This window comes from Novosphingobium sp., assembly GCF_031417815.1.
Taxonomy (GTDB): domain Bacteria; phylum Pseudomonadota; class Alphaproteobacteria; order Sphingomonadales; family Sphingomonadaceae; genus Novosphingobium.
Map to the genome: position 1 here is coordinate 1 of NZ_JANOWI010000056.1, position 46,230 is coordinate 46,230.

The 46,230-nt window shown below is 64.9% G+C and carries 37 protein-coding genes and 1 pseudogene; 6 read left to right on the forward strand and 32 right to left on the reverse strand.

Annotation, left to right across the window (positions count from 1 at the left end; genetic code table 11):
• Positions 1–883 precede the first annotated feature (883 nt).
• Positions 884–2,761 carry an ABC-F family ATP-binding cassette domain-containing protein gene (locus tag RMN99_RS13910; protein ID WP_309623926.1) on the forward strand — a complete coding sequence of 626 codons (1,878 nt, stop codon included), beginning with the start codon at positions 884–886 and terminating at the stop codon, positions 2,759–2,761.
• A gap of 33 nt (positions 2,762–2,794) precedes the next feature.
• Here RMN99_RS13910 and RMN99_RS13915 read toward each other — a convergent pair whose 3' ends face one another.
• The 15 genes from RMN99_RS13915 to RMN99_RS13985 all read right to left on the reverse strand — a co-directional run bounded on the left by RMN99_RS13915 (position 2,795) and on the right by RMN99_RS13985 (position 15,432).
• The gene (locus RMN99_RS13915) at positions 2,795–3,514 is read right to left on the reverse strand and encodes a M23 family metallopeptidase (protein ID WP_309623927.1); all 720 of its coding nucleotides are present in this window, start codon (positions 3,512–3,514) and stop codon (positions 2,795–2,797) included.
• Positions 3,511–3,990, reverse strand: a complete 480-nt coding sequence (locus tag RMN99_RS13920) for a prepilin peptidase (RefSeq protein ID WP_309623928.1) — start codon at positions 3,988–3,990, stop codon at positions 3,511–3,513. Before RMN99_RS13920 ends, RMN99_RS13915 begins: the two co-directional genes overlap by 4 nt.
• Before the next feature lie 5 nt (positions 3,991–3,995).
• Positions 3,996–4,814: a hypothetical protein gene (locus tag RMN99_RS13925; RefSeq protein WP_309623929.1), complete on the reverse strand. Its 819-nt coding sequence runs from the start codon at positions 4,812–4,814 to the stop codon at positions 3,996–3,998.
• Position 4,815: 1 nt separating this feature from the next.
• Positions 4,816–5,793: a type II secretion system F family protein gene (locus tag RMN99_RS13930; protein ID WP_309623930.1), complete on the reverse strand. Its 978-nt coding sequence runs from the start codon at positions 5,791–5,793 to the stop codon at positions 4,816–4,818.
• 3 nt (positions 5,794–5,796) lie between these two features.
• The gene (locus RMN99_RS13935; RefSeq protein WP_309623931.1) at positions 5,797–6,798 is read right to left on the reverse strand and encodes a type II secretion system F family protein; all 1,002 of its coding nucleotides are present in this window, start codon (positions 6,796–6,798) and stop codon (positions 5,797–5,799) included.
• Positions 6,795–8,186: a CpaF family protein gene (locus RMN99_RS13940; RefSeq protein ID WP_409035257.1), complete on the reverse strand. Its 1,392-nt coding sequence runs from the start codon at positions 8,184–8,186 to the stop codon at positions 6,795–6,797. The genes RMN99_RS13935 and RMN99_RS13940 overlap by 4 nt, the downstream gene beginning before the upstream one ends.
• Positions 8,186–9,313, reverse strand: coding sequence for a pilus assembly protein CpaE (locus tag RMN99_RS13945; protein ID WP_309623932.1), 1,128 nt, complete (start codon positions 9,311–9,313; stop codon positions 8,186–8,188). Before RMN99_RS13945 ends, RMN99_RS13940 begins: the two co-directional genes overlap by 1 nt.
• Positions 9,314–9,388: 75 nt before the next feature.
• On the reverse strand, positions 9,389–9,991 hold the full coding sequence (locus tag RMN99_RS13950) for a pilus assembly protein (protein ID WP_309623933.1): 603 nt from the start codon (positions 9,989–9,991) through the stop codon (positions 9,389–9,391).
• Complete coding sequence (locus RMN99_RS13955; protein ID WP_309623934.1) at positions 9,988–10,476, reverse strand: TadE/TadG family type IV pilus assembly protein; 489 nt, start codon at positions 10,474–10,476, stop codon at positions 9,988–9,990. Before RMN99_RS13955 ends, RMN99_RS13950 begins: the two co-directional genes overlap by 4 nt.
• A gap of 2 nt (positions 10,477–10,478) precedes the next feature.
• The gene (locus tag RMN99_RS13960; RefSeq protein ID WP_309623935.1) at positions 10,479–12,086 is read right to left on the reverse strand and encodes a pilus assembly protein; all 1,608 of its coding nucleotides are present in this window, start codon (positions 12,084–12,086) and stop codon (positions 10,479–10,481) included.
• Between the two features lie 22 nt (positions 12,087–12,108).
• Entirely contained in the window at positions 12,109–12,417 is a 309-nt protein-coding gene (locus RMN99_RS13965) for a hypothetical protein (RefSeq protein ID WP_309623936.1), read from the reverse strand.
• A complete protein-coding gene (locus tag RMN99_RS13970; protein ID WP_309623937.1) occupies positions 12,407–13,903 on the reverse strand; it encodes a type II and III secretion system protein family protein in 1,497 nt (498 codons plus the stop codon). Before RMN99_RS13970 ends, RMN99_RS13965 begins: the two co-directional genes overlap by 11 nt.
• Positions 13,893–14,813 (reverse strand): Flp pilus assembly protein CpaB, encoded by a 921-nt coding sequence (gene cpaB, locus RMN99_RS13975; RefSeq protein ID WP_309623938.1) that lies wholly within the window; start codon positions 14,811–14,813, stop codon positions 13,893–13,895. Before cpaB ends, RMN99_RS13970 begins: the two co-directional genes overlap by 11 nt.
• Positions 14,814–14,886: 73 nt before the next feature.
• Complete coding sequence (locus tag RMN99_RS13980) at positions 14,887–15,063, reverse strand: Flp family type IVb pilin (protein WP_309623939.1); 177 nt, start codon at positions 15,061–15,063, stop codon at positions 14,887–14,889.
• 183 nt (positions 15,064–15,246) lie between these two features.
• Complete coding sequence (locus RMN99_RS13985; RefSeq protein ID WP_309623940.1) at positions 15,247–15,432, reverse strand: Flp family type IVb pilin; 186 nt, start codon at positions 15,430–15,432, stop codon at positions 15,247–15,249.
• A gap of 418 nt (positions 15,433–15,850) precedes the next feature.
• Between RMN99_RS13985 and RMN99_RS13990 the strand changes: the two genes are divergently transcribed.
• Positions 15,851–16,696, forward strand: coding sequence for a hypothetical protein (locus RMN99_RS13990; protein WP_309623941.1), 846 nt, complete (start codon positions 15,851–15,853; stop codon positions 16,694–16,696).
• Between the two features lies 1 nt (position 16,697).
• Here the strand turns inward: RMN99_RS13990 and RMN99_RS13995 are convergent, their stop codons facing one another.
• The 4 genes from RMN99_RS13995 to RMN99_RS14010 form a co-directional block, all read right to left on the reverse strand.
• Complete coding sequence (locus RMN99_RS13995; protein ID WP_309623942.1) at positions 16,698–17,288, reverse strand: hypothetical protein; 591 nt, start codon at positions 17,286–17,288, stop codon at positions 16,698–16,700.
• Positions 17,289–17,358: 70 nt separating this feature from the next.
• The gene (locus RMN99_RS14000; protein ID WP_309623943.1) at positions 17,359–18,870 is read right to left on the reverse strand and encodes a tryptophan 7-halogenase; all 1,512 of its coding nucleotides are present in this window, start codon (positions 18,868–18,870) and stop codon (positions 17,359–17,361) included.
• Positions 18,860–20,266, reverse strand: a complete 1,407-nt coding sequence (locus RMN99_RS14005) for a putative 2OG-Fe(II) oxygenase (RefSeq protein ID WP_309623944.1) — start codon at positions 20,264–20,266, stop codon at positions 18,860–18,862. The genes RMN99_RS14000 and RMN99_RS14005 overlap by 11 nt, the downstream gene beginning before the upstream one ends.
• A gap of 111 nt (positions 20,267–20,377) precedes the next feature.
• Positions 20,378–22,963: a TonB-dependent receptor plug domain-containing protein gene (locus RMN99_RS14010; protein ID WP_309623945.1), complete on the reverse strand. Its 2,586-nt coding sequence runs from the start codon at positions 22,961–22,963 to the stop codon at positions 20,378–20,380.
• 252 nt (positions 22,964–23,215) lie between these two features.
• On the opposite strand from RMN99_RS14010, the gene RMN99_RS14015 reads away from it, so the two are divergent.
• On the forward strand, positions 23,216–24,238 hold the full coding sequence (locus RMN99_RS14015; RefSeq protein ID WP_309623946.1) for a LacI family DNA-binding transcriptional regulator: 1,023 nt from the start codon (positions 23,216–23,218) through the stop codon (positions 24,236–24,238).
• A gap of 7 nt (positions 24,239–24,245) precedes the next feature.
• Here RMN99_RS14015 and RMN99_RS14020 read toward each other — a convergent pair whose 3' ends face one another.
• From RMN99_RS14020 to RMN99_RS14045, 6 genes are read right to left on the reverse strand one after another with little or no spacing between them, the layout of a single operon-like run.
• Entirely contained in the window at positions 24,246–25,502 is a 1,257-nt protein-coding gene (locus tag RMN99_RS14020; protein WP_309623947.1) for a glycoside hydrolase family 32 protein, read from the reverse strand.
• 30 nt (positions 25,503–25,532) lie between these two features.
• Complete coding sequence (locus tag RMN99_RS14025; RefSeq protein ID WP_309623948.1) at positions 25,533–26,645, reverse strand: glycoside hydrolase family 68 protein; 1,113 nt, start codon at positions 26,643–26,645, stop codon at positions 25,533–25,535.
• On the reverse strand, positions 26,642–27,772 hold the full coding sequence (galK, locus tag RMN99_RS14030) for a galactokinase (RefSeq protein WP_309623949.1): 1,131 nt from the start codon (positions 27,770–27,772) through the stop codon (positions 26,642–26,644). The genes RMN99_RS14025 and galK overlap by 4 nt, the downstream gene beginning before the upstream one ends.
• Positions 27,772–28,785, reverse strand: coding sequence for a UDP-glucose--hexose-1-phosphate uridylyltransferase (locus RMN99_RS14035; RefSeq protein WP_309623950.1), 1,014 nt, complete (start codon positions 28,783–28,785; stop codon positions 27,772–27,774). Before RMN99_RS14035 ends, galK begins: the two co-directional genes overlap by 1 nt.
• Positions 28,782–30,884 (reverse strand): alpha-galactosidase, encoded by a 2,103-nt coding sequence (locus RMN99_RS14040; RefSeq protein WP_309623951.1) that lies wholly within the window; start codon positions 30,882–30,884, stop codon positions 28,782–28,784. Before RMN99_RS14040 ends, RMN99_RS14035 begins: the two co-directional genes overlap by 4 nt.
• Positions 30,884–32,209 (reverse strand): MFS transporter, encoded by a 1,326-nt coding sequence (locus RMN99_RS14045; protein ID WP_309623952.1) that lies wholly within the window; start codon positions 32,207–32,209, stop codon positions 30,884–30,886. Before RMN99_RS14045 ends, RMN99_RS14040 begins: the two co-directional genes overlap by 1 nt.
• 160 nt (positions 32,210–32,369) lie before the next feature.
• Here RMN99_RS14045 and RMN99_RS14050 point away from each other — a divergent pair, with 160 nt between their 5' ends.
• A complete protein-coding gene (locus RMN99_RS14050; protein ID WP_309623953.1) occupies positions 32,370–33,269 on the forward strand; it encodes an ROK family protein in 900 nt (299 codons plus the stop codon).
• Here the strand turns inward: RMN99_RS14050 and RMN99_RS14055 are convergent.
• The 7 genes and pseudogenes from RMN99_RS14055 to RMN99_RS14085 form a co-directional block, all read right to left on the reverse strand.
• Positions 33,258–34,246 (reverse strand): annotated as a pseudogene (locus tag RMN99_RS14055) (DUF2891 domain-containing protein). The gene RMN99_RS14050 and the pseudogene RMN99_RS14055 sit on opposite strands and share 12 nt — an antisense overlap.
• The gene (locus RMN99_RS14060; RefSeq protein ID WP_309623954.1) at positions 34,243–35,181 is read right to left on the reverse strand and encodes a DUF979 domain-containing protein; all 939 of its coding nucleotides are present in this window, start codon (positions 35,179–35,181) and stop codon (positions 34,243–34,245) included. Before RMN99_RS14060 ends, RMN99_RS14055 begins: the two are co-directional and overlap by 4 nt.
• A complete protein-coding gene (locus RMN99_RS14065) occupies positions 35,178–35,825 on the reverse strand; it encodes a 5-oxoproline transporter, DUF969 family subunit (protein ID WP_309623955.1) in 648 nt (215 codons plus the stop codon). Before RMN99_RS14065 ends, RMN99_RS14060 begins: the two co-directional genes overlap by 4 nt.
• Positions 35,822–39,406 (reverse strand): hydantoinase B/oxoprolinase family protein, encoded by a 3,585-nt coding sequence (locus RMN99_RS14070; protein ID WP_309623956.1) that lies wholly within the window; start codon positions 39,404–39,406, stop codon positions 35,822–35,824. Before RMN99_RS14070 ends, RMN99_RS14065 begins: the two co-directional genes overlap by 4 nt.
• Before the next feature lie 3 nt (positions 39,407–39,409).
• Positions 39,410–39,895, reverse strand: coding sequence for an OmpA family protein (locus tag RMN99_RS14075; protein WP_309623957.1), 486 nt, complete (start codon positions 39,893–39,895; stop codon positions 39,410–39,412).
• Positions 39,896–39,937: 42 nt separating this feature from the next.
• Complete coding sequence (locus RMN99_RS14080; RefSeq protein WP_309623958.1) at positions 39,938–41,119, reverse strand: diguanylate cyclase domain-containing protein; 1,182 nt, start codon at positions 41,117–41,119, stop codon at positions 39,938–39,940.
• A gap of 4 nt (positions 41,120–41,123) precedes the next feature.
• Positions 41,124–41,657 (reverse strand): YfiR family protein, encoded by a 534-nt coding sequence (locus tag RMN99_RS14085; RefSeq protein WP_309623959.1) that lies wholly within the window; start codon positions 41,655–41,657, stop codon positions 41,124–41,126.
• A 129-nt stretch (positions 41,658–41,786) separates the two neighbouring features.
• Between RMN99_RS14085 and putA the strand changes: the two genes are divergently transcribed.
• Both putA and RMN99_RS14095 read left to right on the forward strand, forming a co-directional pair.
• Positions 41,787–44,894, forward strand: a complete 3,108-nt coding sequence (gene putA, locus RMN99_RS14090; RefSeq protein WP_309623960.1) for a bifunctional proline dehydrogenase/L-glutamate gamma-semialdehyde dehydrogenase PutA — start codon at positions 41,787–41,789, stop codon at positions 44,892–44,894.
• A 172-nt stretch (positions 44,895–45,066) separates the two neighbouring features.
• Positions 45,067–46,230 (forward strand): M20 family peptidase (locus RMN99_RS14095; RefSeq protein WP_309623961.1); only part of this gene is annotated, 1,164 nt, incomplete at its 3' end.

The following is a 46,230-nucleotide window of genomic DNA, read 5'->3' on the forward strand; positions in this document are numbered from 1 at the left end:
ATCACAAGGAGTTCAAGGACGACGGCATCACCGTCACCTTCCGCCGCCAGAACACCTACAACGCGGCCAGCCAGGTGCTCACCGAGGCGACCAGCGGGACCGCTGGCGCGTCCACCACCACTTACAACTACGGCATCAATGAAATTACGGTGACAGTGCACTTAATTCAAGTATGAGAGCACTTGCAGGCCGCTAAGTGAAAGCGAGCTCCTTGAGCACGTGACCAACTTCTTGGGTCACGACCCAAAACCGAAATTACGGTGACAGTGCACTTATTTCAGAATCACGGTGACAGGTCCGTAAACCCCCAATTAGCCTCCCGCCCTTTCCTACACCCGAAATTACGGTGACACGTCCACATTTACCCATAAATCTATTGCTACGGTCGCCCGGGTTTGCCTGGGGCAAGCTGCTTGCCGGTGTTCGTCTCCATGTCCTACAACCACTGCACCGATCCGTCTGGGAATTACGGTGACAGGGGCAACAACCCCTAAACTCCAAACTTTCCTAAATCCCTGCAACTTGCGACACTCAGGCCTCGCTCTTTCCCATCGTCGCATCCCGGCACAAGCCGGACAGAGATTCACACCGCACCGCACCAACGCGCCGCGCATGTACTTCATCAACTAACCCGGCCACTCAAACGCACCCGATCATCCTGAGCCTGCCGAAGGGCGCATGGTGATTCCACCCGCTTCAGCCCCCTCAACCTCCCCAGATCGCCTACACCGGCACCACCACCGAGCATTATGGCTATGACGTCGATGGCTATTTCGACAATGCCGCTGGCAGGCACGTACGGCGATGCAGGGCGTGATGCGGCCGGGCGGCTTATGTGGAATCGCCGCTTTTGCCCGGCCGATAGTCCTGCTAGGCGCGCGCGATGCTTAATCTGAACTCTATCACGGTTCGCCTGGGCGGGCGGACGATCATCGACGAAGCCACTGCCAAGCTGCCGCCGCGCGGGCGGATCGGGCTGATCGGCCGCAACGGGGCTGGCAAGTCCACGCTGGTGCGGGTGATCGCCGGGATGCTCGAACCCGATAGCGGCGATGTCGCCATGCCGCGCGGGGCCCGCATCGGCTATGTTGCGCAAGAAGCGCCGGGCGGCGATGCCTCGCCGTTTGAAACCGTGCTGGCGGCCGATACCGAGCGCGCCGCGCTGATGGCCGAGAGCGAGAACGGCACCGATCTCCACCGCCTGGCCGAGGTGCATGAGCGGCTGCTCGCGATCGAGGCCTATTCGGCGCCGTCGCGCGCGGCGCGCATCCTGATCGGGCTGGGCTTCGATGAAGCTGCGCAGCACCAGCCGTTGGAAAGCTTTTCGGGCGGCTGGCGAATGCGCGTTGCGCTGGCCGCGCTGCTGTTTTCGCAGCCCGACCTGCTGTTGCTCGATGAGCCCAGCAACCACCTTGATCTTGAAGCAGTGCTGTGGCTGGAGGATTTCCTGCGCAGTTATCCGGCCACGATCCTGCTGGTCAGCCACGAACGTGACTTCCTCAACAACGTGGTCGATCACATCCTGCACCTGTCGGGCGGCAAGCTGACGCTCTATCCGGGCGGCTATGACGAATTCGAGCGCCAGCGCGCCGAACGGCAGGCCCAGATCGCCTCGGCCCGGGCCAAACAGCAGGCCCAGCGCGAGCATCTTCAGGAATACATCGCCAAGAATTCGGCCCGCGCTTCGACCGCCAAGCAGGCCCAATCGCGCGCCAAGGCACTGGCCCGGATGCAGCCGATCTCGGAACTGATCGACGATCCGTCGCTGTGCTTCGATTTTCCCCAGCCGGACGAGCTGCGCCCGCCGCTGATTACGCTCGATCTGGCGGCAGCCGGCTATGGCGAAGTGCCGGTGCTGCAGCGCCTCAACCTGCGGATCGATCCCGATGACCGGATCGCGCTGCTGGGCCGCAACGGCAACGGCAAGACCACGCTGGCCCGGCTGCTCGCCGCGCAGCTGACCCCGATGGACGGCGCGATGACCGCCAGCAGCCGGATGCGGGTGGGCTATTTCACCCAGTACCAGGTCGAGGAGCTCGACCGCAGCGAAACCCCGCTGCAGCACATGACCGTGACCATGCCCGGGGCCAGCCCGGGGGCGGTGCGCGGGCAATTGGGCCGGTTCGGGTTTTCGGGGCAAAAGGCGACGACCCAGGTCGGCAAGCTATCGGGCGGGGAGCGGGCGCGGCTGGCGCTGGCGCTGATCACCCGCGATGCGCCGCATCTGCTGATCCTTGACGAGCCCACCAACCACCTCGATGTCGATGCGCGCGAGGCGCTGGTTCAGGCGCTCAATGACTATACTGGCGCGATGGTGATTGTCAGCCATGATCGCCACATGCTGGAGATGACGGCTGATCGGCTGGTGCTGGTCGATGGCGGCACGGCGCGCGACTTTGACGGTTCGATCGACGATTACATCGCCTTCGTTCTGGCCGGTGATCCTGCCACGGCCGGCAAGGGTGACGGTGCGCGCGGGGTCAACAAGAAGGACCAGCGCAAGGCCGCCGCCGAAGCCCGCGAAAAAGGCCAGGCGCTGAAGAAGCGCGCCCGCGCCGCCGAGGCCGAGCTTGGACGGCTAACCGCCGAACGCGGTGCCATCGATCTTGCCATGTTCGATCCGTCCGCCGCCACCGCCGCGCTGGCGAAGCTGGCAATGTCCGAACTGATGAAGCGCCGCGCGGAAATCGAAGCGCAGATCGAAGCGGCCGAGGCAGCCTGGCTGGAACTCAACGAAACGCTTGAAGCGATCGCGGCATAAGCGGCGAAAACACCGCTCGCCGATTGCAGGCGATCAAAGGTATGGCAGCGGGTTGAGCGGCTGGCCGCCCCGGCGGATCTCGTAGTGCAGGTGCGGGCCGGTGGAAACGCCGGTCGAGCCGACCAGCCCCAACTCCTGTCCGCGCGCAATGTTGGTGCCGGCGCTCACATCGATCCGCGAGAGATGTCCGTAAATCGTCACGACTCCGCCGCCGTGATCGATTGCCACGCACAGGCCATAGCCGCCGCACGAGCCCGCCGTGGCGACGATACCGGCCGCCGTGGCCACCACCGGACTGCCATAAGGCGCGATCATGTCGATCCCGGCATGGAACCGGGTGCCGCCGTAGACCGGATGCCAGCGCGAACCGAACCCGCTTGAGATGCTGTTAAAACGCACCGGTGAGCCCGACGGGGTGCCGATCACCGGTCCGCTGGCTGCCGGATTGCGCGCCAGGCCCGAACCGCGACGCGCGGCCGGCCGCGCACCAACCAGCCGGATCGGGGTCCCTTGAAGATCAAGTCCGCGCCCGAACGTCACGCTGTTGGTGGGGGCATCCGGCTCATCCAGATCCAACGCCGCACCGTCGGCCCCGCCCGCCTGCGCCGATTCGGCCGCATCGATATGGGCGACCGCAAGCGTCGTCTGGGCGGGCACCACATCGCGGGCGAGCGGGGCTGCGTCAGCCAGAAGCGCACTGGGCAGTACCGCAGCGACCATGGCTGCAAGAAGAATGCGGCGGCACGGTGTCATACGGCCACCCCGCTTTTGGCAAAGAGCGCGCCTGCCGCGATCGCCACACCGAACGGCAGCATTGCCCGATCAGGATCGTTGGCATCGGCCGGTTTTGGGTGCCAACGTTGCAACGCCAGCCAGACGATTGCCAAAGCGCCCCCGGCCAAGGCAACCGCAATCAGAAGCTGCATCGCGCTGCCAAGCGGAAACCAGCAGGCCACCGCGGCATAATACTTCGCATCGCCGCCGCCCAGCCCGCCGAGCATGAACAGCCCCGCCCCCACGGCCAGCGCCAGCGCACCGTGCATCAGCGCGCTGCCCGCCCCGGCCATGCCGCCCAGCGCCAGCATTTGCGCCAGACCGGCCCCCGCAACCAGCAGGCAAAGCCAGTTGGGCAGGCGCCGATAACGCAGATCGGACCAGGCTGCGAAGAGCCCGGTCAGCGCCAGTGCCGCAAGGCCAAGAGGCTGGCCAAAGAAACCGGCTGCGCCCACGGCGATCAGGTGCGCGTTTGCGCTGGCTTGCCGGAATCACCTGCCGGTGCCGCGCCCGAAGGCATCGTGCGCATGTCGATAGTCTTGCGCTTGGGAACCGGAGCCGCCTTTGGCGTAGCGTCGTTGCCGGCAACATCGGCGCCCTGGGCTGCGGCTTTGGGCGCTGCCACGGCTGGCTTGCGCCGGGTCACCACTTGCACCGAAGCCGCCCCGGAGCAATCGCGCGCAGATGGCCGCGACGAGGCGCAGCCCTGGCGCTGCGCGCGCCGCGTCGACGCCGCAGGGGCGATGCCATCGGCAGGCGGCAGGGTAACGATGCTGACCTGATGCGGGCCGGTGCTGTGCAGCCGCCCGGGCACCGGAGCAGCGACGTTGCTGGCCTGACGGGTTGCAGCTGCTGGCGTCGGCGCGCGCGGTGCCTGGAAATCGGGCGTCATGTCGAGCGTGAACTGCGGCGATTTCACCAGCCGGTCGAGATTGTTGGCATAGACCGCGCTGGCCGGATCCGACATCGTTGCCTTCTTGAAGAAACGATAGGACAGATCGGGCCGGCCGATCCGCGAATAGGCAACGCCAAGTCCGTTGTAGGCCGGGGCTGGCGCTTCGCCGGTTGCCAGTGCCAGGTTGAACGCCTCGATCGCTTCGCCCGGACGCCCGCTGCGCAGCAGTGTGCGGCCCTTGTCGGTGTAGAAGTTGGCCATCGCCTGGGTGGTTCGCGCATCACCGCCGCGATGGCCGAGATTGAGATTGCCCAGAAACTGGCATCCTGAAAGCAGCACGGCCGAAGCCAGCACGATTGCCGCCCGCTTGCGATTGATAGTCATACTATCCCCCTCCTGCCATAATTGGCCCGATTTTCGTGATCATCCGGATTATCGCCGGCAGCATCAGCACACCGATCATCGTTGGCAGCATGCAGGCAACCAGCGGGATCGACAGCAGCACCGGCAGCCGGTGCGCTTTTTCTTCGGCCCGCATCCGGCGCCGCTCGCGCATTTCGGCCGAATACGTGCGCAGCGTCTGGCCGATCCCCGAACCCAGTCGGTCTGACTGGATCAGCAGTGTGGCAAAGGACCGCACTTCATCGACCCCGGCATCGTCAGCAAGCCCGCGCAGCGCTTCTTCGCGCGAGGCCCCGGCCCGCAGCCGCAGCGTGGCCGTAGCGATCAGTTCCGAAACCATCGGCTGCGCAATGGTCATCTCGCGGGCAACCCGGTCAAGCGCGGCTTCCAGACCGAGCCCCGCTTCGACGCAGATCAGCATCAGATCGAGCGAATCGGGAAAGCCATTGGTAATCGCCGTTTCGCGCCGCGAAGCCCGGGCGCGGATAAAAAGCGCCGGCAGGAACAGGCCCGCGCTGGCGAGCAGCGAACCGACAAGATATAGCCTGAGGATCGATATCGTATTGCCCAAGGCCAGCGAAAGCAGCACGAACAGCGCCGGCAAGGCAACGATCAGGCCAAGCCGGACCAGCGTGTACATGCGCGGGGCCAGCGGCGAAGTGAACCCTGCCGCACGCAACCGGCCGCGCAGAACGTCTTCCCCTTTGGTGTCTTGAAGGCTGAGCCCTGATCTTTCGATCCGGTCAATCAGCTGGTTCCAGATGCCATCGGTGCGCCGCCTGAGCGAAGCATCCTGCACCAGCCCGGTCCCGCGATCCGCGATCTGGCGCAGTTCGCCGCGCACCGTGATCCGGCTTTCGATGAATGACAGCGCCACCATCGCGGCGATCACGACAATCGCAAAGATCAATGCCAGGATCATCAGCCGGGCAAACGGGGTGGAGGCGATGAGATCAATCATTGCTCAGACTTTCAGATCGATCATGCGGCGGATCATGAACACCCCCAGCGCATAGTTGAGCAGCAGGCCGGTGAAGCCGTACACAAAGATCGGATCGCCCGCGACTTCGAGGTAGAAGCTCGGATTGAAGGTGAACAGGACAAGGATCGTGAACACCGGCAGCGCCGAAAGCATCCACCCGCTCATCCGCCCTTCCGAACTGAGCGCGCGGACCTTCATGTAGATGCTCATCCGGTCACGGATCACGGCTGAAAGGTTGCTCAGCACCTCGGCAAGATTACCGCCGGTCTCGCTTTGCAACGACAGCGAAACGACGAACATGCGGATGTCCTGCAGATCCCAGCGATCGGCCATTTCGAGCAAGGCATCGGTCAGCGGCAACCCATAGGCGACCTGATCGGACACCAGCCCGAATTCGCTGCCGATCGGATCTTCCATCTCGGTGGTCAGCAAATCGATGGCCGACGCAACCGGGTGACCGGCGCGCAAGGCGCGGGTAAACACATCGAGCGCAACCGGGAACTGTTCCTCCATCCGGCGCCGGTGCTTTTCCATGCGCCGCCGCACGTACAGCAGCGGAATGATCACCGTGAAGGCGAACGCGATCACAAAGGTCAATTCCAGAATGCCGAACGTAATGGTGCGGCCGCTGGCCCAGGCAAACAGCAGGATCACCGAACAAAGCGCGACGAAGCCCAGGCTGCAGCCCAGCGCCAGCGTCTGCGGTTCGACCCGCAGGTCGGCCAGGCGGACCATGCGCTGGAACCGGTAATACAGCCGCTCGGGCAGTGTGGCATCGGCGGGCAGGCGATCGGGCACGCCCTTGCGCAGAATATCGATCACATCGTCGCTCGACGTACCCGCCTTGAGCAGTTCGAGGCGGCGATTGACCGCACGGCGTTCGGACCTGCGGTTGAAGCGGCTGCGCAGAAACGCCTGCGACAAAAGGAACACCGTCGCGAACGCGAAGATCAGGATAACCAGCCTGATGATGATCGCGCTCATTCCCCGGTCAAGTCCGTACGGGGGTTGAAGATCGACGATTCAAGCTGAATCCCGGCCGCATGCAGCTGGGTGAAGAATTTGGGCCGGATCCCGGTGGCCTCGTACCGCCCTTCGACCTCGCCATGATCGCCGCGCCCGGTGATGTTGAAGCGGAAGATTTCCTGCATGGTCACGGTATCGCCTTCCATGCCGGTCAGCTCGCTGAGGCTGATCAGGCGGCGGCGGCCGTCGCTGAGCCGCGCGATCTGGATCACCACGTTGATCGCCGAGGCGATCTGGGCGCGGGCTGAACGTTGCGGAATGTCGATCCCGCTCATCCCGATCATCTGTTCGATCCGCGAGAGGGCATCGCGCGGGGTATTGGCGTGAACCGTGGTCATCGATCCATCGTGGCCGGTGTTCATCGCCTGAAGCATGTCGAACGCCTCGCCCGAACGGCATTCGCCCAGGATGATCCGGTCGGGCCGCATCCGCAGCGCGTTCTTGACCAGATCGCGCTGGTTCACCTCGCCGCGGCCTTCGATATTGGGCGGGCGGGTTTCAAGCCGGGCGACGTGTTCCTGCTGCAATTGCAGTTCCGCCGAATCCTCGATCGTCACGATCCGCTCGCGCTCGTTGATGTACGACGACAGCGCGTTGAGCAGCGTGGTCTTGCCCGAACCGGTACCGCCCGAAATGATCACGTTGAGGCGTGATTCCACGATCGCGCTCAGCACCGGAGCAATCTTTGCCGGGATCGAACCCAGACCGATCATTTTTTCCATGCTGATCGGGATCTTGGAAAACTTGCGGATCGAGAGCAGCGAACCATCGATCGCCAGCGGCGCAACGATGGCGTTGACACGGCTGCCATCGGCCAGACGCGCATCGACGAACGGCGAGCTTTCGTCGATCCGGCGGCCGACCGCCGAAACGATCTTCTGAATGATCCGCAGCAAGTGCTTTTCATCCTGGAACCGCGTTCCGATCCGTTCCAGCAGGCCGCGCCGCTCGACAAACACGGTGTCGTGGCCATTGACCAGGATGTCGGTGATCGTCTCGTCCTTGAGCAACGGTTCGAGCGGCCCGAGGCCCAGCAATTCGTCGAGAATATCCTCGACCAGCGTCGCCCGCTCGGTGCGGTTGAGCGCCGCGCCGTCTTGTTCGAGCAGCTCGGTGATGACTTGCGCCACCTCAACCCCGATGCGTTCACGCGGCAGATTGTCCAGCGCGGCAAGGTTGATCCGTTCGATCAGCTGGCGGTGGGTGCGCACCTTGAGGTCGACCAGCCACGCCTCGTTGCCGGTGCTGCTCTCGGCATTCGTGGTCACCATTGCGGTGGCCGGCTTAGCCGCGGCTGCAGCGCCGCCTGCAGGTTTGGCCGGAGCCTTGAGGTTCCAGGCCGCCATCATTCTCTCCCGAACGGCAGGCGTTCGTGCACCTGCTTGGCAATGGCGGCAAGATCGGTACTGAAGCGACTCTTGCGGCTCACCTCGCCCACCAAGACGCCCTGTGTCTGCGCGGATTTCAGGTCTTTCTCCTCGATCGGCAGGCTGCCCAGCACATCGCGTTGCAGCGTATCGGCCACGTCTCCGAGGTCGATCGATTTGAACATGCGCTTTTCAACGCGGTTGACCACGATCGCGATCCGGCTGCGTTCGATCCCCACGCTTTCGAACAGCTCCAGCCGGCGCTTGGCCTGGCGCAGGCTGCTGACCGACAGTTCGACCACCATCACGATCAGATCGGCCCGCGCGATCGCCGAAAGCGACCAGTTGGTGATATCGGACGGCATGTCCATCACCACCCCGGCATAGAGCTGGCGCATCGCCGCGATGATCTTGATGACCTGATCGGTATCGACGCTTTCGATCGGCTCGATCGTGGCTGGCGCGGCGAACACTGCAAGGCCCGCGTCGCTTGGCCGCGCCATCGACTGGACCAGATCGAGGTCAAGCCGCGCCCCGGCGGCGAGGAGATCGGAGATCGAACCGCTGCCGCGGCTGCCGATATATTCGGCAACCGTGCCCGACTGGAGATCGAAATCGGCAATCGCGATGGTGCCGTGGCCGCCCAGCTGCTGATGCAGATCGGCGGCAAGGTGGGTGGCGACCGAGGTTGTCCCGACCCCGCCGACCGACTGGACCACGGCGATCAGCGGTGCCTGCGTCACATTGGCGCGGGCGGCGGCCTGGGCCGCCTGCAGCGCGCTCAACGCAACTTCGGTCAGCTCGTCGAGGCGGAACGGCAAAGACACCACATCCGATACGCCTTCGCGCACCAGCATCCGCACCAGCGGGATCGACGAATTGGCGATCGCAGCGATTTTGGGCAGCGCCGGATGGCTGCGGCCAAGATCGGCCAGCCGGGCCAGCGAGCGCGGTTGGTCGGGATCGATCTCGACCACCAGCACCTTGGCCGATGCCGCCAGTTCGACCGGAATCGGATCGCGGTTGTCACACGGATAGAGCACCAGGCCGGGCACGGCGGCCCGAGAAATATCGGCAAGGCTTTCCGGGGTTGCAACGATAAGCATGCCCTCGCAGGCCTTCATGGCTGTTCCTTCGTTCGTGAAGTTCATGAAATTTTCGGTACCCATAGTCTTCCTGACCTAATTGGACGTCGTACCGCTGCCATCCTCCATTGGCAGCGTGTAGGCGAATTGCGGGAGGTTGACGTTGACCGCAAAAATCAACGTCGAGGCGGGAGCAAATTGCATGTTGCGCAGGCTGACCGTGGTCAACGGCGCGACATCGGGGCCGTTGGGGTCGCCGGCAAAGCCGAGCCCCGACCAGGCATAGGTGACGACGACATTGGCCGCGGTAATATCGGGGTTGATCTCGCGCATCCGCGTGACCAAGCGATTGAATACGGCGGAATCGGCCGTGTACGGGAAGTTGCAGGTGCCAAGGCAGGTGCAGCCGGCATTATCGCAGGTGACGCCCGGAAACAGCGTGGCATTGACCGGTGTCCCGGCCGGCAGCCCGCCCGACGTGGCGAAGCTGTAGGAATAGAGCCCGCTGGCGACCATGTCGGTCGTCACCGCCCAGCGGGCACCGATCTGGGTGGCCTTTTCCGACATCGCCACCGCCCAGGCATAGCGGCCGACATCGATCGTGCCGATAATCGCGATCAGCAACACCGGCACGATCAGCGCAAATTCTGCGGCTGCGGCGGCGCGGGTATCGCGCAGGAGGGCAAACAGGCGCGTCACAGGCCGATCACCGGGCTTTGCGCCGCAGCGCCGATCTGGACCGTCGCCTGGGTGAAGCCCAGGGCCTGCATCATCGAAGGATAGGCGAACTGCGTGCGCACCGTGACCCGCGGGGCATTGCCGCCGGTGCTGTTGTAGATCCCGCCAATTGCTGTGGCGCAGCTGACCGTCACCGTCACGTCCCCGTTGACCCAGTTCGGAACCTGGGCGTTGCCGCCGGTCAGCTTGCCGGTGCGGGCGAGGTTCTGGATCGTTGCCGTGCTGCCGGTGAAGGCATTGCCGGGGCAGGTGAACTGGCTGCGATCAAGCCGTGCAGCATAGCGCGCAGCATCGCGCACGCCCTTGATCACGCGGTGTTCGCAGACCAGATACCAGGCGCCCTCGAAGGTGGCGAACATCATGGTCAGCACCAGCGGCAGGATCAGCGCCATTTCTGCGGCAGCAGCGCCGCTGGTATCGGAACCAAGATGAAAGCGCCGCCGCATCGTCATTTCACCAGATACGGCACGTCGCGCCGCACCAGCTGTGCCGCACTCGTCCCGCCGCCCAGCGTGGTTGCGCCGACGACTTCGATGTAAACATCGCTGCCCTCGGTGATCAGCGTGCCCCCGCCGGTTGAGCGGCGCACCGCCGGCTCGGTCAGGAACACGTCGACAAATTTGATCGGCTGGACCGGATTGTTGAGGTTGGCACCATCGCAGTTGACGATCGCGACCGACAGCACGCGGCGATCGATCTGCGCGGTACCCACCGGAATTCCGGGCGTGCGGCAATAGGGCTTGGGCCGCGATGTGCCTGTTGCGCCGCCGCCGCCGCCGCTGCTGGCCCCGCCACTGCTGCCGCCGCCGGTACCGCCCTCGTTGACCAGCCGCGTTCCCGAATTGGCCGCTTCATAGCGATAAACCTGATAACGGCTCGGCGTGGCTGTGCCCAGGGCGGTCGTGTAATCGAAGGTGCCGGTGCCATAGGCGTTGGGATTGCTCTTGAAATAGGCGGCGCGATCCCAGGCACCGCTGCCAACCCGCCCGTCGCCGCAATTTCCGGTGGCGGACCAGGCGTGGCACAGATCGCGCGGATAACCCATCGGCGAGAGGTTGGCCATTTCGCCCGCGGTCATGTTGCGCGCCACCCCGCTCGTCGTCGGCGCGATATAGGGATTGGTGGATACCTGCCAGCCGTTGCCGTTGCCGTTGGTGAAGGCGCAATTGTTGGTGCCGCCTTTGTGGACCACATCCTTGCGGCTGTTGTCCGAAGGCGGACACAGGCTGCCATCGGCGTTGCAGGTGGCGTTGATATCACCGGTGTAGAGATCGAACCGGGTGTTGAGCGCATCAAGCACCGTCACCTGTGCGCCAGTTTTGGTCTGGATCGAATCCACGCTGATGCAATCGCCCGGCGGGTCAACCCGGCCCAGCGCTTCCTTGATCGCCGGAACCCCGTTTCCGCCATTATTCTGCAGATAGCCGAACTGGCCGCTGCCGTATGGCGCGCCGCCATCGTTGACCGTCAGGCGGATACCCTTGCCGATATAGTCGGCGGTGGTGAACGTCGGATCGCTCGACTGCTTGGGGTTGCACATGAAGACCGGCGGGACCTTGCAGATCGATGATCCCAGCCCGGCCATCGCCGCGGCCTGCGAAGATCCGATCAGCAAACCGGTGATCGGGGTAAATGCGTAGTTGGCCGTCCGCGCGTCGACCAGAACCGAGATGAAGCGGGCATTTGCGTCGGTAGTGGCTGCAGTAGCGCCGTTCTTGTCCTGATAGAAGCGGACGTTGCCAGTTGCATCGCACGCTGCTTCGTTCGCGATGGTGATCGTGTTGGCGGAATTCGCAACGATCGTTTTGTTGGTTACCAAATTGATCGCCTGGGTGGCCGCGCGTTGGCAGGCATTGGCATTGCCATCAAGCTGGGTCGCCCCGGCCAGCGCGGCCTGATCGGCACCGTTCTGCAACTCGCTGTCCATCGCCGCCAGCCGGCCATAATCAAAGCCGACCCCGGCAATCACGATCAGCGCGCTGAGCGAGAGCGCATAGGTCGCCGCGGTCGCCCCGGCTTGGTCCCTTGCGAACCTGATGATCGGCGAACGTTGCATGGCGCGCCTCCCCTATGCCCCCTCAGTTACTACTACTGGCCGAAACGCCGCCGCCAGACGCGCGTCCGACCGACGAAATTGCCGACCCGGCGGGCGCCTTGACCTTGCCGGTGCGGTAGCGTTCGATCGCGCCGGCCACTTGCGCGCCGCTGGTCTGGCCGAACGGCGTATCGTATTCGGGCGCCGGATCGATGATCTGGGCCTGCAGCGTCTGGCGATAGGCTTCGCCAAAATTGTCCTGCCCGGCGGGTAGCCCACCCGGGGTGGCACAGCCGCCCAGCGCCAGCAGCACGGCTGCCGGAAGGGCAATGGCAAAAGGTTTAGAAGTCATAGTCGTCTTCCTTTCGCACTGGATCAGCCTGGGCGGTAACCGGCTGCTTTTCTTTCTGCTTGCCCTTGGGCTGATCGTTGTTCTGGTTGAGCTTCGCATCGGGCACCGGCGCGCCCACCGGCGGCAGTTCGCGCGGTTGATAAGGCTGGCCCAGCAGGAAGGTCTGCGCATCGGTCGGATCGGCCACCCGGTCGGTTGGCAGGCGCACCTGCCCCGGCTTGATCGGCGCGACAAGATGCGGCGTGACTACAATCAACAGTTCGGTTTCGCCCTTCTGATAACGGGTCGAGCGGAACAGCGCGCCAATGATCGGCAAAGATCCCAGCACCGGCAGCTGCGAAATGCTGACTTTGGTATCGCTTTGCATCAGCCCGGCGATGGCAAAGCTTTCACCATCGCGCAGTTCCAGCGTGGTGTTGACCCGGCGGGTCTTAAGACCGGGTACCGTAATGCCGTTAATCGTCAGCGATGCAGTCGGATCAATCTCGCTCACTTCAGGCTCGACGATCATGTTGATCGTGCGGTCCGAAAGCACCGTCGGGGTGAACGCCAGGCTGACCCCGAAAGTCTTGAACTCAACCGTATAGGTCGCGCTGTTGTTGCCGCCACCGCCCGATTGCGCGACGGGAATGGGAAATTCACCGCCCGCCAGGAACGATGCCCGTTCGCCCGAAAGCGCGACCAGCGTCGGTCTGGCCAGCGTGCGGGCCAGCCCCTTGGTTTCCAGCGCGTTGAGGATGCCCGAGATGCCCAGCCCGCCGATGTTGAAGGCGCCGGTGAAGATCCCGGCCTGGCCGATAATCGAATCGAGCTTGAGCACGCCGATCCCGGTGGTGGGATCGGGTATCAGGCTGGAACCACGCCCGGTAACGCCCGAGAACCGGCCGTTCGAGCTATCGCCAAAGGCGCTGAGCCCAAGTTCCTTGCCGGTCGAGCGATCGACTTCGGCAAATTGCACTTCGAGCATGACCTGCTGGGTCGAACCCACGCTGATCATGTTGACCACTTTGTCCCCGCCAAAGGTGCGGGCCAGCTGCAATGCGCGATCGACCGAGGCCGGGTTCGAGACCGTGCCGGTCAGCACGATCGAATCGCCTGAGATGTGCGCTTCGATCGCTTCACCGGGCAGCAGTTCGCCCAGGGTGGTCTGCAGCGTTTCGACATCGGGGCCAACCGCCACGTCCATCACCGCGATCACCCGGCCGCGGGCATCATACAGCGTCAGGCTGGTGGTGCCGGTTTTCTTGCCCAGCACATAGATCGAGCGATCGGTCAGCGGCAGGATATCGGCAATCTCGTCGTTGCCGATCATCGCCTTGGCGATCGGGCGATCGGCGTTGACGATCTGGCTTTTGTTGACCGGAACTTGCAGCGTGCCGGCGTGGATCGATTGATCGGTCTGCGCGCCGGCCGGAAAGGTCAGGGTGGCGGCCGGCAGCGCGAGGCACAATGCGGCCAGGCGCACTCGATAGGCCTTAATCGCCATAGCGAATTCCTTCCACGGATAGCTTGGTCCCACGCACGATAACCATTGTCGGACCGACAAAGGGCGGCAGGGTATTGGCTTGCGGACGCGATCCGCCCGGTATCGGCGCACGGTAGGCCACTTGCGGTGTGCGGCGCGGCATGGTCTGTGCCGGAGTGCCCGGGCCTCGGCGGATGTAATAACCGCCAGCGGTAATATCGCGGCCCACGACCGTGCCCTTGGGCCCGGTGGCGGTATCGGCGACATTGCGCAATGCCAGAGTGAGCACACCCAGCTGCTGCGCCAGCGCCAGCTTTTGCGCATCGCGCGAACTGACCTGCAGCGTCGCGGTTTTGCCGATCGCGGGCGCGGTCTTGTTTTCGCTGGATTCCTGATCGATTGCCAGAACCGGAACGGCTTCCAGCACCACATCGGTCATCTTGTCGCTTTCGGTCGTGCCCTCGCCCGGGATCTTGCGGGTCAGGATGACATCGACGACATCGCCCGGGCGGACGAACCCGCCAGCACCAGTGACTTCGCTGATCGGCACCGAGAAGGCCAGCTGGCCGACCGGAAGATTGGCGGACAGCGTCGCGCGCCCGTTTTCGCCGGAAACCTTGGAGGCCAGGATCGGTTCACCCGCGACAATCGGGCGCAGCGCGACACGGTTCTTGGTGGCCGCCTCAAGCGAGGTGAAGGCGCCATCGGGCACCGAGCTGGCGGGCCAGCTGACCATCTTCACGTTCTGCGGCGAGATCGGATTTCCGAACGCCAGCTCCTGGTTGGCGACAACCAGCTGGACCAGGCGCTTTTCCTCTGCCGCCCGTTCGTTGTTCTCCTGAACGCCGCTGAAAACACCGTTGATGATTAGAACGGCCAAAAGGCCGATGAACACGGCCCCTCCGATAACGATAAGATTGCGCGATTTCATGCCGCCCCCCAGACCCTGAAACAGGAATTGGATGGGGATGCGGGCACCAGCCCGCACCCCCGCCCATAGGTCGTCAGAACGTGACGGCGGCCATACGCGCCGCAGCGCGGGTCAGCACCGAAGCAATCGAGTTGCCGAAAATCAGCGCCGAAGCGGCGATGGCCGAACCGATGATCGCCAGGATCAGGGCATATTCGGCGGCAGCAGCACCCTTTTCATTGATGCGCAGGTCTTTGATAAGCTTCAACATGGTATTTCTCCTAGATCGTGGCGCTTCAGAATGAACAGCAAACGCCTCGTCAGTTACAGTGGCCAAATGGCCGATAAGTGCTGCCACCCTCAAAACAATCAGATGGCAGAAGTCATCCCGCCCCGGCTTTAGGCCGGGTATGACCGGGTTCACGAGCGCTAGCCCGGTCCCCCGGTCAGGTGATTAGAACGTGATGAGCGCCATGCGGGCAGACGCACGGGTGAACACCGAAGCGATCGAATCGCCGAAGATGAGCGCCGAGGCGGCGATAGCCGAACCGATGATCGCAAGGATCAGGGCATATTCGGCAGCAGCAGCACCCTTTTCATCATTGGCAAGGACCTGCAGACGGACATAAAGATTCAACATGGTATTTCCCCTATGCTCTGGCCCCGAAATGCCGGGACCTTTATTGACTATGATGACGCCTTGGTATTGTACCGAAACGTCAATCACCGTGGAGCGTACTGGAAACGGCGCGACCCTATTTTGTTTATAAATCCAACGACATCGCGCCGGATCCTTCGCACCCTTTCCACGGGATGCCCTTAAAATGTCACAGCCAGACGAGAGGTCAAAGGCTTTATGTCAGGAATTTTTTAACAAAGAATAACAACCCGTTAACCATAAAGTCTGTAAAAAATGTGCGTTAACGGCGGTGCAGACTTGTATATATGCGACACCCCTCAGCACACTACCCGGCTGCGCAAGTGAGTCGTTTTGCATGGAACCGGGCGGGCATTTGATGGTTTGTTAACCACGCGGTGACGATAATGCGCGCGCCGGCTTGAACGGCGAACCAGCCAAGGGGCATGATGTGATAGTCCAGTTAACAACCCAGACCTGGTCGAAACTGTGCAACCTGGCGCTGGCGAAATCGCGTGATGTGATCCGGTTGATCGATCGCCATCTGCCGAAAATCATCGCCGCCTGGGCTGTGCTGGTCGCCATAATGGGGGCAACCAAGCTGGTGCGGTTGCATCAGGCGATGGATCGGCCCTTGCCGCTGGCGGTGATCCTGCCGCTGGCCGCAACCTATCTGCTGATCGCGCTGACCCCGCTGGCCGCCTGGCAGATCGTGTCTGGCGCCTTCAACACCGAAAAGTCCCTTTCACGCCCCAGCTTCAGCATGGCCGTGGCCGGTACCTGGCAGCGGCTGACCCGGGCCGAGGCGCTGCGCCGCGAAGGCTACGGGATCGAAGGCTTTCTGGCTTCGCTGGTGGCGGGCATCGTCCTGTCGATCTTTGTGCGGCTGGGCCAGTATGCGCTGGCCATGCCGGCCGTGCCGCTGCAGGGGCCGGACTGGGCGGTGGCGCTGTTCACTGCGATGACCGCCGATCTGCTGATCATGACCTTCCTCTATTCGACCTGCCTGGTAATGGCGCTGCGCGGTGCGCCGCTTTTCCCGCGGATGCTGCTGTATACCTGGCTCTACGATATCTGCATGCAGCTGGGAATTGCGCGTTATGCGATGAGCGTGGCTTCCATGCCTGCCGAAATCGCGCCTGCGATGCAGCCGTTCCTGGATGGCAACATCAAGAAGGTGCTGATCAGCGTGGCGATCTGGCTGCCCTATCTGCTGCTGTCAAAGCGCATCAACCTGACCTTCCGCCACCGCGTGGCCATGGCCTGAGCTAATCCCGCCTGTCGGTCGGGTCTTTAAGTCCTCTGGTGCCGCCGCAACTGGCCTGCGCTGCCGAAGTGCCAAGTTCGTGGCAATCGCTGGTTTCCGATCGGGTCTGGCGGGTCATTTCGTCGCTGATCCCTTTGAACACCGATGACAGATGCGCGGGCGCCAGCGCGGCAATCTCGCGCTGCGCTCCGATCGTATCGGCTGCGCGGCCTTCCAGCGTTGCCGCCACGCTTTCCTTGCCGATCACACCCACCGCCGCGCACAGGTAATCCTCGCCCTCGTGGCCGATTTCATCGACTTCGGACCAGACCAGGCTGGTTTCCGCCGATTCCTCGCTGACATGGGCGGTGAAGGTGCAAGTGGGCTTGCCGTAGCGGCTGTAAGTCCAGACAACACCATCACTGCTGCGCGCAACGGCCATCCGGGTCCCTGAAAGCCCCAGCGGCATGTCCATCAGGTTGGCGGCGGAGCCCATGTTGTACAGCATCGTCGCGGCAGAATCGCGCGGCATCTCCACCACCGTGCCGAACAACTGCCCGCAGCCGCCCAGCAGCGGCAACAGGCTGGCGAGCATCCCAAACGCCTTGTGCATCGGCCCCCTGCCTCCTGTCTGGTCTGACACGGCAATCATTTCACGGCATCGCGCCGTTGGCAAGCGGGGTTCAGGATATGGCGACAGCGGCGCAATGCTGCGCGATATACGCGTCATGCTGCGGCAAACCTTGCGCCGCACGCACCAGTGCGCCCTGCAACTTGAGCAGGTAATCGCCGTGATCGGTCCCGCGCAGCGGCAGCAGCGGATCGGTGCCTTGCGGCATGTTGCCCTGGCCGATATGCACCGCCAGCCAGCTGGGCGGGCCGAACAGATCGGCATCGCGCTGCACCAGGCGGCCATGCTTGCGAAAATGCTCGATCTTCCAGGTGACCGTATCGGGCACATCCATCGCCCCGCAATAGCGCCACAGCGCGCTGTCGGTGCGGCTGGTCAGCTTGTAGTGCAGGATGATGAAATCGCGGATCCGTTCAAATTCGCTGATCGCGATGCGGTTGTATTCATCGGTCACCAGCGGATCGAAATTGCGATCGGGGAACAGCGCGATCAGTTTGGCGATGCCGGCCTGGATCAGGTGGATCGAGGTGCTTTCGAGCGGCTCCATGAACCCTCCCGACAGGCCGATCGCCACCACATTGCGGTTCCAGAACAGGTTGCGCCGCCCGGTGACGAACGACAGCTTGCGCGGTTCGGCCAGCGGCTTGCCATCAAGGTTAGCCATCAAGGTAGCAGCGGCTTCGTCATCGGAGATGAATTGACTGCAATAGACATAGCCGTTGCCGGTGCGGTGCTGCAGCGGGATGCGCCATTGCCACCCGGCCGCGCGCGCGGTGGAGCGGGTGTAGGGGGTAAATTCGCCCGCCTTCTCGCACGGCACCGCCATCGCGCTATCGCTCGGCAGCCAGTGGCGCCAGTCCTGATAGCCGGTTTCGAGCGCACCTTCGATCAGCAGCCCGCGAAAGCCCGAGCAATCGACGAACAGATCGCCCGCCACCTGCCGACCATCCTCCAGCGTGACATGGGCGACCCGGCCGGTTTCACCGTCCAGCTCTACGCCGCCGATCTTGCCTTCGATCCGCACCACATCGCGCTGCTCCGAATAGCCGCGCAGGAACCGGGCATAGAGCCCGGCATCGAAGTGATAGGCATAGTCATAGGTGGAAAGGACGCTGCGCGGGTCTTGCAGCGGCGGGGCGAACTTGCCGCGGCTGGCGGCGGCCCAGGCCATGCACAGCTCATCCAGTTCGGGCGCCGCGCCCTTGGCCCGCGCCGCCAGCCAGTACTGATGCAGCGGCAGGAAATCGAAATTGCGACCATAAGTGCCGAACGGGTGGAAATAGCTGTGATCCAGCGCCCCCCAGTTGTTGAACTGGATCCCCAGCTTGAACGAACCTTGCGTGGCTTTGAGGAAATCATTCTCCGCAATGCCCAGCACATCGTTGAAGGTACGGATCGGCGGGATGGTCGCTTCACCCACCCCCACGGTGCCGATCTCGTCGCTTTCGATCAACGTGATCGAGCAGCCGGTGCGGATCGCATTAGCGAGCGCCGCGGCGGTCATCCACCCGGCGGTTCCGCCGCCAACGATCACCACCGAACGGATCGCATTGTCACTCTGCATGAATTGGTTCCTGATTTGCGGGACGGCGGATATCGAAGGCGATCACCAGCCGTTCGCCGTGATTGAACGGCACGGTAGAATGCCACATGGTCGACGGGAATATGGCCAGCCGGCCCGGCGCGGGTCCGATTGTGCAATAAGGCGCTAGCGCAAGACCAAGCTCAGGCGGCGGCGTGCCGAACGCAATGTGTCCGGCTGGCGGAGCACCCATCTGCGCGGCATCGGGCAGGGCAACATAGAACGCGGTCGAAAGCCACCCCATCGCGTGGGTGTGCGGCACGTTGTGGCCCTGCTGTTCAAGCCTTACCGACCAGCTCCCCTCGATCAGTAAGTCTTGATCGCGCGGCTGCCCCAGCAGCGGATGGCGCGGATCGGGCCTTGGCAGCGCGGCCACATAGTCGCGGATCATATCCAGCAGCCGCGCCTTGATGCTGCGCAGTTCAGGCTCATGACGCAGCAATACCGAACGATCGGTCTGGGTGCCGCCGCGCACCGATTGTTCGATATAGGGCTGTGCCGCGGTGTGGAGGCCGCGCAGAACCGCGGCCAGGGCCGCCAGTTCGTGCGCCGAAAGCCCGGCTTCGTGGCTGCGGATCAAGGCCTCAGGCTGGTCCAGCCATTCGGCGCGGGCATCGCCCATCAGCCGCCAGGCCAGCGACAGGTAGGGCCAGTAGAGCGCCGCTGAGGGCCCTTGGCTGAGCGGCAAGGCCTCGGCCTCGGCACATTTCGCCTCGCCGCTACGCAGCGCATGGCGGATCCGGCACAGGCTGGAAACGTCGCCGCGAATGTGCGCGGTGGCGGCGATCAGCCCGGCGGCATTTTCGGCCCCGCTTTCCACCGCCACGAACAGCCGCGATACGGCCAGTGCCGGGGTCTTGCCAAGATGGCGCTCGGCCTCGTCCAGCACCGCCAGCGCGCCCGGCCAATCGCGCGCCTGGGCCAGGTTGCGGAACCAGGCCAGCCACAGCGCCGCGTTGTAGGGGCGGGCGCGGCAGGCCTGGCCAAGCGAATCGGAAAAGTGCGCCTGTTCTCCCGCAGTCCATTTCAGCGTCGCCAGCGCCTTGTGCCCGTCCAGCCAGTCAGGTTGGCGGGCGAGCTGCGTTTCAAGCAAGCCGCGCGCCGCGTCCCCCAGCCCTTCCGACATCAGCGCCAGGGCGTGGTTTCGGGCAGTGCCCAGATGGCCGGGGGCCAGTGCGGCAGCCCGCGCGAACAGGTCAGCTGCGGGATGGCCCAATTCATAGCGCGTCTGGGCAAGGCCGAAAGCAAGCCCGGGATCGCCCGGAAACCGCGCCGCCGCTTCGCCGAACAGCGCGTCGGCCGCATCGTGCTGCTGCGCGCCCAGCAAGGCAAACCCCTGGCGGCGCAGTGCAGCTGGATCGGGCAGCGGGGTGCTCATCACGCGGTTCCTGCGACCTTGCGGCGATGCTGTCGAGAGGTGTTCACGCAAAAGGGGAAGCGATCCGCAGACCACTTCCCCAATTGCGACCCTTGCGGGGCAAACTTCGCCTTAGAAGCTGTACTTGATCGACGCGGTCCAGGTCTGGCCAAGCGCCGGAGCGGTGCCGATCACCGCCGGGTTGACCGAAAGATCAGCCACCCCGCCGCTGCCGCGCAGGTCGTAACGGTTGAACACGTTGTAACCCTGCACGCCCAGTTCGAGGCTGGGCAGCGGACGCACCGCCAGATTGACGCCCAGGATCACACCGCCCGGATAACTGCGTCCGGCATCATCGATCACGTTGGTCTGGCCGGTGGCATTCATCCCGACCGTAACCGCTTCGCCCACATCGTAGCTGGCCTGCACCGTGTAGATCAGGTTGGGCATGTACGGCGCGCGGGTATAGGGCGTCGGTGTGCCGGTGCTGGTCACGCCCGAGCGGGTGGCCTTCGTGTAGGTAGCGTTCCCCACCAGGCTGAAGCCGCCGCTGCGATAGGTGCCGAAGAATTCAAGCCCGTAGGACTTGTAGCGGGCATCGATCACGCAGCCGCCCGAGCCGCCGGGGCAGCGCGTGGCCGAAAGTTCGAAGGTCGACTGCTTGAAGCTGCCCTTGAGCGCGGTCAGTTCGATCGTGTAGCGACCGCCCAGGCCATCGCCGCGGGTCTTGAGGCCCAGTTCGTACTGGCCCACGAAGTCAACCGAAGGGGTGACGCCGTCCGAGGCGCAGCCCAGCGTGCCAGCCGCAGCCTGTGCGCTGGTGCACAGCGAACCATCGCTGGCGATCTTGCCGCCGAAGGTTTGCCGATCGCCGTTGAAGCGGCCGCCGCGCGAGGCACGGACGAACAGGCTGGTATCGCGGCTGACCTTCCACAGTGCGCCGCCAGTCCACGAGGTGTAGCTGCGGGTGTAGTTGAGCACTTCGCGGGTGCTGTTGCTGGTGATCGCCGGGATCAGGACACCGTTCGAATTCACGAGGAATTCGCTGCCGCCCTGGGTGCCGCCGCCCGATGCCTTGACGCTTTCAAAGCGAACCGAGCCATCGAGGTTGAAGTCATCGCTATCGAGCTCCAGCGCAGCGTAGGGTGCGGTGTTGGTGTACGACAGATCGTAATCACGCGCGCAGCAGTTGCCCCAGTTGTTGTTGTAACCCGAAATGCCTTCCTGGGTCAGCTTGTTGCCGGCCCCATCATAGAGATCGAGCTGCGAGGGGTTGTTGCCGCTCAATTCGCGCAGGCTCTTGTTGACGTGCCAGTCCATCGCGATCTTCTGGTTCATATAGAAGAAGCCCGCGCGCGCCGTCACCTTGGCCGAACCGCCGGCATCGAATGTTGCGGCCAGCTTGAGATCATTGGCGAGGCTGCCGATATCGCGGATGTTGGTGCGCACGTTGACGTTGTTATCAACATAGGTGCCGGTAAAGACCTGGCCGGCATTCGGGCCCGAAGCATAGCGGGCCGAAGCCACGACACTGCCGTTGACGCAGCTGCCGACAACGCCATTGGCGCTGTAGGTCGACGGCGCGGTGCAGGCGGTAAAGCCGACCGGGACCGGGCTGGTGTTGAGCCTGCGACCGACGTTCTGGAACGGCGCGGTGAAGCTGCCGCTCATGTCGGTCCAGCGCATGGAGTTGTCGACCGTGATGTTGCTGTCGAATTCATAGTGGAACTGCGCCCCGACCGAGGTGGCCTTGGTGCTGATCCCGTCCATCGAGACACGCTCAAGCTGGCCACTGCGACCCAGGATCAGGAAGTTCTGGTTGTAGATCGAGTAGTTCGAATCCTTGCGGCCATCGAAGCCCGGGAACGGCGTGACGTTGGAGAAGGCACTGCCGTTAAGCGTCGCGAGGGCCGGCGCGCCGGTATAGTTCGGTTCCTTGGTATCGGCGACCTTGAACAGCAGGCGGAAGAAGCCATTGCCGTCAGCGAATTCCTTGGTCAGGTTACCCTTGATCTGGAACGAATCCGAGACGTTGAAATCGGCATGGAGCGGGCCGCGGCCGGTCTTGAAGTAACCGCCGACGCTGAACCGCAGGCCTGTGCCCAGCGGACCACCAATGCGGAAATCGACCTTGGTTTCGTCGTAATTGATGCCCTTGGACAGACGGACCATGCCGCCTTCCTTGTTGCCGGTATCGCTGATGTAGTTGATCACCGCGCCGGGTGCCTGCGAGGCATAGGTGGTCGAACCGCCACCGCGGACCGATTCAACCCGGTCAACCGTGGCGTCATAGTGGGTCCAGTAATCGTTGTTGCCGAACTGGATATCGCCGAACAGCACTGTGGGCAGGCCGTCTTCCTGGATCTGTACAAAGGGCGAGCCGCCGGTAGCGACGGGAAGTCCGCGCACCGCGATGTTCGAATTGCCGCCCGGGCCCGAGGTGCCGGGCACCTGGATCCCCGGAATCATGCGGAACACTTCGGCTTCCGATGATGGGTGCATGTTTTCGATCACCGAATTGTCGATGCTGGTCACCGAGACCGAGCTGTTGAGCTTGGTCTTGTTGCCGCCCGATGCGGTGACGACAATGTCGCCCAGTCCATCGTCGCTGGCTTCATCGGCCGGCGGCGCATCCTGCGCCATGGCCGGCACGGCAAACATCGCCGCGGCCGCGATCGCAGCTACGGACACGCAATTGCGCACTACGGACTTTTTCATAGGTCTCCCCTCCACAGGACTGGCGCTTGCATAGTGCAAGTCGAGCCTTGGTGTGGCAGATGTAACAATCGATTGCAACGACAATTTGTAAATCGATTGCAGCATACGATTGCATGTGGCATCCCGGCCACAGAGTGCAGATCTGCGGAGCGGTTGAACGTGTCGCGGCGCAGCATTGCAAATGTTGACAATTTCGGGCCCGCACCGCCATGTGGCGGGCAATCGCATCCAAACCGGGGAACGCATCATCCTGTGACCAAACAGCCGCCTGTGACCGCGCGCATCCGCAATATTGCGGAACTGGCCCGGCTGGCTGGCGTTTCTGCCGGAACGGTCAGCCGTGCTTTGGCGGGCAAATCGCTGGTCAACTCGGAAACCCGCGAACGCATCCAGGCGCTGGCGCGCGAACACGGGTTTCGACCCAACCAGATGGCCCGGCGCCTGCGGGTGCAGGAAACCAAGGTGATCGGCGTGGTCGTGCCGCTGGGCCACGAACGCCGCCAGCACCTGTCCGATCCGTTCTTCATGACGATCCTGGGCCATCTGGCCGATGCGCTGACCGAAGACGGCTATGACATCATGCTCAGCCGGGTGATTCCCGATGCTGACGACTGGCTGGAACGGATTGCCGATTCGGGCATGCTCGACGGCGTCCTGCTGATCGGCCAGTCAAACCAGTTCGACGCGATCGAGCGGGTGGCCAGCTGGTATCGTCCGCTGGTGGTCTGGGGCAGCCACCGCCCGGGGCAAATCCATTGCACCGTCGGGGTCGACAATCGCAAAGGCGGGCAACTGGCCGGTGAATGCCTGATCGGCGCAGGACGAAAGCGGCTGGCGTTTCTGGGCGAGACAATCGCGCCAGAGCTGGCCGAACGCTATCAGGGGCTGTGCGATGCGGCAGCCGCGTCCGGCCTGCCCGCACCGCTCAAGCTCGACACGCACCTTGCCTCAGACATCATGGCCGACGAGATCGCCGCGCATATCGACCGGATCGGCAAGCAGGTAGACGGGATTGCCGCCGGGTCTGATCTGATTGCGATGCACGCGGTACGCGCGCTGGCCGATCGCGGCATTTCGGTGCCGGGCGATGTCTCGGTGACCGGATTCGACGATCTGCCGCTGGCTGAACAGACCATCCCCCGCCTGACCACGATCAGCCAGTCAATCGCCGCAGGGGCCCGGGCGATGGTCGATGCCCTGTTCGCCCGCGCGGCAGGGCAAGATACCCCTTCGGTCGAGATGGAGCCCGTGCTGGTGCGGCGCGATACCGCTTGAACGCCTGTCAGTATTGCAGGGTCAGCGCCGTGCAGCCATCGCGGCTGAACAGTTCCGCCGAACCATGATCCAGCCACAGATCGAGCGCCAGAGCGGGATCCAGATCGAGCGCGCACAGCGCATCCAGAAATGGCGCATGCGGCACCTGACGGCTGACCACCAGCCGCGCGCCGCGCCGTTCCACCCCAATCGTGCGGCCCAGGCTGTCGGTTGCGGTCCAATCGAGATTGCTGCCGCCCGGCAGGCTGAGCTTTCCGACCAGCGCCTGCCCGGCCTTGTCGGGCGTCAGGGCGGGAACGCCCGCGGCCGCAGCCGGCTCCACTTCCTGGCGCAGGCGCAAGTGGCCGCCCTGCCGGGTCAGCGAGATCCGGCGCGGCAAGCTCATCGCGCCGCGCCAGCCCTTTTGCGGCAAACGTCCCTGATAGGCATGATTGCCCATCCAGCCGATCCAGACCGGGCGTCCGGCCGCATCGCGCGGTTCGTGCCAGGCGATTGCAGCGTAAAAGTCGCGGCCATGATCGGCCACCTGCCATAACGGTTCGAGCGCAGAGCCATCGGGCACGAAGCGGATCCCGTCGAAAGTCCCGGTCTGGTAGAGCGCGCCCGATCCCGGCGCATCGTGCAGCACATCGACCTTGAACAGCCAGCGCGTCTCGCCGGTGCCTTCAACCGGCAATTCGATCAGCAGCGGGCATTCCCAGATCCGCCCCGGTGCGCCGTTGCCGTGGATCACCGACATCTCGTCCCACTGTTTCAGATCATGTGAGGCAAAGATCAGTGCGCGGTTCTCGTTCGAGAGCACCACCGCCATGATCCAGCGATTGGTGGCTTCGTGCCAGAAGACGTTTGGATCGCGGAAATCGGCCATTCCAAGATCAAGCACCGGGTTGCCGGGATAGAGCTGGAATGTTCGACCATTATCGGTGCTGTGGGCGATTGCCTGGGCTTGCCGCTGCGGGCCGTGGCTGGCGGCGGCGGTATAGACCGCCACCATCGCATCGCGGCCGAACCCGGCCTTGCCGGCATCATCGATCACGGCCGAACCGGAAAAGATCATGTCCTGCGCCGTTTCGGGAATGGCGACGGGCAGTTCCTGCCACGCGGCCAGATCGGGGCTGACAGCATGGCCCCAGCTCATGTGGCCCCACTCCTCGCCCTGCGGGTTGTACTGATAAAACAGGTGCCATTCGCCCGCGTGGTGAACCAGGCCGTTGGGGTCGCTCAGCCAGTTGGCTGCGGGCGCATAGTGGAATTGAGGTCGCACGGTATATCTTCCGGAAACGGGAGAGGAATGTCAGGCGATCGTCACGGTGTCGCCCGCAAACGCGAGGTGGAACACCGGTGCCGGGGTGCCGCCGAACTGGCTGCGCAGCAGCGCTGGATTATCGGCAAAATTCCGCCCCTGCATCCCCCAATGATCGATGAAGCTCCACACCGCGCCTTCGCCGGTTACCCACCAGCTGTAGCCCTGGGTCGGTTCGCCCGCCGGATTGCCAGCGACGAAGCCAGAACCGTTGACCGGACGATAGGGGCCGCGCAGCTGTTCTGCAACCATGGCGTAGAGCCCATTGGGACCAGTTTCTCCGGCAGGATTGAAGGTGCGCCGCTGGGTTGACCAGAACAGGTAATAGAGCCCGCCGCGCACCACCACATGCGGACGTTCAAGCTCGTTGTTGACCCCGACCGCCTCGAGCAGCGGATCCTCAAGCTGCCAGTCCCCCGCATCATCACGCGTGGCAAGCCCGATCACGCCGTTGTAGTCATGATGATCCCACCCGGCGCTGGCCGTAAACAACAGGTGCGCTTGGCCCGAGGCCGGATCACGAAACCAGGCCGGATCGCGGAACGCCTTGATCATGCCCGGCGTGCCTTCGCCCTCGGCAGCGATGAAATAGCGTGCACCATCAGGGCGGACCAGTTCTTCGCTGGCGCTCCAGTCGCCCGGACCATCCTCACCAAGTGTTCCGCGCGCCGCGAACAGGCGCTGCTCAAAGCTGTGTCCTTCGCCGCGGCGCCCGGCGGCGGTGAAGAACAGTGACACCGAACGGCCATCATCGTGCAGCACCGCGCTGCCGGCCCATTCGCGCGATCCCGGGCTCAGCGCACCCGGCAGGCAATCGCCATGATCGCGCCAGCCGTCCGGGCCAAACGAGGCGAGGCGGATTTTCGCCGCATTATGGCGCTGGCCAGGATCGGCAAAGCACGGCGCGCTGAGGAAAAACCAATACTCCCTCGCGCCGATCCGCGCGGTACGGCCATCTTCGTGGGCCAGCGGCCAGCTGTCCCACAGATCGAGCCCGGGGATTATCTGCACAGCATCGCCGGCCTGGATCGGCGCAATTTCCGCCCCGGCGATCGGCCCGGGCCGCCAGCGGCTGGCTACAATGTTCAAAACTGGTTCGTTCATGCGTGCATACCGGCGGCAGTGCCGCTGGCCCTTTCGATCATGCTGGAAAGCGCCGACCCATCGGGCGGCTGGTAATTCGCTTCGAGCGCAGACCTGACCCGCTCGACCTCAGTGGCCGCCATGACGGCGACGACCGCGCCGCCAAACCCGCCGCCCGTCATCCGCGCACCGCCCTGTTTGCCGATCGCAGCGTTCAGCACATCGACCAGCCGGTCGACCGGCGGCACGCTGACCTCGAACAGATCGCGCAGCGATGCATGGCTGGCGCGCAGAACCGCGCCGAGCGCGGCAAGATCGCCGCCTTCAAGCGCTGCAACGGCGGTTTCAACCCGCGCAATCTCGCTGACCACATGGGCCGCGCGCCGGGCGATCTGCGGATCGAGCCTCGCCGTTGCAAGCCGGGCCGCATCGACGTCGCGCAGCGATACCACCCCCAGCGCCTGCGCCGCCGCTTCGCAATCGGCGCGCCGCGCGTTGTAATGGCCATCGACCAGCCCGCGGACCACGCCCGATTGCACCACCAGCACCGCCCAGCCCTGCGGCAGCGGCACCTGGCGCGTGTCCAGCGTGCGGCAATCGATCAGCAACGCGTGCCCATCCTGCCCCGCAGCGACTGCCATCTGGTCCATGATCCCGCAGCGCACCCCGGCCCATTCGTGCTCGGCCCGCTGCGCTGCCAATGCAATTGCCCGCGGTGCCGGTTCGGCTTCGCCCCGCGCCAGCGCCAGCGCCCGCCCGACCGCAACGCACAGCGAGGCCGACGAGGACAGCCCAGACCCGCGCGGGATCGATCCGGCGATGGCCAGCCGCACCCCGCCGGGCGCACCACAGGCCATGCCGCGAACATACGAGCGCCAATCGGCCGGGCCATGCGGGGCAACAGCATGCGGCACGAACCGGTCACGCGCCTGATCAAAATCGAGCGCGACAACTTCAACCGCGGCATTGTCGGCCGGGCCATAGGCAACCGCAGTCCCCACGGCCAAAGGCATCGGCAAGACCAGCCCATCGTTGTAGTCGACATGCTCGCCGATCAGGTTGACCCGGCCCGGCGCGAACACCGTGCCCACAGGCTCGGTGCCAAACGCGGCGCAAAATCCGGCATGGGCCCTGGCGAACGGATCCATCAATCGATCTCCACCGCGCGCAGGCGCTCGGCCGCCGTTTCGGGTGTCAGATCACGCTGGGTTTCGCCCAGCAGCTCGAACCCGACCATGTGCTTGCGCACCACGGCCGAACGCAGCAGCGGCGGCAGGAAATGCGCGTGCAGCCGCCAGTGCGCGCTATCATCGCCGTGCCCGTGCGGGGCACCATGCCAGCCAAACGAATAGGGGAAATCGCAACCAAACAGCCCGTCATAGCGGCGCAGCAGGCGCGAAAGAATTGTCGCCAGGGCCGCGCGGGCGGTGTCGGAAAGTTCCTCGATCCGCGCCACAGGATCACGCGCGATCAGCAGCACTTCGAACGGCCAGGCCGCCCAGTGCGGCACCACGGCCAACCAGTGATTGTTGGCTTCGACCACACGGGTGCCGTCGGCCAGTTCTGCCTCGGCCACGGCATCGAGCAGGACCGCGCCGCGCTGTGCCAGAAAGGCGCGCTGGGCCCCATCTTCTTTGCCAACCACTTCGGGCACGAAATCGCTGGCCCAGACTTGCCCGTGCGGATGCGGGCTGGACGCACCCATCATCGCGCCCTTGTTTTCGAACAGCTGGACATGCCCCCAGTGCGCGCCGAGTTCGGCTGATTGCGCGCACCAGCAAGCGATCACTTGCGCCAGCGCGGCGGCGGGCAACCGCGCCAAGGTTGCGCCGTGATCGGGACTGAAGCAGATCACCCGCGCCTGCCCGCGCGCTGGCTGGCTTTCGAACAGCGGGTGCGGATCGCCCGTACCGCCTTCGTCGAGCAGCGCGGCAAAATCGTTGGCGAAGACAAAGGTGCCGGAATAGTCCGGATTGGCCTTGCCGTTGGCGCGCGTGTTGCCCGCGCAAAGATAGCAAGCCGGGTCATGCGCGGGCGCAGGCGGCGTTTGCGGCGGCGCGGCCTCGCCCTGCCACGGGCGCTTGGCGCGGTGGGGCGAAACCAGCAGCCATTCGCCGGTCAAAAGGTTGCGGCGGCGGTGCGGCAGGTCGGCCTGGCTCATCGGGCGACTCCATGAAATATGGCAACGCTTTCAGCCTTGAGCGGCGGCAACGGCATCCCGGCCTGCGCCAGCCACGATCCGGTGAAGCGCTGCGGCGCAGCGCGCATCGCATCAAACAGGGCCGCACTGTGCATCGCATAGCCGCGCCTGCCGCCGCCAATCCGCAGCAGTTGCAGCGCCACGTCGTCCGCCTCGGCCAGGAACGGCAGCCGCAGCGGCTGCGGCCGGCGATCATGCGGCGGATCGGCGCGGATAACGAATAGCAGGAATTCCCGCGCGGTGCCCGCCGCCTGCCAGACCAGACCGTCAGCCCCCTCACCCTGCCAGGTCCGTGTCCCGTGCAGCAGATGCCGCCACGCCTTGTGAAACGCGATCCAGTCGGCCAGTTCGGCGCGGTCGGCTTCGTCCAGTTTGCGCGGATCAAGTTCCACCCCGAAGTGGCCGGGCATGGCCACCGCAGCGCGAAAGCCCAGGGCCTGCGTGCGTCCGGTGGCGTGGGCCGGGCTGGCGCCGATGTGTGCACCCATCAGTTCGGGGGGGAGGAAGGCGAGGAAGCCGCGCTGCATCGCCACGCGGCTGACCGCATCGATATTGTCGCTGGTCCAGAAGCGGTGGACATAGGACGCCAACCCGGCATCGCTGCGCCCGCCGCCGCCCGCGCAACCTTCGATTTCCACCAAGGGGTGTGCGGCGCGCAGGCGGCCCAGCAGATCATAAGTTCCCGCCATCTGCGCTGCGCCGCCAGCGGGGGCGAGATCGCGGTTGTGATCCCATTTGAGGTACGAAATTGCCACTTCGCGCAGCAACGTATCAAGCGCGCCGAACAGGTAATCACGCACTTGCGGCAGCGCCATGTTGAGCACCAGCTGGCCCCGTGCGGTCGGCTGTGCCCGGCCCGGCACATGCAGTGCCCATTCGGGATGGGCGCGGGTGAGATCGCTGTCCGGGTTGACCATTTCGGGTTCGACCCACAACCCGAATTCCATCCCCAGCGCGCAAACCTTGTCCGCCAGCGGTTTCAGGCCGTGCGGGTATTTGACCGGATCGCAGGTCCAGTCGCCCAGCCCGGCCGTGTCATCGTCCCGGCCCTTGAACCAGCCGTCATCGAGCACGAAGCGTTCGATCCCGATTGCTGCCGCAGCCTGCGCCAGGTCGGCAATCCGCGCTTCGTCGTGATCGAAATAGCAGGCCTCCCAGCTGTTGAGATGCACCGGGCGCGGCCGCATTGCCCCGCCCGGCCAGTCGATCTGCGCGCGCACAGCGGCATGGTGTTGCGCCGCTGCGCCGCCGCGCCCCTGGGTAGAGACGGCAAGGATCGCCTGCGGTGCGGTATAGCTTTCACCGTGCTGCAGCACGACTTCGCCCGGTTGCAGCACGGCCCCGGCGCTGAGCAGCCAGAACCCCTCGTCATCGCGCTCCACGGTCAGGCGGCTATCGCCCGACCAGGCGAGCTGCAGCGCGTGGACCAGCCCGCTGTGATGCCCGGCACCTTCGCCCAGCACCACCACGCCGGGCGGCCCGCCGTGCCCGGAGATGCCGCGCCGCCCTTCGCGCGCCCAGACTTGCTGCGGCATCGCCTCGCGGCATTCGGCCAGCTCGGCATTGTGCCGGCCGCGCCATGAAATCAGTCCGGTGCTGTCGGCCGCCAGCGGGATCTGCGCGCTGGCCAGCCAATCCAGCGTCAGCGCCGCCGCGCCGCGATTGGTCAGCCGCGCGTCAAACCGGAACGCCCCGCCCGGATCGCGCGTAATCGACTGTTCGAGCAGCAGACCTTCCTGCGGATCTTCCAGCCGGATCGTGATCGCATCTGCGTCCGCTTTCACCGCACTCACGGTGAAATCGATCATCAACGCGCGGCCATCACGCCGCGCGGCCAGGGCAACCGGACCAAACCAGCCGAACCCCGCCACCGGCGCGGTGCAGAGCGACACATCGCCATCGAGCGAAAAGCTTGCCGCTGTCCGCCCGTCCCCCAGCGGTGCCAGCGCGCCCGGATCCAGCCGCGCGCCAAGGTGCCGCCACACCGGCGCACCGGCATCACGCAGTTCGAGCACCAGGCTGGCCTGATCGCTGTGCAGGGAGGCGAGCAATGCTGGCATCAGGCGGCGGCCGGAACCCTTGCCCCGGTTTCGCCGTCAGTCCTGATCCGCAGGACCGCAGCCGCCGCGCACAGCATCAACACCCCGCCAAAGGCGAGCGCATTGCGCGGATCGCCGCCCAGCACCGGCTCGTAGATGAAGGTCATTGTCCCGGCGAAGACCAGCATCGGGGCGCAGATCATCATGTTGAAGATACCCATGTAGACCCCTGTGCGTTCCGCCGGAATGGCATTGGCAAGGATGATGTACGGATTACCCATGATCGATCCCCAGCCAAGCCCCATGATCCCCATCATCACCCACATTGGTGGTTCGCTGTTCAACATCGGCATGGTTATCATCGCGCAGCCGGTCAGCACCAGGCAGGTGGCGTGCAAATGCACCGCGCCAAAACGGCGGGCCAGCGGTGCCATCGAAAAGGCCGCCACAAAGGCGATTCCATTGTAAAACGCCCCCATCGGACCGGACAGCAGATCGGCTTCGCGGAATTGCTGGGTGCTGCCATCCGATGTGCCGAACAGCGCCATCGAAATCGATGGGACGCGGTAGGCCCAGTAGCAGCACATCGCGTACCACTGGAACAGGCTCATCCAGCCCATGGTCCGCATCGCCTGCGGCATTTCGCGCATCGCCGCGAAGATTTCAGCAAAGGTCGATTTGAAGCCCCTGGGCAAGGCCGCGATGCGTGCGCGTTCGTCTGCCGGCAGCGGTAATTCGGGTACCCGCCAGATCGACCACAGGATCGTGGTCAGCGAGAGAACCGCGCCGATATGGAAGGCCAGCCGGGTATACTCCGGAATCACCCCGGGCGCGGCCAGCTTGGACACACCGAACAGGTTCACCAGCAGGAACGGGCTGATATAGGCCAGGCACTGGGCAAGGCCGGTGAACCCGCTTTGCGACAGGAAGCCGAAGCCGCGCTGCTCTTCGCGCAGCCGGTCGTTCACATAGGCGCGGTACGGTTCCATCGTGATGTTGTTGCCGACATCGAGCAGAAACAGAATCGAGAAGGCCATCAGCAGACTTTGCGAGAACGGCATCAGGAACAGCCCGGCGCTGCACATCAAGGCGCCGATCAGGAAATAGGGGGTGCGCCGTCCGAATCGCGACAGGGTGCGGTCGCTCATCACCCCGATCAGCGGCTGGACGATCAGCCCGGTCAGCGGCCCGGCAATGCCAAGCCAGGGGAAATCCGCCTCATCCGCGCCAAGATAGGCGAAGATCGGGTTGGCCTGCTGCAGCCCGAAACTGAACTGAAGGCCCAGAAAACCCAGGTTCATCTGCAGGATTCGCGTGAGCGAAAGGTGTGGTTTGCCGACAGGCATCAGGTTTCTCCCCAAGCGGCTTTTGCCTGCTTTGACAGCATTCAATGTCACAGTCTGGGGATGATGACAACAATCGATTGCAGCAGGTCTGGCGCGCTACCCGGTTTGCTGGCAAAAGGCACTGGCAAGCCATGGAAATCAAGCACGGAGGAGGCGCAACGTGGACCAGCGATTGATCGGCGCAATTGAAGCGGGTGGAACCAAATTCGTGGCTGCGCTGGCGCGCGGCGACGGCACCGTGCTGGCCGAAACCCGGATTGCCACCCGCACCCCGGCCGAATGCTTCCCCGATCTGGCGGCTTTCTTCGCGCAGGCGGCCGCCGCGCATGGCCCGATCGCCGCGTTCGGCGTGGGCAGTTTCGGGCCAATCGATGTCGATCCCGCGTCCCCCGCTTACGGCACCTTCACCACCACCCCCAAACCGGGCTGGTCGGGCGCGCGCTATCACGATGTGCTGGGGCGGTTTGGCGTGCCGATCATGGTCGATACCGATGTAAACGGTGCAGCGCTGGGCGAATGGGAAAAGGGTGCGGGTCAAGGCTGCCGCACGCTGGCCTATACCACGGTGGGCACCGGCGTGGGCTGCGGCGTGTTGAAAGACGGCACATCGCTGATGGGCTTTTCGCATTATGAAGGCGGGCATATTCCGATTGTCCGCAATGCGGCGCGCGATCCTTATCAGGGGTTCTGTCCGTTCCACGGCGATTGCCTTGAAGGACTGGCGGCAGGCCCGGCGATCAAGGCGCGCTGGGAGCAAAGCCTGTCCGAGCTAGGCAGTCCGCCCGAAAAGGTCGACCTGATCGCGGACTATGTTGCCCAGCTGGCGGTCAATCTGATCCTGCTGCACATGCCCGACCGGCTGATTTTCGGCGGCGGCGTTATGAAGACTCCCGGCCTGATCCCGGCGCTGCGCAAGGCGACTGAAACACGGCTGGCGGGCTATATCAAGGCACCGCAGCTCGATCCCGGGCTTGAACGCTACATCGTCGGATCCGGGCTGGGCGATGAAGCCGGGATCACTGGTGCCATCGCGCTGGGGCGGCGCGCGCTAGGCCTCTAGCGCCAGCAGGGCAAAGCTCGCCAGCCAGTGCTCACCCATGTAATCGCCCGCGATGTGCGGCATGGCGGCACCCAGGTGGTCTTGCGCGGTCCGGACGGCCAGTCCGATCACCGGGTGCCCGGCAGGCAGCGCCCGCGCGATCTGCCGCCAGCACCACGCGCGGCTTAGGTTGAGCCCGTCGAGGTGCGCGATCTTGCCGTCGCTGCGGTCGGACACCGTGGCGGGTATCAGCAAGGTCTGCGGTTCGCCCGCCGCGATCTGCGGCAGGAACAGATCGAGCCATGTCGCAAAATCCGCATCCAGCGCGCGGCTCATCAACACGGCTTCGCACAGCGCCGGGGAGAGGAATTCGTCACCGCCCGGCTCCCACGCCTGGCAGCCCTTATCGGCCACAAACCATTCGCGCGCGCGGCTCTCGATCAGCCCTTCAAGCGCGCCATCATGCAGCCGCGCCCAATCGAGCGCGAGGGTCAGAGCGAAGGCCGAATTGAAATGCGTGCCGGTGCGGATCGGGTAGGTCTGCAGCGGCAGGAAGTCAGCAAACCGTCGCGCGAAAACATGCGCGAATTCATCGCTATACCGCGCCCATGCTGCACTATGCTGCACCATCTCTGCGTGCAGCATAAGTGCCCATGCCCAGCCATAGGGCCGCTCAAACCCGCGCGCCGAGGGGCGGGTAAGATAGGCCGTTTCGGCCCCGAAGTTCGCCGCGGTCAGCACCGCGTCCGCGCGCGTGCGCACCGCTGCAGCTTCGGGCAGATCAGGATAGAGCCGGGCCAGGCGCAGCACCTGCCACCAGCCGTGAACGCGCTATGCCAATCGAAGCTGCCGTGGAAGATCGGGTGGAGCTGCGCCGGAGTCTGTGCGTCGTCAGGCCCACCCAGCACATGATCAAGCTTGTGCGGATATTCGCGGCCAAGGTGCCCCAGCGTCAGGCCCATGAACCGGGCGGCCAATGCGGCATCCAGCACGGTCATGGAAAAGCGACCCAGGCAATCAGCGCAATGTTGAACACCAGCAACGGCAGCGCGGTGCCGATCTGCGCTTTGACCACCGCGTTGCGATCTTTCAGATCGAGCAAGGCGGCGGGGACGACGTTGAAATTGGCCGCCATCGGCGTCATCAAGGTGCCGCAGAACCCCGCCAGCATGCCCACCGCCGCTATTACAGCCGGGTCGCCGTGGTAGTGCTGGATCAGCAGCGGCAGTCCGATCGCCGCCATCATCACCGGGAAGGCGGCAAAGGCATTGCCCATCACCATCGTGAACAGCGCCATGCCAAGGCCGTAAGCCACAACCGCGGCCAGGCGCGAATCCGCCGGGATCACGCCCGACATCGCTTCTCCCACCACCTTGCCCACACCGGCAATCGCAAAGACCGCGCCCAGGCTGGCCAGCATCTGCGGCAGCAGCGCCGCCCAGCCGACCGCATCCATCAGCCGCCGGCCTTGCTGCAGCGGCACCAACGGACTCTCGCGCAGCCAAATCAGTCCGGCGGCTGACGCCAGCAACACGCCCAGCGCCAGGCTGACCAGCGTGACCTGCCTGGGATCGACCAACTGCGGCACGGCCTTGAAGGCAAAGGAGCCGATCAGGGCCGTGGCCGGAATCACCAGCGCCAGCAGAAACAGGCGGTTGCCGTGGCTGGCAGCGCGGGTTTGCTGCTGGGCGGCGTCATCGCCGGCCACGCCCTTGCCCAGACCGCCAAGGCCGGCGATGGCAACCAGCGCCAGTACCAGGAACCCGTTGCCCAGATCGCCCAGCCGGTCGCCCGCCAGCATCGACAGCGCCAGCAGCGCCCAGAATGCAGCGGTGGAATAGCGCTTGGGATTGCTGCGATCGCGCGCAGAAAGCGCGGCAAAGGCGGCAAAGACCAGCCCGGCCAGCAAGTAGATCTGCGGCAGACCGATCATCCGCGCCTCCGCCCAAAGCGCCGCAGCCGAAAGGCATGGATCGCGAACGCGGCGATTGCGGAAGGGATTGCCCAAACCGACAGCTCGAACGGGGTGAGCACGATGCCTTGCTGTTCCAGAAAACCCTTCATCAGCAGGATCGATCCGATCGCGATGAAGATATCCTCGCCAAAGAACAGCCCGACATTGTCGGTGGCGGCGGCCATGGCTTTGACCTTGTCCGCCTCTTCAGCAGTCTCGGGCTGCGCGGCGGCAAGTGCCATCGGGGCAAGCAGCGGGCGGACCGTCTGGGCATGCCCCGCGATCGAGGTCAGCCCCAGCGCAGCGGTGGCCTGGCGCAGCAGCAGATAGCCGGTCAGCAGCCGCGGCAGCGTCGCGCCTTTCAGCCCCGCGACCAGCGTGCGCGCGCGTTCCTGCAAGCCGTGGGCTTCCATCAGCCCGATCACCGGCAGTACGATCCACACCACGCTGACATAGCGGGTTTCGTTGAACGCCTTGCCGAACGCGGCGATCACCGCCAGCAGGTCCATCCCTGCGGCAAGGCCAGTGGAAACCGCAGCGGCCAGCACCACAACCAGTGGATTGAACTGCAGCGCAAAGCCCGCGATCATCACCGCAATGCCGATCAGCAGCCACGGGTTCATGGACTTCCGTACCCTCCCCCGCCAGGTGTTTCGATCACCATGACATCGCCCGCGGCCATATCCACGGCGGCGGTCGCCGCAAGAACCTCAACTTCGCCTGAGGTTCGTTCAACGCGATTGTTTCCGGGCAGGGCATCGCCGCCGCCGTTCAGCCCGAACGGCGCATGAATCCGCCGTCCGGCCAGGATCCCGGCCTGCATCGGTTCAAGAAACCGCACGCGCCGCACCGCGCCATCGCCGCCCTTCCATTGCCCCGCCCCGCCGGATCCGCGGCGGATATGGAAGTCTTCGAGCATCACCGGGAAGCGGGTTTCCAGCACTTCGGGATCGGTCAGGCGGCTGTTGGTCATGTGGGTCTGCACCGCGTCCGCCCCGGCAAAGCCCGGCCCTGCACCCGAACCCCCGGCGATGGTTTCATAATACTGGTAGCGATCATTGCCGAAGGTGAAGTTGTTCATCGTGCCCTGGCTGGCAGCCAGCGCGCCAAACGCACCGAACAGTGCGTCGGTCACCGCCTGGCTGGTTTCGACATTGCCCGCCACCACTGCTGCAGGATGGCGCGGGCGCAGCATCGAGCCTTCAGGGACCACAATCGTGACCGGTGCCAGGCAGCCCTCGTTCATCGGGATCGGATCGTCGATCATGGTGCGCAACACATACATCACCGCCGCGCGAACCACGCTGAACGGCGCATTGAAATTGCTGTCAAGCTGCGCGCTGGTGCCGCTGAAATCGACGGTCACGTGGCGCGCGGCCGTGTCGATCGAGACCGCCACGACGATGGTCGCGCCGCAGTCCATCTCCACCTGGAACGCGCCGTCTTCCAGCCGCGCGACCAGCCGCCGCACCGCTTCTTCGGCATTGGCGTGGACGTGGCCCATATAAGCGCAGACCACATCGCGGCCGTGTTCCTTGCAAGCCGCGTCCAGCCCCGCAGCTCCGCGTGCGCAGGCGGCGACCTGTGCCGCCAGATCGCCGAGGTTTTGATCCACATTGCGCGCCGGGTGCGGACCGGAACCGAGCAGCGCGCGCATCTCCGCCGCGCGCATCCGGCCTTCATCGACCAGCAGGAAATCTTCGATCAGCACGCCTTCGTCCATGATCGTGCGGCTATCCGGCGGCATCGATCCCGGCGCAATCCCGCCGACATCGGCGTGGTGTCCGCGCGCCGCGACGAAGAAGCTGGGTGCCGCGCCATCTTCCGCCACAAACACCGGGGCGATCACGGTGATATCGGGCAGATGCGTGCCCCCGGCATAAGGCGCGTTGAGCACATAGGCATCGCCGCGCCTGATCCCGCGCCCGTCCGCCTCGCCGCCGCGCGCGCGCAGCACCGTGGCGACGCTTTCGCCCATCGAGCCCAGATGCACCGGCATATGCGGGGCATTGGCCACCAGCCGGCCCTCGGCATCGAACACCGCGCAGGAGAAATCGAGCCGTTCACGGATGTTGACCGAAGAGGCGCTGCGGGCGAGCGCGGTGCCCATTTCTTCGGCAATCGCCATGAACAGGCCGTTGAACACTTCGAGCCGGATCGGATCGACCTGGGTTCCGTTGGCCGGGTCCGAATGGCGCGGTGCGGTGCGGGTCAGCCGCAGCGTGCCGTCACTATCCACCTTCAGCGACCAGCCCGGCTCGACCACTGTGGTGGCCAGCGGATCGACCACGATCAGGGGGCCGCCCGCAGTGAACCCGGCAGCCAGCCCGGCGCGGTCGTGCACCGGCACTTCATGCGCCGCGCCCCCCATCCAGCACCGGGCCACCGAAATCGGCGGCGCAGTCCTGGCAGGCATCGGCCATGCGAGCTGCGCAGCACCGATGTCTTCAGCCACGGCTTCCACCCGCACCCGGTCAATCACCAGCGCACCGGTGCCGGCAAAGCCGAATTCCGCCAGATGGCGCTCGGCAAATTGGGCAGCCAGTTCAGCCGCCGGGCCGGGTTCCAGCTCGATGGTGTTTTCCGATCCCTCCGGCCGCACGAACAGCCGCGCCTCGATACGGGTGGCAGGCACGCCCAGCTGCAGTTCCGCCGCATCGGCCAACCGCGCGCGCAACGCTTCAACGGCAGGTTCAACGCCGGGTTCCAGGGCCAGCCCCAACCCGCCTTCGCGCACCGCGGCCTCGCTGGCCAGGCCCATGCCATAGGCCGAAAGCACCCCGGCGAACGGGTGGACCAGCACCGTATCGATCCCCAGCGCATCGGCGACCAGGCAGGCGTGCTGCCCGCCCGCACCGCCAAAGCAGGCCAGCGCGTGGCTGGTCACATCATGCCCGCGCGCGACCGAGATCTGGCGGATCGCGTGGGCCATATTGGCCACCGCGATCTGCACGAAGCCTTCAGCCAAAGCTTCGGGGGCAATGGCCTGCCCGGTTTCATCCTCAACCAGCCGGGCCAAAGCGGCGAATTTCTGATTCACCACGCCCGCATCGATCGGCTGATCACCCCCGGGACCGAACACCTTGGGAAACTGCTCGGGCACAAGCTTGCCCAGCATCACGTTGCAATCGGTAACGGTCAGCGGCCCACCATTGCGGTAGCAAGCCGGACCCGGCACCGCACCCGCGCTTTCCGGCCCGACCACCAGCCGCCCGGCATCGAACCGGCAGATCGATCCCCCGCCCGCCGCCACGGTGTTGATCCGCAGCATCGGCGCGGCGATCCGCACCCCGGCGACGCGGGTTTCACTGTCGCGCTCGAACGCCCCGGCATAGTGGCTGACATCGGTCGAGGTGCCGCCCATGTCAAAGCCGATCACCTTAACCGCGCCTGACTTTTCCGCGGTGCGTGCCATGCCGACGATCCCGCCAGCCGGGCCGGACAGGATCGCGTCTTTGCCGTGAAACCGCAATCCCTCGATCAGCCCGCCCGAACTTTGCATGAACAGCGGCCGCGCCGCGCCGCCCAGCGCAGCGGTGAACTGATCGACATAGCGGCGCAGCACCGGTGAGAGGTAGGCATCGACCAGTGTGGTATCGCCGCGCGCGACAAGCTTGATCAGCGGGGCCAGTTCATGGCTGACCGATACCTGGGAGAAACCCGCCGCGCGCGCCAATTCGGCCAGCCGCGCTTCGTGCGCCGGATAGATCCAGCCGTGCATCAGTACGATGGCGATTGAACCCAGCCCGGCGGCGCGCGCATCCTTGAAACCGGCCAGCGCCGCCGCTTCGTCAAGCGGGGTCAGCACGGTGCCATCGGCCGCAACCCGCTCGTCAATCTCGAGCACGCGGGCGTGAGGCGGCTGCGGCAGCACGATCCGGCGCACGAACAGCTCGGGCCGTTCCTGGGTGCCGATGGTCAAGGCATCGCCGAAGCCCCCGGTGATCGCCAGCAGCGCCGGCTCACCCTTGCGTTCAAGCAGCGCGTTGGTGGCAACCGTGGTGCCCATCCGCACCGCGCACGGCGGCAGCGGCCCTGAGGCCATCCCGGTAAGCTGCCGGATCGCGGCAATCGCCGCGTCTTCGCCGCGGTTCGGGTCCTCCGAGAGGATCTTGGCGGTGCGCAGGGACCCATCGGGAGCGCGGGCCACCACATCGGTAAAGGTTCCGCCGCGATCGATCCAGAACTGCCAGCCGCCGCGCACCCGTCAGTTGGCGTCGTCAGGCGTCACGATGATCACCACGCGGCGGTTTTGCGTGCGGCCTTCGGGTGTGTCGTTACCGGCGATCGGCTGGGTTTCACCCCGGCCGACGGCGCGCACATTGGCCGCCGGCATGCCTGCTGTGACGAACTGCGCCTTGACCGCGGCTGCGCGCCGTTCGGACAGCTGCTGGTTGTATTCGGGCGATCCGGTCGAATCGGTATGGCCTTCGACCCCCGCGCCATCGATGCCGACACTGGTCAGTACCGCGGCCAATTTGCCGATCGTGACGCCAGCTTCAGGAGAGAGCTCGCTCTGGTCGACGGCGAACAACACACGTTCCGACAAGCCCAGCTCATAGTTTTCCCCCACCGGCTTGAATTCAGCCTCGGTGAGCGCAGCAACCTGTTTGTCCGAAAAATCCGAAGCCTGCGGCACAGTCTGGCAAGCGGCCAGAACCGCGATTGCTGCAACTGCCAAAATCCCACGCATTTCCCGGCGATCCTCTTGCTCTGCACGTATCCCGATAACGCGTTACGCGTTCCGGGGATGCATGCCAGAATCTGCCTTGCTTAGCAATTCGCCGATCGTCGCGCCGTCCTGCGGATGGCGGGCTTGTCCGATGGCAAGTTCGATGCGCGCCTGGGTCCCGTCAGGCAGACGAACGGCATCGTCCATCGCAACCCTGATCCAGTCCACCGCGGCGTCGACGCCAGCGCCCTCGGGCGCCGGGAGCAGCAAGACGGCAAACTCGTCCCCGCCGATGCGGAAGGCGGCGTCATCGCCGCGCAGCACGCTGCGCAGCCGCTGCGCCACCGCGATCAAGGCGGCATCGCCGCTCTCGATCCCGTGCACCGCATTGAAGGCCTTGAAGCCATCGATATCGACGTGGATCAGCGCCAGCGACAGGCCGCTTTCGATCGCGGTCTGGACGGTCTTCTCGAACAGCGCCCGGTTGCCAAGCCCGGTCAGTTCATCATGCCGCGCGCGGCGCTTGAGCTCGGCATTTTCGGAAAGCATGCCGGCCTGCCAGGCCTGCAGTTCGGCCAGCAGCGCGTTGAAATCCTGCCCCAGCCGGTCGATCTCGGCGATCCCGGATGCGGGCACCCGCTTTTCGAAGGCGCGCTGTTCGCGCACCTCGTGCGCAACGCGCGCCACCTGCTCCAGCGGGCCGATCACACCTTGCTGCAAATGCCGCGCCAGGATCCGCGTGCCGACCACGCTCAGGCCGATGCATGCCAGCGCGATCACCAGCCCCGCGGCGATGAAACGCAGAATTCCGCCCGAATTGCCATAGACCAGCACAGCACCGATCTTTTCGCCCGAATGGCTGACAACCGCGGCAGTTGGCCTGGGCCAGACCACGGCGTTGAGCTTGCGCACCAGCCAGCCGCGCGCATCGCCGTGCGCCCGTGTCCAGCTGGCCAGACTACGGCCCGCATTGTCGCGCAGTTCAACCCGGTCAACGCTGGGATATCCGGCCACTGCACCGATTGCATCGGTCATCGCCTGGTTGTCCTGGAAAACCATCGCCGGCTCGGCTGAATAGGCCACCGTATCGGCGGCCAGCCGCAGGTTGGTTGCCATGTAGTTGTGGATCACCATTGCCCCGCTCAGCATCAGGCTGGCGGTGGCCAGCACCACGGCGAAAATGATCAGCTGCAGATGGACGCGCGACAGCAGCAGGCGCAAGGTGGGCAAACGGGCGGGCGTCATCGCGTCAGCCCCCGCTCTTGGCGACGCGCAGCACCCGCGGATCGACCCTGAGGCCCGAGCGCGAAACGGCATCGATGTTCATCCGGAAGCTGAGGCCAGCGGGCTTGAAGGTCAGCGTGAACATCGCCTCGCTTGAGCTTCCGGGATCGTTTTCGGCAATGGTCAGCACGCCGCGGCCGCGCACCGCGCTTGTCAGCTGGCGCTGCGCGGCAAGCGGAATGGATCCGATATAGACCGCATCGCACCCCGCCAGCGCCGCGGGCTGGGCGGCCACGTTGCGGCGCACCACCTGGCGCCCGTCGGACAGCCGCTGATTGCCGATCTGCGCGCCGTGCTGGGCATTGCCGGCCACGCACAGCACCAGCGCGCTGCGCGGCTGCGGCCAGCGCGAATATTCAAGGATCGCCCGCACCGTGCGCGCCACCGCGCCGGCATAGGGACCGCCCACCGGGCTGCTACCCAGCGGCATGTCGGCGCCCAGCGCCGCCACCGACAAGGTCGCCGCACAGGCGGCAGAAAGGCGCGTAATGGTGTTCATCCCCGTGATCGGGCGATAGACCACCCTAATCCTTACGAAAACCGCGAAGTTGGCCGCAGCGACTGAGTCTTTTTACAGGTTTGGCCGCAGGATTGGTTTCGAACGCAACCAATGCTAGTGCCCGAAGCTATGCACAGCCCGATCGATCGTAACACGCTTCGCCGCGCTTGCCGGATGGAAGAGGAAGCCTGCATTGCGCTGCGCCTCACCGAGGCTGCCCCCGCATTGCAGGTTCATGACGCGGCGCGCCGCATCGCAGCACGGCTGGTCGAAGGTGCCCGTGCGCACAAAGCCAGCGGGCTTGATGCGTTCCTGCAGGCTTATGGTCTTGGCACCGATGAAGGCATCGCGCTGATGTGCCTGGCCGAAGCACTGCTGCGGGTGCCCGATGCCGCCACCGCCGATGCCCTGATCCACGACAAGCTGGGCGGGATCGACTGGGGCGATCATGTCGGCGAAAGCAGCAGCACGTTTGTCAATGCCGCCACCTTCTCGCTGATGCTGACCGGGCAGGTGCTGCTCCAGCGGCGCGCGGAAGCGGGCGGGCTGGGCGCGTCGCTCAAGCGCGCAGTGGGGCGGCTGGGCGAACCGGTGATCCGCCAGGCGACCTTGCAGGCGATGAAGATCCTGGGCGGGCAGTTCGTGTTCGGCCGGACCATTGCCGAAGCGCTGGAACGCGCCGCGCCTGAGCGCAAGCAGGGCCTGACCCACAGCTTCGACATGCTGGGCGAAGCGGCGATGACCTTTGCCGATGCGGAGAAGTATCTTGCCAGCTATCACGGCGCGCTCGATGCAATTGCGGCTGAGGCAGGCGCGGGGATTGTCCGTTCGCCGGGGATTTCGGTGAAGCTATCGGCGCTCTATCCGCGCTACGATTTTCTCCATGCGGAGGCGGCGCGCGCGGCCTTGGTGCCGATGCTGAAGGTGCTGGCCTTAAAGGCGCGCAATGCCGATGTGCACTTCACCATCGACGCCGAAGAGGCCGAGCGGCTCGAGCTGTCGATGGACATCATCGAGGATCTGGTAGCCGATCCGGACTTGTTCGCGGGCGGCTGGCAGGGCTTCGGGCTTGCCTTGCAGGCCTATTCGAAACGCGCGGTGCCGATGGCGGAATGGGTGACGGCGCTGGCGCGCAGATACCACCGGCGGATCATGGTGCGGCTGGTCAAGGGCGCCTATTGGGACAGCGAGATCAAGCTGAGCCAAGTCGGCGGGCACGGCGACTATCCGGTGTTCACCCGCAAGGTTGCAACCGATGTCTCCTACCTCGCCTGCGCCGCTAAATTGCTGGCCGCACCCGATGCGATCTACCCGGCCTTTGCGACCCACAACGCCTATACGGTGGGCGCGATCAAGGCGCTGGCCGGGAGCACCGATTTCGAATTCCAGCGGCTCCACGGCATGGGCGAGGACGTTTACGGCGAACTGGCCCGGATTGAGGGCGATAAGCGCACCCCGGTGCGGATCTACGCGCCGGTTGGCGGGCACAAGGAACTGCTGGCCTATCTGGTCCGCCGCCTGCTGGAAAACGGAGCAAACAGCAGCTTCGTCAACCGCATGGCCGATGCCGAAGTGCCGGTGGATGAACTGGTCGGCTGCCCGGTGGCCGAACTGGAAGGGCTGAAGCCGCGCCGCAACCCGGCGATCCCGCTGCCGAGGAATATCTTTCCGGGACGGGTCAATTCCAAGGGCGTGGATCTGGCCGATCCGCTGGTGAGGGAGCCACTGCAGACCGCGATGGAAACATTAGCAAACGAAACCGTCTGGACGTTTGCCCCAACAAACTTGACGACAGACGAGACACAGTTTCGGGTCGTGAATTCACCGCAGGACGGCAAACTTGTAGGCGAATGCCTCGATGCAATAGGCCAGGATGTCGAATACGCTATTGGCGCAGCCCTGGTTGCCCAGCCATCCTGGAATGCGCTTGGCGGCTCTAAGCGCGCCGATCTGTTAGAGGCGGTCGCTGACCTCTATGAAGCAAGCCGTGACGAGTTCCTGTCATTGTGCCAGCGCGAAGCAGGGAAAACCTTGGTCGATGCGGTGCTCGAACTGCGCGAGGCGGTCGACTTCCTGAGATATTACGCCACCGAGGCGCGCCGTCAGTTCACGCCCGAAGGCGAGGCTCTTCCAGGTCCGACTGGTGAGAGCAACCGGCTTACCCTTCATGGGCGCGGTGTGCTCGTCGCGATAAGTCCGTGGAATTTTCCGCTAGCGATTTTCACTGGCCTTGTCGCAGGGCCGCTTGCTTCGGGCAACACAGTGCTTGCTAAGCCCGCCGAACAAACCCCGCTGATCGCGGGTTTCGCAATCGACCTGTTCCACCGGGCTGGCGTGCCGAACGACGTGGTCCAGTTCGTCCCCGGCGACGGCGCGATCGGCGCGATGCTCACCTCAGACCCGCGCATCGCCGGAGTAGCCTTCACCGGCTCGACCGAAACCGCGCAGGCGATCAACCGCAGCCTGGCCGCGCGCAGCGGTCCGCTGGCTACCCTGGTGGCCGAAACCGGCGGGCAGAACGCGATGATTGTTGACAGTTCGGCGCTGCCCGAACAGGTCACCCGCGATGTCGTCGCCAGCGCGTTCCAGAGCGCCGGCCAGCGCTGTTCGGCATTGCGGGTGCTCTATCTGCAGGACGATGTGGCGGACCAGATGCTGGCGATGATCAAAGGCGCGTTCGAGGCGCTGGTGATCGGCAGTCCGGAAGACCTCGCCACCGATGTCGGCCCGGTGATCGATGGCGAGGCCAAGGCCAAGCTCGACGCCCACGTCGCGGCGATGAAGCGCAAGGGCCACGCGGTGTGGCAGCGCAAACTGCCTGAAGCGTGCAAGGCCGGGCATTTCGTGGCCCCGGCGATCATCGAGATCGGTTCGATCCGCGATCTGGCCAATGAAAACTTCGGCCCGGTGCTCCATGTCGCGCGGTTCAAAGCCGATGCGCTGGGACAGGTGGTGGACGATATCAATGCCGTCGGCTTTGGTCTGACCCTAGGGCTGCACAGCCGGATCGATGCTACGCGGCGGCTGATCGAGGCGCGGGCGCGGGTCGGCAATTTCTATGTCAACCGGAACCAGATCGGCGCGGTGGTCGGCAGCCAGCCGTTTGGCGGTGAAGGCTTGTCGGGCACCGGACCCAAAGCCGGCGGCCCGCACTATCTGGCGCGCTTTGCGACCGAGCGGGTGACCTGCATCGACACCACTGCGGCCGGCGGCAATGCCAGTTTGATGGCGGGGTAACCCAACGATCCTTCCCATTTTTGGCGAATGCCACAAATGGGGAGGTGGATCGTCCGCAGGACGAGACGGAGGGGTTTCTGGGCTGGCGTGGTTACCCCTCCGTCAGTGCTTCGCACTGCCACCTCCCCATTTGTGCTTCGCAAAAATGGAGAGGACCTTATAGGTTGGTCCGATGGGGATGGGGAGTGATGCGATGAAGAAGTGGGTGCTGGTGGCAGGCGTTGCAATTGCTGCGCTTGCAGGAACGGTCGCCGCGCGCACCGCGATGTTCAAGCCTGATGCAGTGGGCGATGGATCGGGGATCACCGTGGCCCCGCCGCCAGCTTTTGACAGTGCCGCAGCCGCCCAGCACCTCAGCCAGGCGGTCCAGATCCAGACCGTCTCGCACCAGGACCCGGCCGAAAACCAGATCGGCGAATGGGACCGGCTCCACGTCTGGCTGGCCAGCACCTATCCCAAGGCGAATGCCGCGATGCAGCGCGAACTGCTTGGCAAGACCCTGCTCTACACCTGGCCGGGCAGCGATCCGGCCGCCCAGCCGATCATCGTGATGGCGCACCAGGATGTAGTGCCGGTCACGCCGGGCACCGAAAAGGACTGGAAGCACCAGCCCTTTGCAGGCGAAATAGCCGAAGGCGCGGTCTGGGGCCGCGGATCGGTGGACGACAAGGGATCGCTGGTCGCGCTGTTCGAAGCGCTGGAGGCGCTGGCCGGGCAGGGCTTCAAGCCCAAGCGGACGATTATTCTGGTGTCGGGCCATGATGAGGAAGCGGGCGGCAGCGGTGCCGAAGCTGCAGCCAAAGTCCTCGCCAGCCGCAAGGTCAAGGCGCTGTTCACGATCGACGAAGGCGGCCTGATCGCCACCGATACCCCGATGATCAATGGCCCCGCCGCGATGATCGGGATTGCTGAAAAGGGCTATGCCACGTTGCGCGTCACGGCCCTGGCCACCGGCGGGCACAGTTCAGCCCCGCCCGCGCCAAACGAGATCGGCACCATCAATCTCGCCAAGGCCATTCTGGCGATCAATGCCAAGCAGTTTCCGCTGGAATTGCGCGGCCCTGCCGAAGGGATGGTTGCTGTGCTGGCCGCCAAGGCCGGCGGGGTCAACAAGATGGCTGTGGCCAACCGCTGGCTGTTTGGCGGAATGGTCACCGGCAAGATGGCCGCGAGCCCGGCCTCGGCGGCGATGCTGCACACCACCATCGCGCCGACCATGCTGACCGGCAGCCCCAAGGAAAACGTCCTGCCGCAAACCGCGACCGCGCTGATCAATTACCGTATCGCGCCGTGGAACAGCTCGCAAGATGTGCTTGATCGTGCCCGTGCTGCCACC

Coding starts and splice junctions, on each gene's coding strand:
- RMN99_RS14035 (WP_309623950.1), bottom strand. CDS start 28,785: ATGAGCCAGGCCGACCTGCCGCACCGCCGCCGCAACCTTTTGACCGGC.
- RMN99_RS13910 (WP_309623926.1), top strand. CDS start 884: ATGCTTAATCTGAACTCTATCACGGTTCGCCTGGGCGGGCGGACGATC.
- RMN99_RS14010 (WP_309623945.1), bottom strand. CDS start 22,963: ATGAAAAAGTCCGTAGTGCGCAATTGCGTGTCCGTAGCTGCGATCGCG.
- RMN99_RS13935 (WP_309623931.1), bottom strand. CDS start 6,798: ATGAGCGCGATCATCATCAGGCTGGTTATCCTGATCTTCGCGTTCGCG.
- RMN99_RS14025 (WP_309623948.1), bottom strand. CDS start 26,645: ATGAACGAACCAGTTTTGAACATTGTAGCCAGCCGCTGGCGGCCCGGG.
- galK (WP_309623949.1), bottom strand. CDS start 27,772: ATGGATCCGTTCGCCAGGGCCCATGCCGGATTTTGCGCCGCGTTTGGC.
- RMN99_RS13955 (WP_309623934.1), bottom strand. CDS start 10,476: ATGCGGCGGCGCTTTCATCTTGGTTCCGATACCAGCGGCGCTGCTGCC.
- RMN99_RS13940 (WP_409035257.1), bottom strand. CDS start 8,186: ATGGCGGCCTGGAACCTCAAGGCTCCGGCCAAACCTGCAGGCGGCGCT.
- cpaB (WP_309623938.1), bottom strand. CDS start 14,813: ATGAAATCGCGCAATCTTATCGTTATCGGAGGGGCCGTGTTCATCGGC.
- RMN99_RS13960 (WP_309623935.1), bottom strand. CDS start 12,086: ATGCAACGTTCGCCGATCATCAGGTTCGCAAGGGACCAAGCCGGGGCG.
- RMN99_RS14005 (WP_309623944.1), bottom strand. CDS start 20,266: ATGAGCACCCCGCTGCCCGATCCAGCTGCACTGCGCCGCCAGGGGTTT.
- RMN99_RS14075 (WP_309623957.1), bottom strand. CDS start 39,895: ATGCGTGGGATTTTGGCAGTTGCAGCAATCGCGGTTCTGGCCGCTTGC.
- RMN99_RS13980 (WP_309623939.1), bottom strand. CDS start 15,063: ATGTTGAAGCTTATCAAAGACCTGCGCATCAATGAAAAGGGTGCTGCT.
- RMN99_RS14060 (WP_309623954.1), bottom strand. CDS start 35,181: ATGATCGGTCTGCCGCAGATCTACTTGCTGGCCGGGCTGGTCTTTGCC.
- RMN99_RS13985 (WP_309623940.1), bottom strand. CDS start 15,432: ATGTTGAATCTTTATGTCCGTCTGCAGGTCCTTGCCAATGATGAAAAG.
- RMN99_RS14000 (WP_309623943.1), bottom strand. CDS start 18,870: ATGCAGAGTGACAATGCGATCCGTTCGGTGGTGATCGTTGGCGGCGGA.
- RMN99_RS13945 (WP_309623932.1), bottom strand. CDS start 9,313: ATGCTTATCGTTGCAACCCCGGAAAGCCTTGCCGATATTTCTCGGGCC.
- RMN99_RS14065 (WP_309623955.1), bottom strand. CDS start 35,825: ATGAACCCGTGGCTGCTGATCGGCATTGCGGTGATGATCGCGGGCTTT.
- RMN99_RS13970 (WP_309623937.1), bottom strand. CDS start 13,903: ATGGCGATTAAGGCCTATCGAGTGCGCCTGGCCGCATTGTGCCTCGCG.
- RMN99_RS13965 (WP_309623936.1), bottom strand. CDS start 12,417: ATGACTTCTAAACCTTTTGCCATTGCCCTTCCGGCAGCCGTGCTGCTG.
- putA (WP_309623960.1), top strand. CDS start 41,787: ATGCACAGCCCGATCGATCGTAACACGCTTCGCCGCGCTTGCCGGATG.
- RMN99_RS14040 (WP_309623951.1), bottom strand. CDS start 30,884: ATGCCAGCATTGCTCGCCTCCCTGCACAGCGATCAGGCCAGCCTGGTG.
- RMN99_RS13930 (WP_309623930.1), bottom strand. CDS start 5,793: ATGATTGATCTCATCGCCTCCACCCCGTTTGCCCGGCTGATGATCCTG.
- RMN99_RS14080 (WP_309623958.1), bottom strand. CDS start 41,119: ATGACGCCCGCCCGTTTGCCCACCTTGCGCCTGCTGCTGTCGCGCGTC.
- RMN99_RS14045 (WP_309623952.1), bottom strand. CDS start 32,209: ATGCCTGTCGGCAAACCACACCTTTCGCTCACGCGAATCCTGCAGATG.
- RMN99_RS14085 (WP_309623959.1), bottom strand. CDS start 41,657: ATGAACACCATTACGCGCCTTTCTGCCGCCTGTGCGGCGACCTTGTCG.
- RMN99_RS13925 (WP_309623929.1), bottom strand. CDS start 4,814: ATGACTATCAATCGCAAGCGGGCGGCAATCGTGCTGGCTTCGGCCGTG.
- RMN99_RS13995 (WP_309623942.1), bottom strand. CDS start 17,288: ATGCACAAGGCGTTTGGGATGCTCGCCAGCCTGTTGCCGCTGCTGGGC.
- RMN99_RS13915 (WP_309623927.1), bottom strand. CDS start 3,514: ATGACACCGTGCCGCCGCATTCTTCTTGCAGCCATGGTCGCTGCGGTA.